A 55,578-nucleotide genomic window follows, 5' to 3' on the forward strand; every position below is an offset into this window, starting at 1 on the left:
CGTCCGCCTGATTGTCGCTCCACAGATAGCGATTGGGTGCAAGTGTCGCGGCCGCCTCCGTCAGCGCCAGACCGTCCATCGTCCGCGCATCGGCGGGGAAAGAAAGGCAAGCGCCGGCGACCACCGGCGCGACCATCAACAGGGCGCGTCGCAACATCTCACATCATCCTCGTGCCGTCCGACCGGGAGCGTCCGACCGCCCGGTCGTGGTTGATAACTCCTTGACGCGATTTTGGTGCCAGCCCGATGAATCGTGTGGATTCTACGCCAGAATGTAGGAACGTGCGCCTAAGATGCGGAAAAGATTGCAGATCATTAAGCCGAATCATGGTAACAAGCGGACCTACCGGGTGAGGGATGATTGGACGAGATGCAGTTGACGCGTGAACCGATGCCATCGCGGCGTGCCTTGTTGAAGACGGGCAGCCTGTTTGCGGGGGCGATGATGATCCCCTCGGCGGTATCGGCTGGCATGCGTCGCGCACCGGAATCGCTGCTTCCCACCGGCTTGTACGAGGGGCACAGCGCGGGTGGCTTCACCGCTGACTCGTTCCCGGCCGACAGCGCCAACAGCCTGGGGACCGTTCGTCCCGCGCTGATGCGTCGTGCGATGGCCGCGTTGCAGCAGCACGGCAGCAGCATCGCGCGGCACGACCGCATCGCCATCGCCGATTTCGCGACCTCCTCGGGCACGCCGCGCTTCCACCTCGTCAACCTGGAGGATGGCCGCACCACCTCCAAGCTCGTCGCGCACGGCTCGGGCTCCGACCCCGCGCACACTGGTTATCTCCAGCGCTTCTCCAACGCCAACGGCTCCAACGCCTCGTGCGAGGGCGCTTTCCTCACCAGCGATTATTACGTCGGCAAGCACGGCAAGTCGCAGCGGCTGGTCGGGCTCGACCACACCAACAACAACGCGCTCGACCGCGCCATCGTGGTTCACGCCGCCTGGTACGCCAACCGAGAGATGGTGGCGGAACGTGGCATGCTGGGTCGCAGCCAGGGCTGCTTCGCGGTGGGCGAGAACGAACTGGCCGAGGTGTTCGAGCGGCTCGGGCCGGGCCGCATGATCTACGCGGCAAAGGTCTGATCTTCACTCCGGCCGCGTCGCGCCGCCCACGTTAAGCGCCATGGTCCCTTTGTGAACCTGCTACCCTTGCTGCACTGATCGTCCCGTTCCCGTTCAGCCCGCGGCCAGCCACGGGCGCACCTGCCCGACCATCCGGCTCCACGCCAGCCGGTCGACGCGCGCCACGCTCGCCACCGGACCCGCCGCGATCGCGTCGCGCAGACCGATCGTCCCCTGCCGCAACCCGGCGCGCAGCACGCCCGCCCAGACCCGCCGCGTTTCGCGCGCGATCAGCCGGCGATCGGTCGCATCGGCGCGCGTCACCGCCAGGTAGCGCAACCGTGCGTGGTCGAGCAGCGCCGCCAATCGCCCCAGCGTCTCGCCGTCGGGCACCGGCGCGCCGTGCATCAGGTGGCGCACGAACAACCGCGCCGCGCCGCTCGCCATGCCGCCGAACGTCTCGTGCAGCGCGCTTGCCAGCACGCGCTCGGCGCTCGCCAGCATCACCTCCTCGTACCGCTGCGAACAACCGCCGGCGTGGCTGCGATAGGTGACCAGCGGCGCATCGATCCGCGCCACCTGCCCGGCGGCGGCTGCGCGGTGGTACAGGTCGAAATCCTCCGCGTAGAGCATGTCGGGGCGCGTGAACGGCTCAAGCGCGCGCGCCACCGATCCGCGCACCATCACCGACGACCAGACCAGCGGATTGGAAAAGCGCAACAGCCACCCGATCAGCGCCGGTGTCGTGATGCGCGGGTGCGTCGACGGCGCGATCCCGCTCGCGCTCAGCACCTGCGTCGCGGTGCCGACCAGCGCCACGTCGGCGTTGGCGTCCAGGAACGCCACCTGCCGCGCAAAACGGTCGGGGTGGCACAGATCGTCCTGATCGAGCGCCGCGATATAGCGTCCGCGCGCGTGCGCGAGCGCGTGGTTGCGCGCGCGCACCGGTCCGCCGTTCTGCGGCAGCGCGATCAGGCGCACCCGCGGATCATGCCAGCGCGCCACCACGTCGCGCGTCGCATCGGTGGAGCAATCGTCCACCACGATCACCTCGAACGCATCCATCGTCTGCCGCGACACGCTGTTGAGCGTTTCCTCGATCAACGCCGCGCCGTTGTACGCCGCCATCACGACGCTGACGATGGGCACCGCGCCCGTCATCCCGCCGCCACCCGCGCGGCTTCGTCCAGCAACTGGTCGACGATCATCATGCCGACGTCGTTCTGCCACAGCCACAAGCCGTTCGCCTGGCCGCGAAAGCTCGCCTCGCCACCCAGCCGTCCCCACGGCACGAACCCGGCCGCGAGCCCGATCCCGTACAGCCCCGCGATCGGCGCGCCTGCCGCGTCGAGCACCCGGCAATGCCGGTCGACCATCGCCGCACCCGTGTCGGCCGCCAGCCGCATCGGCTCGCCGCCACACGCGAACACCGGCAGCGCGTGCGGACGATAGCCAAGCGCCGCGATCACCACATCGGCCCCTCGCACGATGTCCTGCGCGCGCGCGTCCTCGTTCGCCGCGATGCGGTGCAGTTGCACGCGCGGGTCGGGCACGCGGCCGTCGACCGCCAGCATCCGCAGCACCAGGTCGCGCGCCTCCAGCCGGAACCCGGCCAGTCGGTACACGAACCCCGATACCGGACAGATGTCGTCCGCGCCGAAATCGGTATAGCCCTCCGCCTCCGCCGCCTCGACCGACGGATAAAAGGGTCGCAGCGCGCGCCGGTGCAGCAGCGTGATCGCCCCCTCGCCCAGCGGCAACCCCGCCTTCAGCAACGCCGCAGCCGTTGTCATCGCGCTGGTCGAGCCGCCCACCACCGCGATCCGCGGCGCGCGGACGCCCGCGACCAGATCGGCGACCAGTTGCGCCCCGCCGATGCTCAGCACCGCGTCGGACTGGATCAGCCGCCCGCCCGCCAGCGCCGACAAGGGGACGCCCGCCACCTCCTGCGCCGCCAGCCGGTCGATCGGCTGATGCCCGCCGGTCGCGATCACGACGTGACGCGACCGGTGCTGCGACACCGCCCCCGTCGCGACATGCTCGATCGTGGTGCACCAGCCGCCGTTCTCCTGCCGCGTCGACAGCGCGCGCTGCCCCGTCAGCACGTGCCCGCCGTGCCGCGTCACCACCTGTCCCAGCCGATCGCCCAGCGCGTCGAGCATCGGGCCGACCTCGACCAGCGGCACGCCCAGCCCGTCGCGCCGCGCCGCCACGCGCGCGGTTGCGGGATGATCGACCAGCGTCGCGATCTCGCGATGCGGATTGTTGGCAACCGCGGTCAGGAACGTCTCCGCGCTCGAATCGCTCGTGATCGCGTACTGGCCCAACCGCCCGCTGCCGAGCGCCGGCCCCGCCTCGACGATCGCCAGCCCGCGTGACAAGGCGGGCAGCACGCCTGCCTTGGCCGCCGCGGTCAGCAGCGCGGTGCCCGCCGGACCGCCCCCGATCACCAGCGTGTCGTGGCTCGCCACGGCCTGCGCGGGCGTCGCCAGGCGTACCGCGGGCACCGCGCGCGCCAGCGCCGCGGCAACTGTCCGCGCGTCGTCCGCGCTCATCGCGTCGGTCACCGGCAGCGACAGCATGCGCGCGGACAGGTCGTCGCACACCGGCGTCGGCTCGACCGTCGCCACGTCGCGCACCCACGGCTGCTCGCCCAGGTGCGGGCTGAAATACGCGCCCGCGCCGATGCCGTCGCGCGCCAGCGCGGCGATCACGCCGGCGCGGTCGCAACCGCGCGGCAGCAGGACGGGAAAGAAGCCATGCGCCTGCGCGCCCGCCGTCGCCGCCTGCACGGTGAAGCGCGCGCCCAACGCCTCGCGGTACGCGCGCACCACCGCGTCGCGACGCGCGCACGTGTGATCGAACGTGTCCAGCTTGGCCCGCGCCATCGCCGCCAGCACCTCGGGCAGCTTGGCGTTCAACCCCGGGATCGTCGCGGTGCGCGGATGCGTGAAACCGAAATTCGCCGCGGCGCGCAGCCGCTCGATCACGCTCGCGTCGCCGCAGTGGATCAGCCCGCCTTCGCCGACCGCGAACGGCTTGGTCGCGTGCATCGAGAACACGACCGGGAACGGCGATCCGGCGCCGACATTGATCCCGTCCGCGTCGCGCGTGCCGAGCGATGCCGCCGCGTCGACCACCACCGCGACACCGTGCCGCGCCGCCAGCCAGCGGTATCGGTCCAGGTCGATCGCGCGTCCGAACGTCGCATAGGGTACGATCGCGGCGACGTTCGCGCCGTGGCGCTGGAGCAATCGCTCCTCCTCGCGCGCCGACGCGCTCCAATCGTCCGGGTCGACGTCGCACACCAGCGGCACCAGCCCCGCCCACCACGCCGCCTGGGCGGTCGCGGCAAAGGTGAAGCCCGGCATCAGCGCCATGCGCCCGCGCCCGCCCGGCCCGACCGCGTCGGCCAGCGCGATCATCAACCCGTTGGTGGCATTGTTAACCGCCAGCGTCGCCCCGCGCCCGCCGAACAGCCGCGCGGTCACGTCGCGCTCCAGCGCGCGCACTTCGGGTCCGTGATTGCTGTAGATGCCGCTCGCCTCGATACGGGCGAGCGCATCGGCCATCTGCGACAGGCGCGGCGGATTGGGAGCGATCAGCGGCAAGTCCATCGTGCCGCCATGCGCCCGGGCGACCTAACGCGGGGTTACGTCGCGTGCGTCGTATTTTTCCAATTCATACGCGATCGACGCTTCGACCAGCGTTTCCCACATCGCCGCGATCGCGGGTGCCGGCAGCCCCGCGGCCTCCGCCGCGGCAGCCGCCTGCGCGATCACCTGCCGCTTGCGCGCTTCGTCGCGCACCGCCGCGCGCTCGGGCTTGATGCGCGCCGCCGCCTCCATATAGTCGAAGCGGCGCCTGAGCAGCACGACGATCTCGCGGTCCAGCGCATCCACGCCCGCGCGGACCTCCGCCATGGTGGTGCATTCGGGTCCGGGCTTGATACTCATCCGCCTGCCTGTGCCGGCCGGTTGCCGCGCTGTCCAGTTCGACCGTATCTGCCCCCCCCCGCGCCACCGCACCCGCAGCGCGGCGCTCCCTTGACCCGGCCCGCCACGCCCGCTAAGCGCGCGCCTTCGCAATTGCCCCTGCACCCCGGTGAAGCGGTGGGCCTGCCCGTGCCTTGCAGCATCGGGCGGCGCGATGACCGGGAAGAACCCTGCAATCCATCATCCATGATGAAGCGCGGGCCACGTTGTTAGCATTTGCCAAGGATTTAAAATGTCGAAGCGTCATAGCGCGAAGCACAAGCTCGATCGCCGTTTGGGCGAGAACATCTGGGGCCGCCCCAAGAGCCCGGTCAACAAGCGTGAATACGGCCCCGGCCAGCACGGTCAGCGCCGCAAGGGCAAGGTGTCGGACTTCGGCATCCAGCTGCGCGCCAAGCAGAAGCTCAAGGGCTATTACGGCGACGTGACCGAGAAGCAGTTCAAGCACTGCTACGAGGAAGCCGCGCGCATGAAGGGCGACACCTCGCAGAACCTGATCGGCCTGCTCGAGCGTCGCCTCGACATGATCGTCTACCGCGCGAAGTTCGCGCCGACGATCTGGGCCGCGCGTCAGCTCGTCAGCCACGGCCACGTCCGCGTCAACGGCGTGAAGTGCAACATCGCCTCGCGCCGCTGCTACGTCAGCGACGAGATCACGCTGGGCTCCAAGGCGCAGGAAATGGCGCTGGTCCTCGAAGCACAGCAGCTCGCCGAGCGCGAAGTGCCCGATTACGTCGCGCCCGACGGCAATGCCAAGGTCACCTTCATCCGCGTGCCGACGCTCGACGAGGTGCCCTATCCGGTGAAGATGGAGCCGAATTTAGTGGTCGAGTTCTACTCGCGTTAAGCTGAGTAGAACGCGACGGCCGGCCGGCCTCGCTCAAGCGAGGACCGACGACGCGGGCTCCGCCCGTGGCGCTCTCCGGCCACCAAACACGAAAAGGGCGGTCCCGCGGGGCCGCCCTTTCTCGTTTAGCTGCCAAACGCGCTACGAAGAAACATGTCGCTGCGCTTCAGCATGTCGGCGCGCGCTACCGAGTCGGTTAACGCATGTGCGAGGCCGTGATAGGTAACCAACTCGTGGCGCTTTCCCGAAGCGGCTAGGCGGCGGTCCATCAATCTTGACTGCTCGACCGACACATTCTGGTCGTACGTGCCGTGAAACAGCAGCACCGGCGCCTTGAATGCATCGGCATGTTGCGCGGGTGACCCCTCGCGCAAATGCGGGCCCGTCCCGACGAAATCACGCACCAGGTCATAATTCGTGTACAGCCGCGCTTCCTCGATCAGCGCCGGCAGGTCGGCAACCGGCGCAATGGCCACCACCGCCTTGAATAGGTCCGGGGCGAGGACGTTGGATTGCAGCGCGGCATAGCCGCCATACGACCAGCCGACGATCCCCAGCTTGGCGGGATCAGCGATCCCCTGTGCCACCATCCATCGCCCAGCATCCACCACATCGCCAATTGCAGTACGCCAGGATCGAAAACCGTTCTTCTGGTACCAGGCGTCGCCGTAGCCGCTCGACCCGCGATAATTCGGCTGCAACACCGCGTAACCGCGGCTCGCGTAATATTGCGACAACCAGTCAAAACCCCATTCGTCGCGTGCGCTGGGACCGCCGTGCGGCATCACGATTGCGGGCAGGTTGCGGCCCCCGCTGCCGGGCGGCAATGTCAGGTAGGCTGGCACCATCGTGCCATCGCTCGCGCGTACCTGCACGGCCTTTACGGTGGCGAGCTTCACGTCAGCCAATTGCGGGCGCGACAGCAAAAGCGGACGCAACTGCCGCTTTGTACGATCGAACAGGTAATAGCGGCCCGGATCGGTGTCGCTTCCTGCCCACAACAGCAACTTCTGCTCGTCCAGACTGGCATCCTGCACGTTGATGATCGGTGCCCCCGGCAACGCCTTAGTCAGCGACGCCCGCATCCGCTCGATCTCGGCGTCGAAATAAACAGCGGTGCGCTTGTCAGTGGCGAAGGTCGCGCCGACAACACGTTGCCGCCGCCCGATCCGGATCAGACCATCGATGTCGACATCAGGCCGCGCGTAGACGAGCTTGGCAGTGGAATGCTCCGCTAGCGGGCGAGAAAACAGGGCTTGGCGTCCATCCAGCTTGTCGTAGCCGTAGACGATGTCGCCTGCGGGATCGACCGCAAGCGGGTTGAAACCCTCACGCTTCTTGATGTCGTAGTCGTTCAACGGCTTCCACGCCAAGTCGCCTTTGGCTCGATAGTAGTAGGATAGCTCGCCCGTAGCGCGCCCGATGTCGGTGCTGCGCAGCAGACCCATGACACGCACCTGCCCATTACCGTCGCTGATATACTCCACCGCTTCGCGGCGCGGTGCGACCACGCGTTCGCGGGCCAGCGTGTCCGTGTCCAGGCGTTCGACGCCTAAGCCGGCGCCGCGCTGCCCCGTCAGCGTTCCCGCGCGCGCCTCGGGAACGAACTCGGCGGTGACCAGCACCTTGTTCTTCTCCCCAGGCAGCATGTCGATTACCGCGCCGCCATTGTAGGACAGGTACAAGGCGCCGTCGCCGCTGCGCCTCGATACGATCTTCATGTTCGATTGGTCGGCATTGATCGCGATCATTCGCGTGATCGTGGTCAAACCCGCACCCGTTTGCTGGGTTATGGACACATTACAGAACAGCCTGACATCCGAAACCCAGTCGCAACCGATCATGCGATCGGGATCGCCGCTAGCTGCCACGACGTAGCGTGGCTTGGCATCTGCCTCGGTCGTCGAGACCACGTACAATGCGCTGCCCTGTCCTTTGGTAGGTGCGACATAAGCGAGCTGGGTGCCGTCCGGAGAAAGCGACGCCGATTGCACGTATTCGCGGGCGCCGAACGCCGCCGCGGGATCGGTTTCGGCTCCCCTTGCCACGCCAGCAATCGCACTTACCCCAGCCAGCAAGGCTGCCGTTTTCCCCCACATACGCCTGACACCCTGTTTCCATCGCCTCCGCCCCCCGGAAAGCTTGCCATGTCATCCTATCGTCGCGCGTCCGGTGCACAAGCTTGCGGACACCGAAGACGGCTGGCACACGCTGGTGCGATGAAGGGATCTGCCATGCGCCACGTCGTCGCCTGCCTCGCCACCGCGCTCGCCGCACCTGCCGCGCTCGCCCAAACCACGCCCGCTCCCGCGCCCACGCCGAGCATCCCGGTGCAGACGCTCAAGGACGTGACACGCGAGCTGTCGTCCGACGCTTTCGAGGGCCGCGCGCCGACCACCGCGGGTGAGACGAAAACGATCGACTATCTCGTTCGCCGCATGAAGGCGGCCGGGCTCAAACCCGGCAACGCGGGCAAGTGGACGCAGGACGTGCCGATGGTCGCCAGCACCGCCACCAACGTGCGCCCGATGGTCTTCTCGGGCGGCGCGACGCCGCTGTCGCTCGCCTACAAGAGTGACATGGTGGTCGGCACCTACCGCGTCGTGCCACAGGTCAGCATCGCCAACTCGCCCGTCGTGTTCGTCGGCTACGGCGTCAACGCGCCTGAAAAGGGGTGGAACGACTATGCCGGGCTGGACGTGCGCGGGAAGACCGTCGTCATCCTCTCCAACGACCCCGACTGGTCGACGCCGAAAACCAAGGGCACGTTCAACGGGCGCGAGATGACCTATTACGGCCGCTGGACCTACAAGTTCGAGGAGGCCGCACGGCAGGGTGCCACCGCCGCGATCATCGTCCACGACACCGAACCCGCCGCCTATCCCTGGGCGGTTGTCCAATCGTCGTGGACCGGCGAGCAATACGAGCTCGACGCCGCCAACAACCACATGGACCAGAGCCAGGCGATCGGCTGGATGCAACTCGCCCAGGCGAAGGCGCTGTTCGCCAGCGCGGGCAAGGATTTCGCCGCGCTCTCCCGCGCCGCCGCGACCAAGGGGTTCCGCAGCGTACCGCTGGGCGTCACCATGTCGGTCGGCTTCGACAACCGGATCAAGAAATCTTTGTCGCACAACGTCATCGGCGTGCTGCCGGGCAAGCCCGCCGCGCAGGGCGGCGCGCCGGACGATTACGTGCTCTATTCCGCGCACTGGGATCACCTGGGGCGGTGCGAGCCGGTGAACGGCGACGACATCTGCAACGGCGCGGTCGACAATGCCTCGGGCACCGCCGGGCTGATCGCGCTGGCCGAAACCTTTGCAAAAGCACCGCGCACGCGCCGCTCGGTCGCGTTCTTGGCGGTCACCGCCGAGGAATCGGGCCTGCTCGGCAGCGCTTATTACGCCCAGCACCCGGTCTTCCCGCTCGCACGCACGGTGGGCGGCATCAACATGGACGTGCTGAACGTCAACGGCGCGACGCGCGACTTCGAGATCACGGGCGCGGGCAAGAGCGAGCTCGAGGACATGGTGAAACCGCTGCTCGCCGCGCAAGGCCGCCGCATCACGCCCGAGGCGACGCCCGAGAAGGGGCATTACTTCCGCTCCGACCATTTCTCCTTCGCGAAGCTCGGCGTGCCGATGCTGGCGGCGGGCAGCGGCGAGGACCTCGTCAACGGTGGCTTGGCAGCGGGCAAGGCGGCGGCGGAGGATTATACCGCCAACCGCTACCACAAGCCGCAGGACGAATACCGCCCCGACTGGAACTGGGACGGCGCGGTGCAGGACCTGACGATCTACTACCAGCTCGGCCGCGAACTGGCGGACGGCAATACCTGGCCCAATTGGTACAAGACCGCCGAGTTCCGCGCCATCCGCGACCGCTCGCGCGCAGGAGCAGCCCGGTGACCAGCCCAGTGACCAGCGCAATGACCAGCCCGGTGACCAGCAAGACCCCGCCCGCCGAATGGGCACCCCACGCCGCCGTCTGGATCGGCTTTCCCAGCCACGCCGAGCTCTGGCAGGAGGATCTGGACCAGGCGCGCGACGAGGTCGCCGCTTTTGCCAGCGCCGTCCACGCCGATGGCGCGGGTGAAACGGTGATCCTGGTCGCCGCCGACGACGAGGCCGCCGCCGCCGCGCGCGATCTCGCTCCGTTCGCCGAGGTGGTGGTGGAGCCGTTCGGCGACATCTGGCTGCGCGACACCGGCGCGATCATCACCGGCGACGGCGTCGCGCACGATTTCGCCTTCAACGGCTGGGGCGGCAAGTACGACCTGCCCGGCGACGACGACGTCGGACAACGGCTCGCCGCCGCGCGCGGACTGTCGGCTGAAACGCACGACTGGGTGCTGGAAGGCGGCGCGATCGACGGCGACGGCACCGGGACGGTGGTCACGACCGAGCAATGCCTGCTCAACCCCAACCGCAACCCGTCGCTGTCGCGCGAACGGATCGAGCAGCGCTTGCGCGACGATCTGGGCTACACCCGCGTCGTCTGGCTCGGCGACGGGCTGCTGGGCGACCATACCGACGGCCATGTCGACAATCTCGCGCGATTCGTCGGCGAGGGTCGCCTGGCACTCCCGCAGGCGGCGGAGAACGATCCCAATTGGCGCATCTACCAGGACGCCGCCGACCGCGCGCGTGCCGCCGGGCTCCAGGTCGTCCACGTGCCCTCCCCCGGCCGCGTGCTGCGCGACGAGGAGGTGATCCCGGCGAGCTACATGAACTTCTACATCGGCAACGCCGCCGTCGTGGTGCCGATCTACGGCACGCCCAACGACGAGGCCGGTGTCGCGGCGGTGCAGGCGCTGTTCCCGGACCGCCGCGCGGTCGGCCTGCGCGCCGACGCCATCCTGACGGGCGGCGGGAGTTTCCACTGTATCAGTCAGCAAATCCCGGCGTAGGCGCGTCAATCCCGGCCTAGCCGCGTCGGCGAAGCGACGGCGGCGATGCGCGAAGCGCAAGGCCGCGATCGGCCGGCGGGTCGGCGCGAGCCGAACCCGTCCGACGTAAAGCGGCGGCTTTGCCGTCGCCCCTCCCGGCTTAGCCGCGTCGGCGAAGCGACGGCGCCGATGCGCAAAGCGCAAGGCCGGGATCGGCCGGCGGGTCGGCGCGAGCCGAACCCGTCCGACGTAAAGCGGCGGCTCTGCCGTCGCCCAGCCGGGCATGGCGAACCACCCCCTCCGGCAACGTTCGACCCTACCAACCGGGTCACTCGACACCGTCGAGCCCCCCCGCTCACCAAAACCCACCGTCATCCCGGACTTGATCCGGGATCCCGCTACCCTCTCCTGCCCTCTCTACGAAGTGGGACCCCGGACCAAGTCCGGGGTGACGAGAAAACGCGCTCCATCCGGGCCGACCACGCCCCACACTCCCGCCACCAACCTTGCACACGCCCCGCAGCGCGCCCATATCTTCCAAGCTATAGTCGCACATCGACGGTTTTTCGGCGCTTTGCGGCCCCCTTCTTCCTTCCTTCCCTGCAGCTTTGAGCGGCGTGCGCGTCCGTCGATCGGCGCGCCTTCGACGAAGGAAGAACATGAGCATCACCGGCACCGTCAAATTCTTCAACCTCGACAAGGGATACGGCTTCATCGCGCCCGATGGCGGCGGGGACGACGCGTTCGTGCACATCTCCGCGGTGGAGCGGTCGGGCATGGCGACACTCAACCAGAACCAGCGCGTCGGCTACGAGCTGGAACAGGACCGGCGCGGTAAGATGGCGGCGGTGAACCTTACCCACGCCGATTGAGCATCGCGCGGACGGTGGCCTGCCGGTCGCCGCCCGCGCTCCCCGACAGGTCGGCCTTTCGCCTGCCCGACACCGCCCGTTCGGAGTTCGTGTTCCATGTCGAATGATGCCGCTTTCTTTCGCCGTCAGGCGATCACCCAGCGGGAGGCGGCGTCCGCTGCCACGCTCGATAACGTGCGCGAACGCTGCGAGCGCGCCGCCGCATCGTGGGACGCGATGGCCGTGCGCGCCGAGCGCACCGACAAGCTGCGCGCGGATCGCGTGCCCGCCACCCCGCCCCCGGCCGCCGAGTGACCGCCGCCGCGCTGGCGCTCGCACCCCGCATCGATCTCTCCCCCGCCGCGCCGCCGCTCGTAGTGGTGGCGTTGCCGTCGATCGAGCGCGACCGCGCGACGACGCTGCTGCTCCGCGGCGCGCATCGCTTCGGGCAACTGGCGCGCGAGGGCGCGCTCGCCGATCCGTGGCCGAGCGGTGACGGCGCGGGCATTCGCGCGCGCTACGTCGCCAATTGCCTGCGGGAGCTCGATACCTTTCTCAAAGGTCTGCTCGATCACGCCGCACCGTCGCCATTCGACACAGCGCGCGGCCACAATGCCGCCAACCGCGTCCACGCCGTGGCGCGGCAATCCGATCGCGCTTCGACGACCACGATCGTCCCCGCCGATGTCGCCCGCCTGCGCGCGCTCGGCCGTTCGCGCGCATGCCTGTGGCATTGCCACGGCCTCGTCCGCCGCGCCGACCAGAAAAGCGGCGCCTGGATGACCGCGGGCTGGCACGCCCCCGCCTCAAGCGAGCTACGCCGCTACGCGCTCGGCGAGCGGCTCGCCCCCGTCGGTCGCGACCTGGTCGGCGTCGCGCACTTCTACCACCAGCTCGCGTACAAGGTCGCCCCCGCCTGATCGCGCGGGCGACCCGCCCCCTCCCCCTCCTTTGGTCCTTCAGCGCGTCGGCACCGGCGTCTCGCCCGAATAATCGTAGAAGCCGCGCCCGCTCTTGCGCCCGTACCAGCCCGCCTCGACATATTTGATGAGCAGCGGCGCGGGGCGGAACTTCGGATCGCCCGTCCCCTCGAACAGCACCCGCGTGATCTCCAGGCAGGTGTCGAGCCCGATGAAATCGGCCAGCGTCAGCGGCCCCATCGGATGGTTGAGCCCCAATTGGCACGCCAGGTCGATGTCGGGGATCGTCGCCACCCCCTCGCCCAGCGCGAAGCACGCTTCGTTCAGCATCGGCATCAGCACGCGGTTGACGATGAAGCCCGGCGCGTCGTTCGCACGCACCACCTGCTTGCCGAGCTGGCCTGCGTAGGTTTCGATCGTCGCCACCGTCTCGTCGCTCGTCGCGAGGCCACGGATGATCTCGATCAGCCCCATGACCGGCACGGGATTGAAGAAGTGCACGCCGATGAAGCGCGCCGGGTCGGGCGCCGCCTGCGCCAGTCGCGTGATCGGGATCGACGAGGTGTTGGACGCGAGCACCGCATCCCTGCCCAGCACCTGGCCGGCAGCCGCGAAGATCTGACGCTTGATCGCCTCGCGCTCGGTCGCCGCCTCGATCACCAGCGCGCACGGCGCCATCGCGGCCACGTCACCCACGGGCTCGATCCGCCCGAGCAGCGCGTCGCGCGCTTGTTCGTCGATCTTGCCCTTCTCCACGTCGCGCGCCAGCCGCTTGGCGATCCCCGCCTTGCCCGCCTCGGCGCGCGCCTGGTCGACGTCGCTCAGGATCACGCGGTACCCCGCCGCCGCCGACACCTGCGCGATGCCCGCACCCATCTGCCCCGCGCCGATCACGCCCATCGTCTGCATCTACTCGTTCCTCATCCTCGTGGTTTGGGCGCGCTCTAGCCCGCTTTGCCGCCGCCGCGCCACCGCGCTATCGGTGCCGAATGAGCCTGATCGTTACCGCCTTGCTGCTCACCGCCAGCCCCACCGTCGCCTCGGTCACGCCCGGCGCGCTCAAGACGTTCGGCGACTGGGCGGTCGGGTGCGACAACGTGCACCGCTGCACGCTCGCCTCGCTGGCGCCCGAAACCGCGACGGGGCCCGGCTACACGCTCGAGATCGCGCGCGCGGCGGGGCCTGCCGGCGGGTTCGAACTCGCGCTCGGCAACACCGGCGACGGCCCGGCGCCGGCCGCGCTGCGCGTCGGCACGGCGCGCTTCGCCCTCACCGGCGACGCGCTCGCGGGCACGAACGCGAACCGCATCGTCGCGGCGCTCGTCAACGCCCGGACGGTCACGCTGCTGGGACGCACCGGCAAGCCGCTCGGCACGGTCTCGCTCGCCGGCCTGTCGGCCGCACTGCGCTACGCCGATGCGGTCCAGCACCGCGTCGATACCGTCACCGCCGCGGTGGCGAAGGGACGCGCGCCCGCCGCGTCGGTCCCGGCCGCCCCGCTCGCCCCCGTCATCCACACACGCGCGCCGACCGGCATTCCCGCCCGATTGTCAAGGGGACAGATCGCCGCGATGACGCGCACCGCGCGGTGCGAAGCGCCGCCCAGCCCCGACGTGGATTGGAGTCCGGTCGTGTCGTCGGTCGGCGGCGGCACCTCGCTCGCGGTGCTGCCCTGCTCGGCGGGCGCGTACAACGTCATCGGCGCTTTGTTCGTCATCCGCGGCAATCGCGTCACCCCGGCGCAGACCGACGCCCCCGCCGGGTTCGAGGCGAGCGGCGCCGACCCGGAAACCCGCGTGCCGAGTGTCGTCAACGGCGCGTTCGAGAACGGCGTGCTGACCAGCTACGCCAAGGGACGCGGCCTCGGCGACTGCGGCGTCTCGCAACGCTTCGCCTGGGACGGCACCCGCCTGCGCCTGATCGAACAGGCCGAGATGAGCGAGTGCCGCGGCAATCCCAATTTCATCCGCACCTGGACCGCGCGCGTCGAGCGGCCCTGACGCGGGAAGGCTTGCGGGTCGCTCCGCTCAGGGCGCGGGCCGCGCCGCTCAGGGCGCGGGCCGCTCCGCCTGCGCTTCGGCCAGGATCACCGCGAACTTGCCCTCGTCGTCGGTCCACTCGCGGATCGGCGTCCACCCGCCGCTGCGCAGCAGGATGCGCGCGTCGCGCGGGCCGTATTTGTGGCTGTTCTCGGTGTGGATCGTCTCGCCCGCCGCGATCTCGAACCCGCGCCCCTCGACCGTGAACGACACGTCGCGCGTCGCCTCCAGGTGCATCTCGATTCGCGCGCGGTCGTCGTTCCAGATCGCGCGGTGGCGGAATGCGTCGACGGGGATCGTCCCGTTCAGCTCGCGATTGATCCGCTCCAGCAGGTTGAGGTTGAACGCCGCCGTCACGCCCTGCGCATCGTCGTAAGCCGGGACGAGCACGCCCGCGTCCTTGATCCGGTCCATCCCGATCAACAGCATCGCGCCCTCTCCCAGAGAGGCACGCATCGCGCGCAGCAGGTCGACCGCGGCGAGCGGGATCAGATTGCCGATCGTCGATCCCGGAAAGAACCCCAGCTTGGGCGCGTCGTGAATCGTGTGCGGCAAGTTGAGCGGCCGCGTGAAATCGGCCTCGAACGGCAGCACCAGCAATTCGGGGAACGCCGCCGACAGCGTACGCGAACTCTCGCGCAGGAAATCGCCCGAAATATCGATCGGCACGTAAGCGGACGGTTCGACGCATTTCAGCAGCGTCGGCGTCTTGGTCGACGATCCCGACCCGAACTCCACCACCGCGCGGCCTTTGCCGGTCAATTGGTGCAGCTCCAGGCACAATCCTTCGAGCAGCGCGACCTCGGTGCGGGTCGGATAATATTCGGGCAGGTCGGTGATGTCCTCGAACAATTCCGACCCGCGGTGATCGTAGAACCAGCGCGCCGGAATCGCGCGCGGACGCCGCGCGAGGCCCGCCAGCACGTCGGCGCGGAACTGCGGGTCGGCGAGGCTCGCCTGCCCGTCTTCGATCTCAGGCTTCAGCATCTCACAAATCCTTGGCGAGCCGCACGCCGGTGAACTGCCAGCGCTGATGAGGGTAAAAGAAATTGCGGTAGCACGCGCGCGCGTGGCCGCGCGGGGTCGCGCAACTGCCGCCGCGCAGCACGAACTGCCCGTTCATGAACTTGCCGTTATATTCGCCGACGGCGCCCTCGACCGCGCGGAAGCCGGGATAAGGACGGTACGCGCTGCCGGTCCATTCCCACACGTCGCCGAAGAACGCCGGGCCATCCGCCGCCGGGCGTGGCTCGACCGCGCCGCCACGGTCCATCTGGTTGCCGCCCGCCGCATCATGCGCCGCCGCCGCCGCTTCCCACTCGAACTCGGTCGGCAATCGCGCGCCCGCCCAGGTGGCATAGGCATCCGCTTCGTAGAAGCTGACGTGCGTCACCGGCGCGGCGGGATCAACCGCGCGCCGCCCGTCCAGCCCGAAGCGGGTCCATACGCCATCGCGCTGTTCCCAATAAAGCGGCGCGGTGATCCCTTCGCGCTGCACCCAGCCCCATCCGTCCGACAACCACAATCGCGGGTCGCGGTAGCCGCCATCGGCGATGAAGCGCTGCCACTCGCCGTTGGTGACCGTCCGGTCGGCGATCGCGTGCGCGGGGATCAGCGCGCGGTGACGCGGCCCCTCGCAATCGAATGCGAAGCCCTGCCCGTCGTGACCGATCTCGACCACGCGCTCCGCGCTCTCGATCCAGCGGACGGCACCGGGCATCGCGACCGGCACCTTGGGCGCCGCCGGCCAGATCGCGGGTTCGAGCGGATTTTCGCTCATCAGATGCAGGATGTCGGTGACGAGCAGCTCCTGATGCTGCTCCTCGTGATGGCAGCCGAGCGCCACCAGCTCGGTCGCGGCCGGGGGCAGATCGCCCAGCGCGTCCAGCAACGCCGCATCAACCGCGGCGCGATACGCCAGCACCTCGTCCAGCGTCGGCCGCGTCACCATCCCGCGCCGCCCGCGCGCGTGGCGGCGGCCTTCGGCCTCGTAATAACTGTTGAACAGGAACGGGAAGCGCTCGTCGTGCAACCGGTACCCCGCGACGTGATCGCGCAGCACGAACGTCTCGAAGAACCAGGTGGTGTGCGCCAGATGCCATTTCGCCGGGCTGGCATCGTCCATCGACTGCACCGTCGCATCGGCGTCGGACAAGGGCGCGACCAGCGCTTCGCTCAGCCCGCGCACCGCGGCGAACCGGCGCGCGAGATCGCCGGCCGTATCACGTGATTGGCGTTGCGGTTCCATGATCAACTCCCCGCCGCCAACCTAGCCGTGTCACCCAGCACACTAAGCTATGTTAACGGTTTGCCCCTGCCACCCACAGAACGTCGCCACCGGCCGATTGGTTCACCGCACGCGACGCGACGAACAGGAAATCGGACAAGCGATTGATATAGGCCAGGGCTTGCGGGTTCGCGGCCGGTCCCATCGCGACCACCGAGCGCTCCGCGCGCCGCACGATCGCGCGCGCGAGATGCAGCGCCGCCGCCGCGCCGCCGGGCAGTACGAAACTGGTCAGCGGCGGCACGTTCGCGTTCAGCGCGTCGATCTCCGCCTCCAGCCGCGCGACCTGCGCCGGCACGATCCGCAACACCATCTCGCTGGGGCTGAAATCCTCGCCCGGCGTCGCCAGATCGGCGCCAAGGTCGAACAGGTCGTTCTGTATCCGCGTCAGCGCCACGCGCACGTCCGCGTCCGCCAGGGCGGCAATCGCCACGCCGATCGCGCTGTTCGCCTCGTCGACGTCGCCCATCGCCTGCAACCGCGCGTCGGCCTTCGACACGCGACTGCCGTCGACCAGCCCGGTCTCGCCCGTGTCCCCCGTGCGCGTGTAGATGCGGTTGAGCTTGACCAAGTCTCAGGTACGCCCGGCCGCCGCGAGCAGCAGCACGCACACCAGGATCGCCGCCGCCTGGAACATGATGCGCTGCTGCATCATCCGGTTCGACTTGAGCTGTCCCGCGGTCGGTCCCTCGCCCTCGTCGCGCACTTGCGCCGATTGCTCCTGAAGAAAGGAGATGATGCCGCGGACCAGCGCGACCACCGTGGCGAGCATCGCCGCGACGAGCAGGATGACGAGAAAGGTGTTCATGCCCCCAATCTAGGTACGGAACGCGCCTTTTGGAAGCTGACCGCGCCGCAAATCGTCCGCCAGCGCGCGCCCGTCCACGCCGCCTTCGCGCAGGCTCGCCAGCGTCGGCGCGCCGTGCCGCTTCGCCAGCCGCTCGCCGTCCGGCCCCGCGAGCAACTCATGGTGATGATAACGCGGCGTCGGCAGATCGAGCAGCGCCTGCAGCAGCCGGTGGACGTGCGTCGCTTCGAACAGGTCGCGCCCGCGCACCACGTCGGTGACGCCTTGCGCCGCATCGTCGATCGTCACCGCCAGATGATAGCTCGCCGGTGCATCCTTGCGCGCCAGCACCACATCGCCCTGTTCCTCGGGCACCGCGCGCACGCGCTTGCCCGCATCACGCCACTCGAGCGGCCCCGCGTGTGCCACCGCCGCCGTCATGTCGAGCCGCCAGCAATGCGGCTCGTCCATCCGGTCGCGCGCGTCCACGCCGCGGCACGTGCCGGGATAGACCGCGGTCGCCCCGTGCGGCGCGCTCATCGCCTCCGCAATCTCCGCGCGCGTGCAGAAACATGGGTAGAGCAGCCCTTCCGCGCGTAGTAGCGCCAGCGCCGCCGCATACACCTCCAGCCGCTCTGACTGGAACACCACCGGCCCGTCCCACGTCAGCCCCAGCCACGCGAGGTCCGTCATGATCGTCTCGACATGCTCGGGCCGGCTGCGCGTGCCGTCGATGTCCTCGATCCTGAGCAGGAACGAGCCGCCCCGGCCTCGCGCCAGATCATGCGCGCGGATCGCGGAAAAGGCATGGCCCAGATGCAGCCGCCCGGTCGGCGACGGCGCGAAGCGGGAGGTGATCATCGCGCCACCCATGTGCGCGCGCGAACCCCGCCGCTCAACCCCGCCGCTCGGGGCATCACGCCTGCGCGAAGAACTTCGTCCCCACCACGCCGACGATGATCAGCGCGATGAACCCCACCTGCACCATGTTCAGCTTCTCCCCGAACAGGATCACGCCGAAGATCGTGACCCCGACCGCGCCCAACCCGGTCCATACCGCGTAGGCCGTTCCCGCCGGCAGCCCGCGCATCGCCATCGCCAGCAGCCCCATGTTGACGAAACTCAGCGTCACCGGCACCGCCGACGCCGTCCAGCTCCCCTGCACCGCCGCCCATTTGAGGCTCAGCGCCCAGATGATCTCGGTCACCACCGCCACGCCCAGAATGACCCACGCCATCGGGTTTTCTCCACTCACGGGCTCGTTGAAAAGCGCACAACCGCCGGAAACCCGAAAGAGGCGCTGCGCACGATGCCGCCGGTTATGGCCTGGGCGCGCGATTGTCCACGATTGCCGTTGGTCGCTGGTCCAAGACTGTCTGCAACCCGCGTGACTAAAGCCCGCGTCGCACGTTAGGACGCGCGCATGACCGATCATACCGACACCCCGACCCCGCCAGTCGCGCCGACGCGCCCGCACGAATTCACCACCCACGGCATCACGATCAGCGATCCCTGGGCGTGGCTCAAGGACCCGAACTACCCCGAGGTGAACGACCCCGACGTGCTCGCCTATCTCGAGGCCGAGAACGCCTATTTCGAGGCGCAGATGGCGCCGCACCGGGCACTCACCGACCGGCTCTATGAAGAGATGAAGGCGCGCATCAAGGAAGACGACGCCTCCGTCCCGCAGAAGGACGGCGATTATCTCTACTGGGCCGCGTTCGAGACCGGCGGCCAATATCGCAAATGGTGGCGCCGCCCGGTCGGCAGCGCTGCCGACGGCTCCGCCGACGAGCTGATCCTCGACGAGCCCGCGCTCGCCGAAGGACACGAATATTTCCGCCTTGGCGGCTTCTCGATCTCGAACGACGCGACGAAGCTCGCCTATGCGATCGACGACAATGGCTCCGAACGCTTCACCGTCCGCGTCAAGGATCTGACCACCGGCGAGCTGCTGCCCGACGTGATCGAGGGGATGCTGTCCGACATCGTCTGGATCGCCGACGATTCGGGCTTCCTCTACGGCCTCGCCAACAAGGAATGGCGCACCGACAATGCGCGCTTCCACCGCCTGGGCGACGATCCGGCGAACGACGTCGAGCTGTTCCACGAGGATGACGAGGGCTACCGCGTCGCGGTCGGCGAGACGAGCGACCGCCGCTGGATCGTGATCGGCACCGGCGACCATGTGACGAGCGAGGTCCGCCTGCTCCCCGCCGACGATCCCTTCGCCGCGCCGATCCTGGTCGCCCCGCGCCAGACCGGGCGCGAATATGACGTCGACACCCACGGCGACACCTTGTTCATCCACACCAACGACACCGACCCGATGTGGCGGCTCGTCACCGCGCCGATCTCGGCGCCGGGCAGCTGGACCGAACTGATCGCGCCCTCGCCGCATTTCTACATGACCGGGGTCGAGTGTTTCGCCGACTTCTTCATCGTCGAAGGCCGCGAGGACGGGCTCGATCAGATCTGGGTCCACGCCTACGACGGGTCCGAGCCGAAGCGGATCACCTTTCCCGAGGCCAGCTACACCGCGGGCACCGGCGACAATCCCGAATACGACCAGCGCGTGATCCGGCTCGGCTACGAATCGATGGTCACGCCGGGCACCGTGTACGATTACGACGTCGACACGGGCGAGCTCACCACGCTCAAGGTGCAGGAAATCCCCTCGGGCTACGATGCCGATCGTTACGCGACCGAGCGGCTCCACATCACCGCGCGTGATGGCACGCAAGTACCCGTCTCGATCGTGTACCCGCGCGATTTCCCGCGCGACGGCAGCCGCCCATTGTTCCTCTACGCCTACGGCGCCTACGGCCACGCGATCCCGCCCGGCTTCTCGACCGGGCGTCTCTCGCTGCTCGACCGCGGCTTTGCCTACGCGATCGCGCACATCCGCGGCGGCGACGATCTCGGCCAGCAATGGTATCACGACGGAAAACTCGACAAGCGCGAGAACACCTTCAACGATTTCGTCGATGTCGCGCGCGGACTGATCGCGGACGGCTGGACCAGCGAGGGCCGCATCGCGGTCGCGGGCCGCTCGGCGGGCGGCGAGCTGATGGGCGCGATCGTCAACTCCGACCCCGAACTCTGGGGCGCGGTGATCGCCGACGTGCCGTTCGTCGACGTGCTCAACACCATGCTCGACGAGTCGCTGCCGCTGACGCCGGGCGAATGGCCTGAATGGGGCAACCCGATCGAGGACAAGGCGGCGTTCGAGCTGATCCGCGGCTACAGCCCCTATGACAACGTCCGCGCGCAGGCCTATCCGCCGCTGTTCATCTCGGGCGGGTTGAACGACCCGCGCGTGACCTATTGGGAGCCCGTCAAATGGGCGGCGAAGCTGCGCGCGACCAAGACCGACGACAATGTCCTGCTGCTGAAAACCAACATGGGCGCGGGTCACGGCGGCAAGTCGGGGCGGTTCGAGAGCCTGCGCGAGGCCGCGGAAGAACACGCCTTCGTGCTGTGGCAATTGGGCGTCGAAGCCTAGTCCATGTCGATCGAGTCGCTGGTCGCAGAGTACGGGCTCGCCGCCCTGTTCGCCGGTGCCGCGCTGGAGGGCGAGGCGGCGGTGATCGCGGGCGGCCTCCTCGCGCACCAGGGGCTCCTGTCGCTGCCGGGCGCGGCGGCGGCGGCGGCGGCGGGGTCATTCCTCGCCGATCAGGGCTGGTTCGCGTTCGGGCGGCACTTCCGCGACCAGCGCTGGGTCGCCAAACTGCGCGCCACCGCAGCCTTCGCGCGCGCGCAGGAACAGCTCGAGCGTCACCCGCGCAGCTTCATCTTCGTGTTCCGCTTCCTCTACGGCCTGCGCACCGTCAGCCCGATCGCGGTCGGCACGACCAACATCTCGCAGCGGCAGTTCTTCGTCATCAACCTGGTCGCGGCGATCATCTGGGCGGTGATCTTCACCGGCATCGGCTACGTGTTCGGCGACGCGGTGGAGGAATTCGTCGGACGCCTGCGCCACGACGCGCGGCTGTGGTGGATCGTCGGCGGCGTCGTGGCCGCGGGTCTGATCGTGGCGGCGATCCATTGGTGGCGGGGGAGAAGCCGGGCATGACCTTTCAACAGCAATTCACCGCGCAGGACGCCGACATCGACGAACTCGGCCACGTCAACAATGCGGTCTGGGTGCGCTGGATCCAGGAGCTCGCAGTCGCGCATTGGCACGCGGTCGCCCCGGCCGAGCACCAGGACGCCTATGTCTGGGTCGTGACGCGGCACGAGATCGACTATCGCGGCAATGTCGGCGTGGGCGAGCAGGTCACCGGCGAGACCTGGGTGCCCGAGCCCCCGCGCGGCGCGCGCTTCGATCGGCACGTCCGCTTCGTCGGCAGCGACGACCGGGTGCGCGTCGAAGCGGTGACGACCTGGGCGATGGTCGACCGCGCGACCGGCCGGCTGGTGCGCATCCGCGCGGACGTCGCCGCCCCGTTCCTGGATGGGACAGGAGGTCAGACGTTGTAAGCAACGCCGTTGGCGGGATGTCGCGCGCGGGCGTATCACGATCACACGAGAGGGGGAGCGCTCACCGTGATCATGATGATCGTCAATCTGCTGGTCTGGGCGCTGCTCGCATCATGGGCGGTGCAACTCGCCGCGGCGGCCAGCACCGCCATGTTCCTCTATGTACGCGGCAAGGTCGCACCCGCCGCGCTCGCGCCGGTGCGTGCGGGCACGACGGACATGACGCATCCTGGCTGACGCGGATCGCGACCGCTTCCGGAACTACCGCTTGAGCTGATCCGACGGCGCGCGCGCGACATCGTGTCGCGGCGGTCAGTGTATCGTCCCGCGCGGCGGCGGTACGCGGCGGATCGCGCGGACCAGCGCGGGCGCGGCATCCGCGTCGACCAGCATCGCCGCGGTGGCGGTCGCGTCCGCCTCGCGCCCCTCGATCACCAGGCGCCACAATCCCAGCAGCACCGCCTCGATCTCCTCTACCCGCGGATGGCACGGGCGCTGAAACGACAGCGTGTCGGACGAGCAGCGATCGAGCAGATGCATCGCCGCGTCGAACGACGATCCACCGTCGATGAACCGCCCCGCCACCGCCCGCTTCGGCTCACCCGCGAGCGTCAGCGAATGCACCCAGGCGCGCATGGCATCCAGCGTCAGCCGGTCAGGGGTGCGCAGGTCGTCGACCTTGCGGTCCATGAGATCGTACATGCGTTGAAGAGCCGCCACGTTCGATGAGAATGGTTCTCATTATAACGTTGGCGGCGGCGGGTCAACAATCGGCGAACGCAGGTTCTGGTCAGCACCGCGCACCGACGCGCGGCACGGTGCGCGATCTAACCACCTACGCCACGCAGACACGACAACGCCGCCCACGCACAGGCGCGAGCGGCGTCGTTGCGATCAGGGTGTGATGATCAGGCGTTCGCCGGCTCGAAATGCCCGCACCAGTCGCTCGCCTCGACCTTGGGCCACACGCCGGCCGCGTCACCGCTCGGCTGGCTGATCGGCGGATTGTAGCGGCACAATCCCAGCGACTCGCCCGAGGCTTCGGTGTCGAAGAACTTGCACTTGGCGCAGGCCGCGCCGTCGATGGTGGTGAGGGCCATGATCTTTTCTCCGGTCTGGCTGGACGATCAGCACGCGTCCGTCTGGATAACTCAACTTGAGTAACGCCGCGCGGTTCCGGAAAACAAGACAAATCAGCCGTTGCGATTCACTCTCACACAATTGTGCGAACGACTATCAAGAACATCTTGTCACATCGATGATGTTACCCAGCCATCATCAGCACTTGTCGCCGATGTGACTCGACCCTTTGCTTGTTCACGACCGTGTGATCATTGATAGTCATTTGCATGAAGGCGCGCGACATGGCGGTCGCGGGTGCATGGTCGCGCGCAGCCTCCAGCAGCGCGATCACCGCGTCGTACAGCGTGGCGCGGTCAACCCGGCCGCGCTCAGTCACGTCGGCGCGCGCGATCCGCGCCAGCGCGAGCGCGTCGGGGCCGTAGCGCGACACATGGCGCGACGCGAGCACCCGTGCCTCTCCCCGCGTCCGGCACGCGATCTCGAACAAATCGAACGACATAGAAGTCAGCTAACCCGCCCGCGCGCGAACGGTTTCCGTGTTAACCACCTTTACGCGGCTTGCCCTTGAGACTCGGGCGCGACCGCGCCTGCGCCGGCTCCAGCCCAGATCACGCCTGACGCGCGTGGAACAGCTTTCCTTCTTCCACCACCAGCACGACCACCAGCACCGCTGCGCCGATGCACAGGTAACCGATCGCGAGCGGCAGCGTCGTGCCGTTGTACGATTGCCCGATCAGCGACCCGACGATCACCGCGCCGACGCTGGTGATGAACCCCTGGATCGACGAGGCCGTGCCCGCGATGTGCCCGACCGGCTCCATCGCCATTGCGCCGAAATTGGACCCGCACAGCCCGATGCACGTCATGCTGAGCGCTTGAAAGATCATGTAGCTCGCCAGCGTCTCGACCCCGCTCAGGATCACCGCGATGTGCGCCACCGACAGCGCGATCAGCCCCAGCACCGCGGCCTGCGAGATCAACCGCGTGCCCAGCCGCTCGACCAGGCGGCTGTTGGCGAACGACGCCACCCCCATCGCGAACGCGCAGGCGGCGAACAGATAGGTGAAGCGGTCGCCCATGCCGAACTCTTCGACGAAGATTTGCTGCGCCGAGGACACGAACGCGATGATGCCGCCGAACGTCATCGACGCCGCCACCGCATAGCCGGCGGAGAAGCGGTTGGTCAGCGTCTCGCGGTACGCGTGCGCCAGCGTGGGCAGCGACAGCGCGCGCCGCCGCTCGACCGCCAGCGACTCGGCCAGCCGCACGAACGACCAGGCGAGCACGAACGCCGCAAAGGCCGCCAGCGCGTAGAAGATGTACCGCCACGGACCCAGCGTCGACAGCAGCAACTGCCCCAGTGTCGGCGCCATGATCGGGACCAGGAAGAAGATCATCTGCGCGACCGACAGCGTGCGCGCCATCTGCCGGCCGTGGAAGCGGTCGCGTACGATCGCGACCGCGAGGACGCGCGTCGAGGCGGACATCAATCCTTGCAGCACGCGCGCGCCCAGCAGCGCGGCAAAGGTCGGCGACCCGGCCGCGAACACGCTCGCCGCGACGAAGCCGGCGAGCGTCACCAGTAGCACCGGCTTGCGTCCGAAGCGATCGGCGAGCGGCCCGTAGACGAGCTGCCCGACGCCGAACCCCAGCATGTACGCGGTGATGATCCACTGCCGGTGGTTGGCGGTGGTGACGCCCAGTTGCTGCCCGATGTCGGCGAGCGCGGGCAGCATCAGGTCGACGCCCAGCGCGTTGACCGCCATCAGCGCCGCGACAAAGGCGACGAACTCGCGCGGATGCATGTCGGAACGGGGGGCGGAAGGTAGCGGCCGGGTCATCGCCCGCGCGTCTAGGCCGATGCGCCGCGCGATGCCACCGTTGTCAGCAACACTGCCACATCCGCGGCGAGTGCCCCCGCTGTCGTGCCCCGATGTGACACGTCGCGCGTCACCGGCTGAATTGTTTCCTTGTATTGCTGCGCGCATTGCGTGACACTCGACCCGGCCCGGCAACCCTTTGCTTCGGGTGCTACGGGGGACGCTCCACGTCTGCGCATGATCCGTGCACGGACGTGGAGCCGTCTCCTTGCCATCTTTTATCCACCTTCGCCGTGTATCACTCCGAATCGGGGCGCAACCGCGTCCCACGGACAGCAGGTCGCCCCGCTATGTCGTTGTCGGCGCAGCGGGGCGACTTGGTCGCTCACCCACGCAGGCGGACGCGCCCGCTCAGCACCGGGCGCAGCACCAGCGCGTTCAGGTCGATGAAGACGTGCAGCCCGACCGCGACCCACAGGCTGGCGGTCAGCAGGTACGCATAAGCGAGCAGCGCGCCGACCAGCATCGTCGCCACCACCCCCACCCGGCCCTGATACCGATGCGCCGCGCCGAACAACAGCGTCGCCGCCGCGAACCCGATCAGCGGCGATCCCGTCACCGCCGTCACCAGCAGCGGCACGAGCAGGCGAAAGAACAATTCCTCGCTCATCCCCGCGACCAGCGACAGCAGCACGCCCCAGCCGAGCTCACCGCGCGCGCGCGGCAGCACCGCGCCGATCCGCCCGACCTGCAACCGCCGTCGCAGCAGCCGCGACGCGACGCCGCCGATCACCGCCCCGCCCAGGATCGCGCCGGCGAGCAGCAGCGCGGTCTCACCCGCCAGCGGCAACGCGCCCGTCACCTGCCGCAGCGGCTGAAAGGCATCGGGCAGCGTTCGCAGCGTGTCGAGCCGACCCGCCACCGCCAGCAACGCGATCGATGTCGCGCCGAACAGTATCGCGATGCGCGACGCCGCGCGCGTGAAGTAACGCGCCCGCCCGCTCGGCCAGTGCGGCGGCGGGAACCCCACCTCGCCCCCGCGCGCGAAATGGGCGAACGCCGCCAGCGCGAGCGCGAGCAACACGGCCGCGAACACCTGCGTCATCGCGGTGCCACCGTCCCGCGCGCCCGCGCGCGCGTCGTCAGCGCTCCAGCCGGTGCTCGCCCTTGACCCAGCGCACCGTCCCCGACGAGGCGCGCATCACCACGCTCTCGGTGGTCATCACCTTGCCGCGCCGCTTGACGCCCGCGAGCAGCGATCCGTCGGTCACCCCGGTCGCGGCAAAGATGCAGTCGCCCTTCGCCAGATCGGTCAGGTCATATTGCCGGTCGAGGTCGGTCACGCCCCATTTCGCCGCGCGCGCGCGCTCGTCGTCGTTGCGGAACAGCAGCCGCCCCTTGAACTGCCCGCCGACGCAGCGCAGCGCCGCCGCCGCCAGCACGCCCTCGGGCGCGCCGCCCGACCCCATATAGACGTCGATCGTCGTCTCGGGATCGGTGGTCGCGATCACGCCCGCGACATCGCCGTCGCCGATCAGCACGATGCCGCAGCCGATCCCGCGCAGTTCGGCGATCAGCGCCTCGTGGCGCGGCCGGTCGAGCACGCAGGCGATGACCTCGCTGGGCTTGACGCCCTTCGCCGCCGCGATCGCCTCGATGTTCTCGGTTGGCGTGCGATCAAGGTCGATCACGCCGTCGGGCAGTCCGGGGCCGACCGCCAGTTTGTCCATGTACACGTCGGGCGCGTTGAGCAGCCCGCCGCCCTCCGCGATCGCCAGCACCGCCAGGCTGTTCGGCCCCGACTTGGCGCAGATCGTCGTGCCTTCCAGCGGATCGAGCGCGATGTCGATCGCGGGGCCGGTACCGCTGCCGACCTTTTCGCCGATGAACAGCATCGGCGCCTCGTCGCGCTCGCCCTCGCCGATCACCACCGTGCCGTCCATGTCGAGCTCGTTCAAGGCAGCGCGCATCGCCTCGACCGCGGCGGCATCGGCCGCCTTCTCATCGCCCCGGCCCGTCAGCGTCGACGCGGCGATCGCGGCGGCCTCGGTCACGCGCACCATTTCGAGCACGAGCACACGGTCGAGAACCTTGGAGGCGGTGGTCGTCATCGCTGCATTCCCCTCGACGATGCCGCAGCACCGATGTTTAACGCGTTAAACGAGCCTTACCGCCCCGGCTACAAAGGTTCAATCCCGCAGCAGCTCGTTGATCCCGGTCTTCTCGCGCGTCTGCGCATCGACGCGCTTGACGATCACCGCGCAATAAAGGTTCGGCCCCTGCCCGGTGGACGACGGCGCCGAGCCCGCGACCACCACTGAGTAAGGCGGCACCTCGCCGTAGAAGGTTTCGCCGGTCGCGCGGTCGATGATGCGGGTCGACTTGCCCAGATACACCCCCATCGACAGCACCGCGCCCTCGCCGACGCGCACGCCCTCCGCGACCTCCGACCGCGCGCCGATGAACGCGCCGTCGCCGATGATGACCGGATCGGCCTGCAGCGGTTCCAGCACGCCGCCGATCCCGACCCCGCCCGACAGGTGAACGTTGCGCCCGATCTGCGCGCAGCTTCCGACCGTCGCCCAGGTGTCGACCATCGTCCCCTCGCCGACATAGGCGCCGATGTTGACGAAGCTCGGCATCAGGATCGCGCCGCGGCCGACGAAGGCCCCGCGTCGCACCACGCTGCCCGGTACCGCGCGGAAACCCGCGGTGCGGAACTGCTCCTCGCTCCAGCCGGAGAATTTCGACGGCACCTTGTCGAACCAGTGGCCCTGACCCGGTCCGTTGTCGATCAGCGCATTGTCGTTCAGGCGGAAGCTCAGCAGCACGGCCTTCTTCAACCATTGGTTGACGCGCCAGCCGTCACCATCCGGCTCGGCGACGCGCGCGGTGCCGGCGTCGAGCTGTGCCAGCGCCTCGTTCACCGCCTCGCGCACCTCGCCGGTGGTGGTCAAACCGATCTCGGCGCGGTTCTCCCAAGCATCGTCAATAATCTGCGCGAGGTCGGTCCTCGGGTCGGTCATAGGTTCTCCGTGATCTGGTTGAGCCATTGGGTCACATCGGTGACGCGGATGTCGACATAGCTGCGGTCGGCGTCGTGATCCTGCTCGCTGCCGTTGTCGACCCACACCGTCGTCATGCCGATCGCCTTGGCGGGTTTCAGGTTGCGCGCCATGTCCTCGACGAACAGCGCGGTGGTCGGGTCGATGTCGAACGCGGCGCAGATGCCCGCGTATGCTGCCGGAGCGGGCTTGGGCACCAAGTCCATCGCGTGAATGTCGTGGACGCCCACGAAACTCTCCCCCAGCCCCAGCCGGTCGAGCACCTTCAGCGCATAAGGCTTGTCGCCGTTGGTGAAGACGATCTTGCGTCCGGGCAGCTTGGCGAGCGCGGCCGCCATCGGCGCATTCGCCTCCAACACGTCCATCTCGATATCGTGGACGTAGGACAGGAACGCCGCCGGATCGACCTCGTGCTCCGCCATCAACCCGGCGAGCGTCGTGCCGTGGCCAAGGAAATAAGCCTTTTGCACGCGGTGCGCCTCGGCCAGATCGAGCGACAGCAGGTCGGCGATGAACGCGGTCATGCGCCGGTCGATCAACGCGAACAGATTGGCCGACGCGGGGTAGAGCGTGTTGTCGAGATCGAACAACCACGTGTCGATATGGGCGAGTTCGGGCGGCATCGCCGCGCGCTCTACTGCGCTTCGTGCCCGCGTTGAAGCCCGCGCCCCACCGAAAAGCTGGCACGTCGAAAAGCTGGGCTGTGCGCACACCAAGCTCACCTGTCTGGCGCGACACCGGCGGCGACCCCATCTTTGTCTCATGACCCTATATTCGCTCCTCGATCTCGTCCCCGTCGTCGAAGGCGGCACCGTGTCGCAGTCGCTGGCGAACGCCGCCGATCTCGCGCGCCACGCCGAAACGCTCGGCTTCAATCGCTACTGGGTGGCCGAACACCACGGGATGAAGGGGATCGCCTCGGCCGCGACCGCGGTCGTCATCGCGCACGTCGCGGGCGCGACCAAACACATCCGCGTCGGCGCGGGCGGCATCATGCTCCCTAACTCGGCGCCGCTGCAGATCGCCGAACAGTTCGGCACGCTCGACGCGCTCTACCCCGGCCGCATCGACCTCGGGCTCGGGCGCGCGCCCGGCAGCGACCAGCGCGTCGCGCATGCGCTGCGCCGCAATCTCGCCAGCGATGCCAATCAGTTCCCCAACGACGTGGTCGAACTCCAGAGCTATTTCGCCGACGACGGCCGCACCGGCATCTCCGCGACGCCGGGCGCGGGCGCGAAGCCCGAGATGTGGATCCTCGGCTCCAGCACCTTCGGCGCGCAGCTCGCCGCGATCCTGGGGCTCCCCTACGCCTTTGCCTCGCACTTCGCCCCCGACGCGCTCGATGCCGCACTCGCGATCTACCGTCGCGATTTCCGGCCCTCGGCACAGCTCGCGCGGCCCTACGCGATGGCCGGGTTCAACGTCTTCGCCGCCGACACGCACGACGAGGCCGAATTCCTCGCCAGCTCGCAGCAGCAATCGTTCATCGCGCTGCGCACCGGCACGCCCGGGCTGATGAAGCCCCCGGTCGCGAACTACCGCGCCAGCCTTCCGCCCGCCCACGCCGCGATGCTCGACAACGTCCTGTCCTGCTCCGCGATCGGCACCCGCGACGAGGTCGCGCGCGGCATCGCCGCCTTTGTCCGGCGTACGCAAGTCGACGAGGTCATGCTGACCAGCGCGATCTACGACCACCACGCGCGCAAGCATTCGCTCACCCTCACCGCCGACGCGATGGCGGAGGTGAAGCAGGCCGCCTGACCGACCGGGAGGGCATTGCCCTCCCGCGCCAGCGCGGTTACGCCCGCCCGCATGACGCAGGTCGGCATCATCATGGGCTCGACGTCCGACTGGGACACGATGAGCCACGCGGCCGAGACGCTCGACGCACTCGGCATCACGCACGAGGTCCGCGTCGTCTCCGCGCACCGCACCCCGCAGCGGCTCTACGATTACGCGACCGGCGTCGCGGATCGCGGGTTGAAGGTCATCATCGCAGGGGCCGGTGGCGCGGCGCACCTGCCCGGCATGGCGGCATCGATGACGCACCTGCCCGTGCTCGGCGTGCCCGTCGAATCAAAGGCGCTGAAGGGCATGGATAGCCTGATGTCGATCGTGCAGATGCCCGGCGGCATTCCGGTCGGCACGCTCGCGATCGGCCGCGCGGGTGCGATCAACGCCGCCCTGCTCGCCGCCGCGATCCTCGCGCTCGCCGACGACGCGCTGTCGCTCCGCCTCCAGGCCTGGCGCGCGGCGCAGACCGCGGGCGTCGCCGAAGCTCCCTGACCCTTTCCGCAAACGGAACGTACCATGCCGCTCGCCCAGCTCGACCGTCCGCTCGCCCCCGGCGGCACCATCGGCATCCTGGGCGGCGGGCAATTGGGGCGCATGATTGCGGTCGCCGCCGCGCAGCTCGGCTACCGCACCCACGTCCTCGCCCCCGACCGCGAGAGCGTCGCCGCGCAGACCGCTTCCAGCCTGACGCGCGCCGATTACCACAACAAGGTCGTGCTCGCCGATTTTGCCGCGCAGTGCGACGTCGTCACCTACGAGTTCGAGAATATCGCGGTCGCCCCCGTCGAGTGGCTGGCCGAGCGCGTGCCCGTCTATCCGCCGCCCAAGAGCCTCGCCGTCGCGCAGGACCGCGTGCGCGAGAAGCGCTTCGTGGAGGAGGTCGGCGGCCGCCCCGCGCGCTGGCAGGCGGTCAACTCGCGCGAGGAGCTCGACGCCGCACTCGCGCGCATCGGCACGCCCGCGGTGCTCAAGACGACGCGCTTCGGCTATGACGGGAAAGGCCAGACGCGGATCAACGACGCCGCCGAGGCCGACGCCGCGTGGGAGGCGATCGGCGGCCCCGCGATCCTCGAAGCGTTCGTCACCTTCACCCACGAATTCTCGATCCTGCTGGTGCGCGGCACTGACGGCACGATCACCAGCTACCCGCCGCCGTGGAACGAGCACCGCGACGCGATCCTCCACCGCTCGACGGTTCCCGCGCCAGCCGAGATCGCGCAGCAATGGACCGAGGCGGCGGCGCTCACCGGCCGCATTGCCGACGCGCTGGGTCACGTGGGCGTGCTCACCTGCGAATATTTCGCCGGTGCCGACGGCCCTGTGTTCAACGAAATGGCGCCCCGCGTCCACAATTCGGGCCATTGGACGATCGAGGGCGCGGAAACCTCGCAATTCGCCAACCACGTCCGCGCGATCTGCGGCCTGCCGCTCGGCGACACCGCGCTGACCGCGCCCGCGGTGGTGATGGAAAATCTGATCGGCGACGAGTGGCAGCGCTGGAGCGATCTGGTCGCGGCGCCGCGCACCCACCTGCACCTCTACGGCAAGCGCGAGGCAAGGCCGGGGCGCAAGATGGGGCACGTCACCCGGCTGGAGCGTTGAGGGCGTTCGCCACGCATGAAGCGAACTCACGCCTTTCCCCATCTCCCCCCGTCACCCCGGACTTGATCCGGGGTCCCGCTTCTATCTGCGAGCCGTATCCGAGGCCGTACCGAGCGGCGCAGCATAGCTCCCTGCCACACCGCTGCCTTGCTGCTGCCCAGCTTCGCCGCCAAGGCGAGCGCCCATGATCCCCGCGACGACCCGCTACGCGTTCTACGATCTCGACCGGACGATCACGCGCCTGCCGACCTGGTCCGCGTTCCTGCTCTACGCGGCAAGGGCGCGCGCGCCGTGGCGGCTGGCGCTCGTCCCCGCCGCCGCGCTCGCCGCCGTCGCGCACAAGGCAGGGTTGATGAACCGCGATCGGCTGAAGGAGGTGATGCACCGCCTGCTGATCGGCGGCGCGGTGCACGCGGGTGATCTTTCGCGGATCGCCGATGCCTTTGCCGAGCAACAAGTGAGCGGCAACGTCCGCGCCGGTGCGCGCGCCCGAATCGCCGCCGATCGCGCCGCGGGCTACCGCGTCATCCTCGCCACCGCCGCGCACCGCTTCTACGCCACGGCGATCGCGCGCCGGCTCGGCATCGCCGACGTGATCGCGACCGAGGCGTCGTCCGCGCCCGACGGCCGGGTCGGCCACCGCCTGTCGGGCGCCAACGTCTACGGCGCGGCCAAGCTCGCCGCGGTCACCGCCTGGCTTGGGCATCGTGGCGAACCGCGCGAGCGCCAGCACGTCCGCTTCTACAGCGACCACGCCACCGACGCCCCCTGCCTCGCCTTCGCCGACGAAGGTTTCGCGGTCCACCCCGACCGCCGCCTGCGCGCGCTGGCGCACGCGAACGGCTGGCCGATCCTCGACTGGATGCAATGATGCGCGCCATCATCCTAAGCGCCGGCCGCGGCTCCCGACTTTTACCGCTGACCGATCTGATGCCCAAATGCCTCGTGCCCGTCGGCGGGCGCGCGATCCTCGACCATCAGCTCGACGCATTGGCCGAGGCGGGGGTACGCGAGGCGGTCGTCGTCGCGGGCTATCGCCACGATCAGGTCGGCGCGCACCTCGCCACGCATCGCCCGCCGCTCGCCGTCACGCTGCGGTTCAATCCGTTCTGGGCGGTGTCGAGCAGCATCGGCAGCGTCTGGGCGGCCCGCGACATGTTGGGCGACGCCTTCTGCCTCTTGAACGGCGACACGACGCTGACGGGCACGATCCTCGCGCGCGCGTTTTCGCACGACGGCGAATACGACCGCGCCGGTGTCGGGCTGGTGGTCGAACCGATCGCGCGTGCCGACACCGACGACATGCTGGTCCACGTCGCGGGCGACCGCGTCACCGCGGTGTCGAAGTCGCTGCCGCCCGAGCAGACGACGCACCGCTCGCTCGGCGTCGTCGTCGCGGGCGCGCAGAGCGGCTACCTTCCCGTGCTCGACCGCGTGATCGCCGGCCCCGAGGGCGCGGGCGACGGGATCAACGCCTATCACCACGACATCGTCGCCGCGCTCGCCCGCCAGGGCGCGGTCCACGCGATCGTCGAGGAAAGCGGCGGTTGGATCGAGATCGACCGCCCCAAGGATGTGGAGCGCTGGAACGCGCGCGCGCGATGACTGCGGCACCGGTCGCCTTCCTGTTTCTCGGCGAAACGCTGCTGATCCCGCATCTCTTCCCGATCGTCGAGGTGCTGTCCGACGCGCACCCCGATCTGCCGCTCGACCTGTGGGTTTCGACCTCGACCCACGAGCAACTGCTCGCCGGCTGGACGGCGCATCTGCCGCAGGTCCGCGTCCGCCGCGCGCCGGGCTTCCGCCGCCTCGCCGCGACCGCGCCCGGCGAGCGGCCGGTGCTACCGCCCAAGCTGCCGATGCTGTTGCGCCTCGCGCCCCGGCTCGCACGCACGCGCATCGTCGTCTGCGCCGAACAGACCAGCCTGTGGCTGCCGCGCGCCTTCCCGTGGATGCGCACGCGCTTCGTCAAGACCTCGCACGGCGTCGGATCGATGAGCGCGCGCGACGACAAGCGGCGCATGGCCGCTGCCTACACCCTGGTGCCGAGCGAGCAGGAACGCGCGACCTATCTCGCGCGCGGCATGGCACCCGACCGGATCGAAGCGACCGGCTACGTCAAGGCCGCGTTCCGCCAGCGCACGCCCGCGCGCAAGCTTTTCACCAGCGACCGCCCGGTGCTGCTCTACACCCCCCACTGGCAGGCGCATCGCTCGTCGTGGCCGGCTTGGGGGCCGCAGGTGGTCGAGCGCCTCGCCGCGCAGCGCGACTGGAACGTCATCCTCGCCCCGCATCAGCGCCTGATCGAGCGCGCGCCCGCGCTGCGTGACGTGCTCGCTCGCGTCGCGGACCTGCCGCACGTCCACGTTGATCTCGATAGTTTCGCGACCGTCGATGGCAGCTACACCGCGGCGGCCGACTTCTATCTCGGCGACACGTCGAGCCAGCTGATCGAATTCCTCGCGCGGCCGCGCCCCGCCGTCTTCCTCAACGCGCACGCGCGCGCCTGGGCGGACGATCCCGCCTATGCGATGTGGCGCGCGGGCGAGGTCGTCGACGATCTCGCCGATCTGCTCTCCGCGATAGCGCGCGCGCCCGCGCGCCACGCCAATTTCGCCGCGACCCAGCGCGATATCGCAGGCGCAGCCCTCGGCGACGCGAGCGGCGCCGGTGCGCGCCGCGCGGCCGACGCGGTGCTGCGCGTCCTCGCCAACCCCCGGCCCCGCCGCTAAAGGCCCGCCGATGCAGCCGACCGAGTCCCTCCAGCCCGCGGTGGTGCCGCTGGGCGACAATCCCGTGCTCCTCTGGGGCATGACCGCGCGCGAACGGTTGCGCCGCATCGCGGCCGCGCGCGCGCTGCCGTTCGGCGATGGGGGCGTGAGCGACACCGTCATTCTCTCCAACCTCGCCTTCGTGTTCGATCCTGCCTGGATCGCCTGGCTTCAGCCGCGCCCCGGCACCGTGCTGACGCGCCGCGGCGAAATCGTGCTCGCGCACGTCGTCGCCGCCGACCGTGCCGCGTGCGAACGCGCGATCACCGGCGATGCCGCGCTCCCGCCGCACTTCGAACAGGTCGCGACCGAGCGTGACGAAGGAATTTTCAACGAGGCATTGCGCAAGCGCGAGCGCCCCTTTGCCGAGGCGCTGGTGCCCGACGCGGTCCCCGTGATCGAGCGCGCCAGCTACGTCGGCGCGTACAAGGGGGTGACCGACCTCCTGACCAAGTATCTCTGGCCGGAATGGGCGCTCGCGCTGACCAGACTGGCGGCGTGGATCGGCGTGTCGCCCAACGGCGTCACCGCGATCGGATCAGTCCTGTGCATCGTCGCCACGATCGCCTTCTGGTATGGCTGGTTCTGGACCGGACTTCTGACCGGGCTCGTCTTCATGGTGCTCGACACCGTTGATGGAAAACTTGCGCGCTGCACCATTACCTCGTCCAAGCTCGGCAATGCGTGGGACCACGGCGTCGACCTCGTCCATCCGCCGATCTGGTGGTGGGCCTGGGCCGCGGGTTGCGCGCCTTATGGTCGCCCGCTGTCGGCCCAGACCTTCTGGGCGGTGATGGCGGCGATGCTGTTCGGCTACGTCGTGCAGCGGTTGATCGAGGGCGCGTTCATCGTCCGCTTCGGGATGCACATTCACGTCTGGCAACGCTTCGACAGCCGTTTCCGGCTAGTGACCGCCCGGCGTAATCCCAACATGGTGATCCTGTTCGCCGCGCTGCTGGTCGCGCGGCCCGACTGGGGGATCGTCGCGGTCGCGGTGTGGACGATCCTGTCGCTCGTCGTCCATGGCGTCCGGCTCGTTCAGGCGATGGCGCGCGCGCGCGGCGGCGAGCGGCTGACGAGCTGGCTTGCCTGAGCGCCCGACTTGCGGGGCAGCGTCGCTGACCCATATCGCCTCCATGACACGACGTTTCTTCTACATCGCCGCCGCGGCCGTGTTGCTGGGCGGGTCGGCGTTCGCGCCCGAGGCAGCGGCGGCGACGGCGCCATCGTGCGCGGGCACGCCCGGCGCGGGGAAGGTTCGCCTGTCGGTCACCGCAACCGACATCCGCAACGTGCATGGCGACATGGTCTTCACGCTCTACCCCGACGACTCGCGCCGCTTCCTGGCGAAGGGCGGCAAGCTCGCCCGTGTTCGCACCCAGGCGCAGGCACCCGCCACCGCGGCGTGCTTCTGGGTGACACCCGGCTCCTACGCGGTCGCGACCTATCACGACGAGAACGGCGACCACGATTTCAACCGCACGTTGTTCACGATAAAAGAAGGCTTCGGCTTCTCCAACGACGCCCCGACGACGCTGGGTTTGCCGAGCCTCGCGCGCGTGCGCTTTTCCGTGCCCGCCGGCGGCACCGCGATCCGCGTGCGCACCCGCTATTCACGTTGATGTAGGCAGCGGGAAAACGCCCCGTCGGCGCACGGTCCGCGCGCCTTCGCAAACAAGGGACATAATTTCGCCGGATCGCTGATACACCTGGATTGTTACACCCGCGTGTGGAGCGCCGATCGAGTGAATTTTTCCGCGAAATTGACTGCCCTGACGCACGCCGACGCGTCTCCGATCGCCGCTCCGCTGCGGCGCTCGTACGATCGCGCCGACGAACGCGCGGGCGAGATCGTTCCGTTCCCGCGCGCCCCTGCGCCGCGCGGCCTCGATCAGGTGCAGGTCGGCGTGATCAGCAATCCGCGCAGCCGCCGCAACCGGCAAGGCAATCCCGTCCACCGTCGCGGTGGCGCAACCGCGGACATGCTGGTGTGCGAGCCGGCCACCAAGGACGAGCTCACCGCCGCGCTCACCGACTTCAAGGCACGCGGCGTCGGACTGATCGTCGTCGACGGCGGCGACGGCACCGTGCGCGATGTGCTAAGCGCGGCGATGCCGGTGTTCGGCGCGACGCTGCCGCCGATCGCGGTGATCCCGTCGGGGAAGACCAACGCGCTTGCGCTCGATCTTGGGATACCGTGGGACTGGTCAGCAGGCGCGGCACGTACTTCGCTGAGCAACGGCCGCTTCACAACCCGCGCGCCCGTCGAGATCACCGGCGCGGATGGGGTCACGCTTTCGGGCTTCCTGTTCGGCACGGGCGCGTTCGTGCGCGCGACCGATCTGGCGCAGCGGACGCACAATGTGGGCGCGTTCGGCGGCATCGCGGTCGGCCTGTCGCTGTTGCTCGCGATTACGCAGACGATGTTCGCGGGCGCGAACAACGCGTGGCGCGCGGGCGACCGGATTGGAATCACCGACCTGGGTGACGGCACCGCCGCCGAGCACGACCTGTACTTGCTGTTCGGCTCGACGCTGCGGCGCCTGCCAATCGGCTTGCGCCCGCTGGGTGGTGAGGCCATCGGATTGAACATCCTGGCGGTCGAGGCGCCGCCGCGGCTTTTGCCGCTCGCCGTGCCCGCGATCTTGGCCGGGCGCGAAGGCGGCTGGCTGGCACGCGCGGGCTATCACCACCGCCACGACGCGCGCCCCGCCCGCTTGCACCTGCCCGGCGGTTTCGTCCTCGATGGCGAACGCTATGCCCCCGGCAGTTACGAGGTTCGCGCAGGCGCGCCGATCACCTTCGTCACGCCCTGATGCCGGCGAGGCGGGCTGTCGACCCTGCGCAAGCGGCGCTCCGCGCGTTCGTTGCGGCGGAACTCGATCGTGCCGTCCTGCCCCCCGTCTCCGAGGCGGCCCGGACGATCGCCACTGCGTTACATGGCGAGGCGGTGCTGTTCTACGGCTCGGTGCTGCGTACCGCGGACCTGAGCGGCGTGCTCGATTTCTACGTCTTGCGCGTGCCAGGCACCGCGCGCGGGCTCAACCGGCGGATCTGGCCAGACGTCAGCTATCACGAAGTCACGATCGGCGACCGCGTGATCCGCGCCAAGGTCGCCACCATGGACCGCGACACCTTCGCGCGCGCCGCCGCCGGCCACACGCGCGACACGACGATCTGGGCTCGCTTCGTTCAACCAACGGCGCTGATCTGGAGCGCCGACGCACCGGTTCACGACGCGATCGTCGACGCGGTCGCCGATACCGCGATCACCGCGAGCCGCTTCGCCGCGCTACACGGACCAGCGCAGGGGACGGCGAGCGATTACTGGCGCACGCTGTTCCGCGCCACTTACGCGACCGAGTTTCGTGTTGAGGCGCCGGGGCGCGGGGACCAGATCCTGTCGTACGACCGCGCCCGCTACGACGCGCTGCTGCCGCTCGCCTGGGCGGCGGGAGGGATCGCCTTTGTGCCTGCCGATGATGCGTTGAAGCCGAACTTGAGCGACGCTCAGCACCGCGATCTGGCGCGGGCCTGGTCGCGCGCACGTCGCTGGGGCAAGAAGCTCAATGCGGCCCGACTGATCAAGGCCGCCTTCACCTTCGACGGCGCGACCCGCTACGCGCTGTGGAAGATCGAGCGTCATACCGGTCTCGCGCTTCCGGTGACTCGGTTTCGCGAGCGTCATCCCGTGCTGGCGGCGCCGGGCGTGTTGTGGCGCTTGTGGCAACATCAGGGATCGCGCGGATGACCATCGTTCCGTCCGCATTGATCCTCGCGGGGTCGCGCGGCGGCGAGGATCCCGTCGCGCGGTACGCCGGCGTGTCGGACAAGGCGCTGATTGCGCTGGACGACGCGACCATGCTGTCGCGCGTGGCCGCAGCGTTGCGCGCCGCAGGCGCGGCGCGGATCGGCGTATCGGCGAACAGCCCCGCGGTCCGCGCGGAGGCTGCACGGCTCGGAGCCGAAGCGCTACCGGCGGCGGCAGGGCCGAGCGCGAGCACCGCCGATGCATTGCGCCTACTGGGCGCACCGCTGCTCGTCACCACCGGCGATCACGCCCTACTCGACGCAGATTGGGTACGCGACTTCGTGTCGCGCGTACCGGCCGATGCCGATGTGGCGGTCCTGCTCGCACGCCGCGACGCGGTCGAGGCGGCGGCCCCGGGTTCCACGCGGACCTACCTCCGCTTCGCCGACGGTCACTGGTCGGGGTGCAACCTGTTCTATCTCGCAACGCCGCGCGCCGAACAGGTGATCGCCCTGTGGGAGGCGGTTGAGCGTGATCGCAAGCGGCCTTGGCGAATCGTGCGCCGGCTCGGCCCCGCGCTGCTGCTGCGCTACCTGCTCGGACGGCTATCGTTGTCGGAAGCGGTCGCGCATCTCGGGCGGCAGGCGGGGATCAACGCGGTCGTGATCGCCGCGCGCGACGGGCTCGCCGCAGTCGACGTCGACAAGCCCGCCGACCTCGACTTCGTTCGCGCGCGCCTCGATCAGGCGCGCGCCGCCGCGCGCACGTAACGCCACACGAGCGCGATCATCAGCAACGCGCTGACGAGCGACGCGCCGAACACCCCGATGCTTGCCCCCGCCGCACCGATGCGGGGCAGAAGCACGAGCATCAGCGCGAACTGCACAGCAACACCGACCGCGCGCGCGCTCATCGCCGATGCGGAGCGATCGCCTGCGAGCAGCACCGGCTCGAACCCTACCACCGCCAGATCAATCGAGCCCGCCGCCGCCAGCCACAGCAGCAGCGGATAAGCGTCGGCATAGGCCGCATTACCGCCGACGGCTACCAGCACCGGCTGCCCAATCAGGGCCACCAAGACGAGAATCACCATCGCGCCGCCCGCACTCGCGAGGAACATGCGCCGCAGCGCGCGGCCGAGCTGGCGCGGGGCAACGTCGCGCAGCGTACGCACCACCTCGGGGAAGGCCGCACGCGAGATTAGCTGCGACAGCTTGGTCAGCGCCTGCGCGAGCTGGAGCGCGAGCCGGAACGCACCCGCTGCCGCCGGTCCGCCGAACGCGCCGACGAACATCAGCGGGATTTGCTTGGTCGCGAGCCCCAGCGACGACACTACGTTGCTGCTAACGAGAAAGCGGAACAGCCGTGGGTTTTCGTGAAACAACGTGCCCCAGTGTACGCGCGCGCGCCGCACCAGCTTCAGGTCGCCACTACGCTGCAGCGTGATCCAATAGGTGACCGCCGTGGCAAGTTCGGCCACGGTCCACGCCCACAAGAACGCGTGCAAGGTCGGCACGAACGTCGCCGCGCCGATCGCGCCGACGAACCGGATCGCCGGCGTCACGCTGTCGGCGGCCGCCGCAGCGCGAAAACGATCGGTCAGCCGCAGCACCCCCAAGGCCGCGGAGCGGATGGAGAGCAGCTGCGCGGCGGTGAAGATGACCGTGTCCCGCAACAGCGGCGCGGTGATCCCCAGCCGTTCGCGCCAGATCAGCAAGATCAGCGCGGCGAAACCCAAGCCGACGATGGCGCTCGCCGCGTCGAGCACCATGCAGGCCCGGTACAAGCGCCCAAGTGCTGCCTCGTCGCCGCGGGTGCGGTGATCAATCCCGAAGCGGACCACGACTTGCCACGTCTGGAACCCAACCAAGGTGGCGAGCGCCTGCGCCGCGCCGGTGACGAGCGCGAAGCGGCCGAAATCGGCGAGACCGAGCGTACGCGTCGCGATCCCCAGATACAGCAGCGACAGCACCGCCAGCACGCCACGGCTCGCGAGCAGCCAGCCCAAATTGGCGAGCACAGCTCGAACGCCGCCCGCGCGTGCGGAAGAAGAAGAAGACGATCGATCCGTCATCGCGTCCGCCTAGATAGCCGTCGCGCGAGCAGCAAGTCCGTGACTTGGCGCGGCGCCGCGGTTACGAGCCCGCGACCGATCACGGCAACGACAACAGGACGCTTGATTCCCACTTCCAGCCTCGCCGGACAGGACTCCCTGGCGATCACCGGCCGGCGAACCGTTGTCACGCGCATGCTCGCTGGTCGGAGTGATGGGGTGCGAGACTATGGCTCGTCGATTTGCCCGGCATGATGGCGGGGCGCGATCCCATAGGGGCGATGCTGACACTGTTCGGTGCCGGAGATTTCGCGTTCAATCTCTACTGGCAGGTGATCAGCCTTTACCTGCTATTCTTCTACATCGACGCGCTTCACCTGGCGCCCGCAGTCGCGGGAACCGTGTTCATGATTGGCACCGTCTGGGATGGTGCGGCCGATTTCTGCGCGGGCGCCGTGGCCGAGCGGACGCGCGTACCATATCGGCGGCTGATTGGCTGGGGCGCGCTGCCGCTGGGGCTCGCCTTCGCCGCGATGTTCGCAGTGCCACCCGGCGCTGCACTCGCCGCGCTCACGACGCAGATCGCGTTCCGCACGCTCTACGCCTTCACCAACATCCCCTATGCCGCCTGGACTTCGCGGCTGACAGTATCGAGCCGCGCCCGTGCGGCGATTGCGGGCTGGCGGATGGGATTTGGTGCGGCGGCAGGCGTGCTCGTCGCCTGGTCGCTACCGATGCTGGTCGGCACGGTTCGCAGCTATGCCCGCGCCGCGGCGCTGCTCGCGATGCTCGCGACACCGCTGCTGCTCGTCATAGTCTGGTGCGTGCCCGAACACCTGCCACCCAGGCGCGCGACACCGCCCGTCCCGATAAGGCACGCGTTGGGCCTGCTCGCACGCAACCGCGCGTTCGTGATGGTGAATGCCGCGGTTACCCTTGGCGGCGCGGCGGCGGCACTGACGAGCCAGTCGGTATCATATTTTTTCCGATACGTGCTGAACGACGCGGCTAGTGGTCCGCGCGCCCTAGCGGGCATGGCACTGATCAGCCTGGCCGCCGTTCCCGGATGGACGGCGCTCGCCCGCGCGCGCGGAGCTCGCGTCGCTTGGGCGAGCGCCGGCGCGGCGGCCTTGGCGCTGCCCCTCCTTCCCGCCGTCTGGGGTGCGACCAGCATCTCGACTGCCGTCTTCCTGGTGGCGATGCAGGCGGCATTCGCGGGCGTGTGGCTAGCAGCGTGGACGCTGCTGCCCGACGCGGTTGACTGGGGCGCGGCGCGCAGTGGCGAGCGGGTCGAGGCACTCGCCTTCGGGACCTTCGCGCTCGTGCAGAAGTTCGCGCTGGCCGCGGCAGGCTTCGCGATCGGTGCGGTGTATCAATATGCCGGTTTTCGCAGCGGTGCACCGCAGAGCGACGCGGCGGTGGCAGCGATCCGCTTGCTGATGCTCGCCGGACCGGCACTGCTGGTCGCGACGATGCTGGCGGCGGTGTTCGCCATCCCGCTTGGCCGCGACGCAAGCGGCGATCAGGCGAGCGTGAACGTGCCCGACACACCTTTCGCCTGAGCGGACGGCGCGACCCACAGCCGGAACGCGCCCGGCTCGACTGTCGGCCTCATCTGCTGACCGATGAAGGTCAGCTCGTCGCGGCGTAGCGTAAATCGCACCACCTTTGCCTCGCCCGGCCTGAGCGACACGCGCTGGAACGCCTTCAACTCGCGCACTGGCCGCGTGATGCTGGCGGCAACGTCGTGAACGTAGAGCTGCACCACCTCGTCCGCCGCGCGCGTCCCGGTGTTGCGGATCGTGGCGGCGATGCTGAGCGGCGCATCGGCGCTCATGCGGGCCGTCCCGAGGTCGAGCTGATTATATTCGATCGCACCATAGGTCAGCCCATGCCCGAACGGGAACAGCGCCTCATTCGCATATTCGCGGTAATGCGCCTTGTATTCGGCGAGCGGACCCGGCGGATTGGGGCGGCCGGTGCTCTTGTGGTCGTAGTGATACGGTTCCTGCCCGGTCGCGTGCGGGAAGGATACCGGCAGCCGTGCGGAGGGCGACACGCGCCCGAACAGCACATCCGCGATCGCGGCGCCATCGCGCGAGCCGAGAAACCACGTGACCAGGATCGCCGACGCGCCGAGCACAGGTCCGGCCAAGGCCAACGCGCGGCCGGTACGCAGCAGCACGACGACTGGCTTACCCGTTGCCGCCACCGCCTCGGCGAGGGCCATCTGCGGCGCGGGCACGACCACGTCGGCGCGCGACTGCGCCTCGCCCGACATACGCTGGCTTTCCCCAATTGCGAGCACGACGACGTCGGCGGCGCGCGCCGCTGCGACCGCGGCGTCAAGCCCGCCGGCAAGCCCATCGTCGACGCCGCTGCCGGCGGTCACGCTGATCGATGCAGCATCGCGTACCGCCGCACGCACCCCCGTATCAAGATCGGTCGCCTCGGCGTCGGTGCCATAGACGTTCCACGGCCCGATCAGGTCGTGCTGCCCGCCCGCGAACGGCCCAATCAGCGCGATCTTCTTGCCCGCGGTCGGCAGCGGCAGAACGCCGTCATTCTTGAGCATCACGATCGAGCGCGCGCCCGCTTCCTGCGCGAGCGCGAGCGTCGCAGACATCCGCACGCGCGTTTTCTCGCGGCGCGGGTCGATGCGGCGAAACGGGTCGTCGAACAGGCCGAGCTGTACCTTGAGCGCCAGCACGCGGCGCACCGCCTCGTCGAGCCGCGCCACCGGCACCTCGCCTTGGGCGACGAGATCGGGCAGATGCGTGATGTAAAACGCACTCTGCATGCTCATGTCGACACCTGCCATGAATGCGAGCCGCGTTGCCTCACGGGCGTCGGCGGCGAAACCGTGCGCAATCAGTTCCTCGTCGCCGGTGTAGTCCGACACGACCAGCCCGTTGAAACCCCATTCGTGCCGCAGCACGTCGGTCAGCAGCCATGAATTGCCGGTCGCGGGAATGCCCGCGATCTCGTTGAACGACGCCATCGCGGTCGGCGCCCCCGCGGCGAAGGCGGCCTGGAACGGTGGGAAATACACCTCGCGCAGCGTCCGCTCGGACACGTCGACGCTGTTGTAGTCGAGCCCTGCCTCACCCGCGCCATAGGCCGCGAAGTGCTTGGCGCATGCAGCGACCGCATCAGGGGCGGCGAGCCCGCGCGTCCCCTGAAAGCCGCAAACGCGCGCCTCCGCCATCATCCGGCCGAGCAGCACGTCCTCGCCTGCACCCTCGACGCCCCTGCCCCAACGTGCATCGCGCGCGACATCAACCATCGGGGCGAAGGTCCAGTCGATGCCCGACGCGGCCGCCTCCATCCCCGCCGCGCGCGCGGTGCGGCGCGCCAGATCGGGATCGAAGCTCGCGGCTTCCGCCAGCGGTACGGTGAAGACGGTGCGAAGCCCGTGAATCACGTCAGCGGCGAAGATCAGTGGAATCTTCACGCGCGCTTCGCGCATCGCGACGGTCTGCATCCGCTTCGCCATCACCGCGCCGTTGCCATTGAAGACGCCGCCCAGCCGCCCCGCACGCACCTGCGCCAACTGCTCGTCGAAACTCGCCCCCGCGCCTGCGGGGTTGAGCGCGGTCGCCGCCCCGCCGGCCCAGGCCGCCGCCATCAGCGTCAACTGCCCCGCCTTCTCCTCCACGGTCATCCGCGACAGCAATGCCTCGACCGGGGTCGGCAGCGCGGCCTCGCGCGCCTGCGCCATCAATGCCCGCGCCGGGCTCGCCGCCCAGGCCGCGGCCGCACCTGCGCCCATCAACATCGCGCGCCGCGAAACCGTCTTCGTCATCGTCTCTCCCCCTCGCACCGAGGCTGGCTCATGCCGGTTATGGTCGCATAAACAAGGTTATTGAAAAGCACTTGTGCGCGATGTAACCGGTTACATCAAGTGAAAGGCGGATCAGCCTTTCGCGACGGGAGGGGACGCGATTTGGCTGAGGCGCCGAAATCCAATGCGACGATCCGCGACGTGGCGCGCGCCGCCGGCGTGTCGGTCGCGTCGGTGTCGCGCGCGCTGAACGGTCTGGCGACGATCCGCCCCGAACTGCGCCGGCAGATCGAGGACGTGGCCGCGCAACTGGGCTATGTCCCCCATGCCGGCGCACGGCACCTGAGTCTGTCGCGCTCGGGGACAATCGGCGTTGTCCTGCCCGACCTCCACGGCGAATTCTATTCCGAGCTGCTGCGCGGCATGGACAACGAGGCGTCGGTGCGCGGCCTCCACCTGATGCTGATGGTGATGCACGGTGAAGCCGCGCGGGGTGTCACCGCGCTTCAGACGATGCGTGGGCGCGTCGACGGACTGGTCGTGATGGCGCCCCACGTTCCCGCCGACGAGCTGCTCGCGCATCTGCCCGCGGGGATGCCGGTCGTGCTGCTGAACGGCTCGGGTGCCGCGCCCGACCGCGCGCGGCTGCGGCTCGACAACCATGCCGGTGCGCAGGCGCTGGTCGACCATCTGATCGCGAGTGGGCGGCGCGCGCTCGTTCACGTCACCGGCCCTGAGGGCAACGTCGACGCGGAGGAACGGCTGGCGGGCGCGCGCGCCGCCTGCGCGCGCGCCGCCCTCCCGCTGCGCGTCATCCGCGGCGACTTCACGCAAGGCTCGGGCGCGCGTGCCGCCGAGCAGTTGCTGCACGACGGCGACGGCGTCGACGCGATCTTCGCGGCCAACGACATGATGGCGATCGGCGCGATGATGCGGCTGCGCGAGGGTGGCGTTCCGGTGCCCGAGCAGGTCGCGATCGCGGGATTCGATGACATCCCGCTCGCGCAGCTGATCTCGCCGTCGCTCACCACCGCCAGCATCGATATCGCCGATTTCGGCGGCAGCGCGGTCGCGCGGCTCGCCCAGGTCATCGCCGGCAACGACGACGCCGCGCTTGAACAGCGCAGGCCCGTCCTTGTCGTGCGGCAATCCACCCGTTCCAACTCCAGCACAAAGACCCCGGCCGACCGGGCAGACAGGGAAGAAGCATGAACAAGACGATGTTGCGCGCCGCCTTCGCGGCGGCAACTGCCCTCGCGGGCGGCGCGATGCTCGCGCCCGCAACCGTGAGCGCACAGGTGGGCCAGGCATCCTTGCGCGGCACCATCATCGCGCCTGCCGACAATCCGGTGGTGGAGGTGACCGCGGTCGAGGTCGCGACCGGGATCCGCCGCAGCGTGCCGGCGGGACCCGACGGCAGCTACAATTTCGCGTCGCTGCGCGCGGGCACCTACCGGCTCGAGATCCGGCAGAAGAACGGCGTCCGCAACTCGGACACGTTCACCTTGCGCGTCGGCCAGTCCGCGGGGCTCGACCTCGACCTGAGCACCGCCTCCGCCGCACCCGCCAAGACGACCGAGCCCGAGGCAGGCGGCGCGACCGGGACCGAGCCCGCGGGCACGCCCTCGACCGGCGCGGAGACCGCGGGCGACGGCGACATCATCGTGACGGGCAGCCGCATCCGTTCGCTGTCCGGCGGACAGGTCGGCATCAACATCACCCCGCGGCTAATCGAGCAATTGCCGCAGAATAACCGCAACTTCCTCGCCTTCGCCGATCTGGCACCCGGCGTCCGCTTCCTCGAGGATTCGAGCGGCAATTCGCGGATCCAGGGCGGCGCGCAGGACAGCCGCACCGTCAACGTCTTCATCGACGGCGTCAGCCAGAAGGATTACGTGCTGAAAAGCGGCATCACCGGCCAGGATAGCTCGCAGGGCAATCCCTTCCCGCAGCTCGCGATCGGCGAATATCAGGTGCTGTCGTCAAACTACAAGGCGGAGTTCGACCAGGTCAGCTCGGTCGCGATCACCGCGATCACCAAGTCGGGCACCAACGAGTTCCACGGTGAGGGCTTCTTCGACTACACCGACCAGAGCCTGCGCGATCGCCGCCCGAGCGAGATCTTTCCGACCACGATCGACAAGGTGCAGACGACGCAGAAGCAGTTCGGCGGCGCGCTCGGCGGTCCGATCATCAAGGACAAGATGCACTTCTTCGCTAGCTACGAGGGCAAGCGGCTCGACAATCCCTACGATGTGCGCCCCAACAACGGACTCGCGACCACGCTGCTGCCGTCGCAGTACCAGAACAATTTCGGCTCCTTCTCGAACAGCTTCAAGGAGGATCTCTACTTCGGCAAGATCGACATCGTGCCGACGGATGCCGACCTGATCGAGCTTTCGGGCAAGTACCGCGACGAGAGCGGATTGCAGAACGGCACCGGCACGCTCGCGCCGTCGGGCGCGACGCTCAACAAGGTGCAGGACAAGCGCGGGCTGCTGCGCTGGCAGCACACCGCCGACAAATGGATCAACGACGCGCGCGTGAGTTACGAGGATGCGTCGTGGAGTCCGCAGCCCGCGGTCAACGGCAACGCCACCTTGTTCCAGGCGATGCAGCGCTCGGTCGCCGCGGACGGCAGCGTATCGACCGTTCGCACCGACCTGCTCCAGTTCGGCGCCGGCACCAATTTCCAGAACAAGGGCCAGAAGGGCTGGACCGTCCAGGACGATTTCACCTGGACAGGGTTCGAGGGCCACACGATCAAGGTCGGATTCAAGACCAAGTTTGTAAAGCTGCGCTCGCTCCAGCAGAACCTCACCAACCCGCTGTTCACCTATGACGTCAACGCATTCAGTCAGACCGGCTTCAACGACACCCAGCCCTACCGCCTGCAATTCGGCGCAGTGGGCGCGTCGGGCGACGCGCTGATTCAGTCGAACAACTTCCAGCTCGGGCTGTACGCGCAGGACGACTGGGATGTGACCGACCGGCTGACGCTCAACCTCGGGCTGCGCTGGGATTACGAGCGCACGCCGAGCTATCTCGATTACGTCACACCGGCGGAGATCGTGAACGCGGTCTCGGCAACGAACTACCCGAACCTCGCCGACGCCAATTACTCGATCAACGACTACATCTCGACTGGGCGCGAGCGGAAGGCGTTCACCGGCGCGTTTCAGCCGCGGATTGGCTTCACCTACCGCTTCGACGAGGCGGGGCGCTTCTCAATGTTCGGCGGCTACGGCCGCTCGTACGACCGTAACCAGTTTGACTTCCTGCAGCAGGAACTGAGCCAGGGCGCGTTCCAGACGCGGACGTTCAACTTCATCGGCAACGATTCGCTCAATCCGTGCGATGCGGCCGCCAATCCCACGACCTGCATCCCGTGGAACCCCGCCTATCTGACCGCGGAGGGACGCCAGTCGCTGCTGAATACCGCGGTCGGCGGCGGGCGCGAGCTGATCTTCATGAACAACGATCTGAAGGTGCCCTATTCGGATCAGTTCAGCCTCGGCCTGCGCGGACGCTTTGCCGCGCTTGAGCTCGAGGTCGGCTACACCCACATCAAGAGCCGCGACGGCTTCGCCTTCCTGCTCGGCAACCGCCGTCCCGACGGCTCGTTCTTCTTCAACGACCCCGCGAGCGCGACCGACGTGCCGCAGAACCCGTGGAGCTTCACCCCCAACGGCTACGGAAACCTGATCCTGGGCACCAACGGGCTCAAGACCAACTCGGACGCGGCCTATTTCAAGCTGACCAAGCCGTATACCGCCGCCTCGCCGTGGAGCATCGACGCGACCTACACCTACACGCAGGCGGAGGAGAACCGGCAGTTCGGCGAGGTTTATTCGCTCGATTACGAATCGCTCGACGATTACCCGACGTTGCGGTCCTCGGGCGTGCCGCGTCACCGGTTTGTGACCGCGGGCAGCGTCGACCTGCCGATCGGTGTCACGCTGTCGGGCAAGTTCCAGATCGAATCGCCGGCTTACCAGAAGGCGTTCCTCGACCAGTCGCAGCCGTTCCAGCGCGTGATCATCGGCAGCACGACGCTGGGCAATGGCGACCTTTGGGGTCGACGCCAGCTCGACCTCGCGGTGACGAAGTACATCCCGTTCGGCTTCGTCAACGACCAGGCGCGCGTGCGGCTGCGCTTGGACGTCATCAACGTGATGAACGACCGCAACTACGTCGATTTCGACAACAACCCGAACAGCTCGACCTTCCGCCAGCAGGTCGGCTACTCGGTCGGCGGCAATCCGCCGCGCACGGTGAAGCTGTCGGCAGGCTTCTCCTTCTGATGCCGGCGCGGGGCGGCGACGGATCGCCTGCCCCGTGCCTCTTGCCCGGACTGGAACCATCATGATCGATCGCAGGCAGGTGCTCGGCGCGGGCACGGTCGGCCTCGCCGCCATCGGCGCCGGATTACTGGGCGGATGCGCGACGCCGGCGCCCAGCAACCATGCGCGCGCGGACGTGCTGGTGCGCGACCTGCAGCAGCGGACGTTTCGCTATTTCTGGGACACGACCGATCCCGCGACCGGGCTCGCCCCCGACCGCTGGCCGACCTCCTCCTTCGCATCGATCGCCGCGGTCGGCTTCGCGCTGACCGCCTACCCGATCGGCGTCGCGAACGGCTGGATCACGCGCGTCGAGGCGCGCGACCGTACGCTCGCCACGCTGCGCTTCTTCGCGACCGCGCCGCAGGGTCCGGCGGCGAGCGGCACCGCCGGGCATCACGGACTGTTCTACCATTTTCTCGACATGGCGAGTCGCCACCGCTTCGGCCGCACCGAACTCAGCACGATCGACACCGCGCTCCTGATGGGCGGCGTGCTGTTCGCGCAAAGCTGGTTCGATCGCGAGGACGCGGCGGAGGCGGAGATCCGCCGGCTCGCCGAAAAGCTTTACTGCGCGGTCGAGTGGACGTGGATCACGCCGCGCAAGCCCTTCCTGTCGATGGGCTGGCATCCCGAAAGCGGCTTCATCGCAAGCGACTGGAACATCTACAACGAAGGGCTGCTGCTCTACGTGCTCGCACTCGGCTCGCCGACGCACGCGCTACCGCCCGAGACGTGGACCGCATGGACCGATCGGTTCGACGCGCAATGGGGCAATGCGCATGGCGGTGTCCGGGGCGGTGAGCCGCACCTGCAATTCGCGCCGCTCTTCGTCCATCAGTACAGCCACTGCTTCATCGATTTCCGCGGCATCCGCGACGCGTACATGGCCAGGCGCGGGATCGATTATTTCGAGAACAGTCGCCGCGCAGTGCGCGCGCAGCGGGACTATGCGATCGCCAATCCGGGCGGCTGGGCGGGGTACGACGCCGACATGTGGGGCCTGACCGCGTGCGACGGCCCGGGCGATTTCACCCGCACGATCGCGGGTCGCCCGCGCGAGTTCTTCAGCTATTCCGCGCGCGGCCCCGGCGACCGCGACGACGGAACGATCGCGCCGACCGCTGGCGCGGCGTCGATCGCGTTTGAGCCCGCGCTCGCGACCCGCGCGATCCACGCGATGCACGCGCGCTACGGCCGCGGCATCTACACGCGCTACGGCTTCCTGGATTCGTTCAATCCGACGCTGACCGACGCGGCGCCGCTCAAGCACGGCCGCGTCGTGCCCGGTATCGGCTGGGTCGATGGCGACTATCTCGGGATCGATCAGGGACCGATCCTGATCGGGATCGAGAACCAGCGCAGCGGGCTCGTGTGGCAGACGCTGCGCCGCAATCCGCACATCCGCCGCGGGCTGGAACGCGCGGGCTTCACCGGGGGATGGCTGGCGTGATCGCGCTCGCGCTGGCGCTCGCCGGGGCAGCGCCGGTCCGGTCGCTCGACACGTTCGACACCGCGGCCGCGTGGCAGGCGTCCGCATCGGACGGTGTGTCGTCGCGCGTGTCGGGCAACGACGGTGCGCTGCGGCTCGATTATGACTTCGCGCGGGTCGCAGGCTACGCGTTCGTGCGGCGTCCGCTGCCGATCGACTGGCCCGCCAATTTCGTGCTCACGCTGCGCGTCCGCGGCTCGGGCAGCGTCAACGACCTCCAGTTCAAATTCACCGACGCGAGCGGCGACAACGTCTGGTGGGTACCCTATCCCAACCACCGCCTGACGCCAGAGTGGCAGACGCTCACCATCCGCCCGCGCGATGTCGAATTCGCCTGGGGACCGATCTCCGACAAAGCGCTCCGTCACACCGCAGCGATCGAGATCGTAGTCGTGCGCGGGCGAGACGGCGGTGTCGGGCACGTCGAAGTCGACGACTTGCAGCTCCAGCCGCTCCCCCCGCCTGCGCCGCTGCGCGCACCAGTGGCGAGCGACACACGCGCGATGGACAATCGCCGCGACACCGCCGCCGACCTCACCCGCCCGCTGGTGTTAGATTTCGGGCAACCGCGTGAGATCGGCGGGCTGACGCTCTATTGGGGCGAGCGGTTCGCTGCGCGTTATCGCGTCGAGGCGTCGGACGACCGTCGTCGCTGGCGCACTATCCGCGACGTCGAACAGGGCGACGGCGGCGCCGATCCGCTACCGCTCCCCGGCACCTAGGTTCGCTACCTGCGCGTCACGGCCGAGAGTGGTGGCACGCTTGCCGAGGTCGAGGTGATGCCACGCGAATGGTCAGCGACGCCGAACGCGACCATCGCCGCGCTCGCCAAAGCGGCTACCCGTGGCACCTATCCGCGCGGCTTCGCCGAGCAGAGCTACTGGACGCTCGCGGCCACCGACGGCGGCGCGGTGTCGGGGTTGATCGGCGAGGATGGCGCGATCGAGGTTGCGAAGGGCGGCTTCTCGATCGAGCCGTTCGTGATCGACGGCGCACGCACGATCGGCTGGGCCCACGTCCGCGCGACGCAGCGGTTGCTGGACGGTTATCTGCCGCTCCCGCATGTCGGCTGGGTCGGCAATGGCTGGACGCTGGACACCGCGCTGGTCGCCGATCAGACAACCCCGCGGCTGCTCGCGCGCTATCGCTTGACCAACACCGGTAGCGCTCCGCGCACGCTGACGCTCGCGCTCGCGGTGCGGCCGTTTCAGGTCAATCCACCGGCTCAGTTCCTCAGTCAGCAAGGCGGCGTCAGCGCGATTGAGCGGATCGCGTGGGACGGTACGCGGCTTGCGGTGACGAGCGCCCCCGCGATCTCCGGGGACCCATCGATTACCCGGCACGTCACGCCGCTCACCCCCCCCGACACGGTTGCGGCGCGTCCGTTCGATCAGGGTGCTTTGGCGACTCCCGCCGCCGCGACCGGTTCGGCCGCCGTCATCGATCCCGCCGCGCTTGCCAGCGCGACGATGCGCTGGACAGTGACACTCGCCCCGGGCGCCAGCGCCGACGTGCCGCTCGCCATCGGCGACGTTGCTCCGATCGACGTAGCCGCATTCGACCGGGCAGTCGCGCGAACCGCTACGTACTGGCGCGGCACGCTTGGCGGCGTGACAATCACGGTGCCGGCTGCCAAACAGCCGATCGCCGACATGATCCGCACCGCGCTCGCGCACGTGCTGATGAGCCGCGACGGGGCGGCGTTCAAACCGGGAACGCGCTCCTACGATCGCAGCTGGATTCGCGACGGCGCGATGATGAGTGACACCTTGCTGCGGCTTGGCCACGCAGCACCTGTGCGCGCCTTCGCCGACTGGTACGGAACCAAGCTATTCGACAACGGCAAGGTGCCGTGCTGCGTCGATGCCCGCGGGCCCGATCCGGTGCCCGAGAACGACAGCCAGGGCGAGTATATCCACCTCGTTACCCAACTTTATCGCTATACCGCCGACCGCGCCGCATTGCAGCGCGACTGGCCAAAACTCGACGCCGCGCGCCGCTACATGGAGGCGCAGCGCCAGTCGGAGCGAACCCCGGCGAACCTGACGCTCGCCCGGCGCATGCTCTACGGCCTGCTCCCGCCCTCGATCAGCCATGAGGGCTATTCGGCGAAGCCGCAGTACAGTCTGTGGGATGATTTCTGGGGGCTGACCGGCTACAAGGACGCAGCCTATGCGGCACGCGTGCTCGGCAAACCCGAAGCGCACGCGATCGCCGAACAGCGCGACCAGTTCGCGGGCGACATCCACGCGGCGATCGACGCCGCGGCTCGGCACTGGCGCATCGACTATATTCCCGGCGCAACCAGCATGGGCGATTTTGACGCCACCTCGACGACGATGGCACTCGACCCCGCAGGCGAGCAAGACCGGCTCGCCCCCCAGCTGCTGCGCCGCACCTTCGAGCGGCAGTATGAGCGCGTAATGGCACGCGGCACGCCCAGCGCCGCGTGGAGCGACTACACGCCCTACGAACTGCGCAACGTGTCCGCGCTGGTGCGCCTGGGCGAGCGCGCCAAGGCGAACGACCTACTCGACGCCTATATGGCTGATCGTCGTCCGGCGGCGTGGAACGGCTGGGCCGAGGTGGTCGGACGCGATCCGCGCGAGATTCGCTTCATCGGCGACATGCCGCACGCTTGGGTCGCATCCGACTTCATCCGCTCCGCGCTTGATCTCCTCGCCTACGAGGACGCGGGCAGTGACCGTCTGGTGCTCGCGGGAGGGCTGACCCCGGCGTGGCTGGCGGGACCCGGCGTGCGGATCGCCGGATTGCGGACACGCTACGGCACGCTGGACATGGCGGCGCGCGTGAACGGCCGCGTCTTGCGCCTCACACTCGCGGGCAGCGCCCGCCCGCCCGGCGGCTTCACCATCGCCTGGCCGCTCGCCGGAGAGCCCGGCGAGGCTCGCGTCAACGGTCACCGAGTCGCGCCGACGGGCGACCTGTTGCGTGTGCCAACTGCACCCGCCCAGATCGAGTGGCATATGGCAGCGAGGTAATCTGCAGCTCTGACGGAATTGCTTTGCAGCATCATCTCGGCGAATAAGTGCGTGCCGCTCCGCTAGATCAGCGCCCGCAAGCTTCTAACGTCGGCTCCGGCTGCGCAAAGAAGCTTTAACCCAAAAGATTGGACATTTGCTTGGGCAAGCTCGTCAAAGGAACGTATCTAGTCGCTAGGACCAATGCTTTTGGAAAGCCCTCAACTCCGAAGGGTCGCCCACTTCATAACTACGATTGAGAAGCGTTGGCTGGGGCGGCAGGATTCGAACCTACGAATGCCGGTACCAAAAACCGGTGCCTTACCGCTTGGCGACGCCCCAGCAGAACGCGCGCTTATAGCGGCCCGGGCGTAGGGCTCAACCTTTCTCAGCGCCCTTCGACGACGGTTTTTCCGTTCACCAGCCCATGCTGCCGGGTACCCCCCTTGAACGTACCCCTCAGGTCGGCGGTGATCCAGCTGCTGTAGAGACGGGGGGCATGCTTGCGATCAATGGTGCATTGATCGAGTGCGGCGGGGTAGAAGGCGACGTGGTCGCGCAGCAGCATGACCGCGGGGGGCGGGCGGGGTGGCTCCCGGCGACATCGTGGAGCAGTTCCTTGCCGATCGCGGGGTGCCAGTCATCGGTGGCCCCCTTTTCGTTCGCAGAACGAGTGGCTCGGCGGGCGGCACGTGCCAACTCGGCGGATGGCTGGTTTCGAGCGTGATGACGGCGCGGGTGGTGTTAGCGACCACGACGCCGCGTGCTCGGCCAGGCGACGGGGGGCGCGGGCGCGTCACGCCTGCGCCTGCCGCCTGGCAAGCGCGCGTTGCAGCCGCGGGCGTACGCGCAGGAAGCCGAGGTAAGCGCGCTCCAGCAGCGCCAGGATCAGACGGTTTCTCGCCAGCAGCCCGAACGGGCGCAACAGCGGGATCGCGCGCCACATCGCCGCGAATGCCGCCGCACCCGACACGAGCGGGCCGCCATCCTCGCGCGCGTGAAACCGCGCCAGCATCGTCGCGCGGTCGAGCGGGCACGTGCCGGCATCCGCCACGTCGACGAAGCGGATCGCACCGCGGCGATCGAGCCGACGCATCAGCGCGATCTCGCGCCGGCACAGCGGACAGGCACCGTCGTGCCAGACCGTCACGCGCGTCACCACGCCCGCTCCACCAGGCCATGCCGAAGATCGGGACAAAGGAGTGACATGGGTGTTCCTTCTCCAGTGCCGACCGAACGATCGAGTGCGGAAAAAGGCACCGCGCCGGTGTGGCACGTTCGGTGCGGCCGCCCGTTCAGCCGCGTGATCCTTCCTGCCTAACGGAGCCGACATGACCGACGATCCGCGCACCAGCCAGCCGACCCGCTTCGCCGACGAGCCGCAGCAGCCCCGCCCCGGCCTGACCGCCGCGATGCACACCAAACCCGACCACGGCGAGGAAAGCTACGTCGGCAAGGGTTTGCTGAACGGCAAGGTCGCGTTGATCACCGGTGGCGACTCGGGCATCGGGCGCGCGGTGGCGATCGCGTACGCGCGCGAGGGCGCGGATGTCGCGATTTCATACCTGGCGGACGAACAGGTCGATGCCGAGGAAACGCGGCGCTGGGTCGAGCAGGCGGGCCGACGCTGCCTGCTGCTGCCCAGCGACATCCGCGACCGCGATCACTGCGCGGCGCTGGTCGAGCGGACGGTCGGCGAGCTGGGGCAGCTGGACGTGCTGGTCAACAATGCCGCGGCGCAGACGATGAACGAGGGCCTGGAGACGATCGACGACGACGAGATGCAGGGCGCGTTCGCGGCCAACGTGTTCGCGATGCTGCGGCTCGCGAAGGCAGCGGCCCCGCACATGAAGCCGGGCAGCGCGATCGTGAACACCACCAGCGAGCAGGCCAAGGTCGCGGGCAAGAACATGATCGTCTATGCCGCGACCAAGGGGGCGATCTCCAGCCTGACGGTTGGATTGTCGAACCTGCTGGCGAGCGACGGCATCCGCGTCAACGCGGTCGCGCCCGGGCCGGTGTGGACGCCGATCCAGCCGATTGCCAAGCCATCCGACGAACTGGAAACGCTGGGTCAGGACACGCCGCTGGGGCGTGCGGGGCAACCAGCCGAACTCGCCCCCGCCTATGTCCTGCTCGCATCGGGCGAGGGCAGCTACATGTCGGGCGCGATCGTCGCGGTGACCGGCGGCGTGCCGATCGGCTGATTGGTCCGGCGCGCGGCGACCCGTCGCCGCCGCGCCACTCACCCGGCAACGATCGTCGCGCGAGCGACCGATCGACGCCGGGAAGCAATGGCCGGGAGGGGTGCCCCCTCCCGGCCACCTGTCAGCGCTGCGGCGCAGCCACGGCGGGCGGAGGTGCAGCGCGGTTCATCGCGGCGCCAGCCGGGGGCGCCTGAACCCCGGCCGCAGACGCCATGGGAGGCGGGGGCGGTGCGCCTGCTCCTGCGGGCGGAGGCGGAGGCGGAGGCGCGCCGGCGCTGTGAGGCGGCGGCGGGGGTGCACCAGCGCCGGGCGGGGGCGGTGCACCTGCACCCGGAGGCGGCGGTGCACTGCACCCGGGCCATGCGGCGCGGGCGGCGGCGGCGGGGGCGGCGGCGGGGGCGGCGGCGCGCCGACTTCGCGCACGGCGCCGGCACGATCGACCAGGAAGCGGGCATGCAGCTGACCCTGATCATAGCGGCCCTGGACGAGCACGGGGTTGCCGACGCTGACCGCGCCCTGCCCCTCGCGCCCGGCGTCGACCAACGTGCGGCCGCTGTTGTCCTGCACCACGAAGCGGTTGCCATAGACCTCCGCCACGCGGCCCTTCACGGTCACTGAGCAGCCCCCACCGGGTGGTCCGGGTAGATAGTTAGTGCATTGTCGTCTCCGC

At 69.0% G+C, this 55,578-nt stretch carries 55 protein-coding genes and 1 tRNA gene (1 of these 56 cut by a window edge); 31 read left to right on the top strand and 25 right to left on the bottom strand.

Annotated features, from left to right (window positions below; all coding sequences use genetic code 11):
• Positions 1 to 157, bottom strand: the 5' portion of a protein-coding gene (locus tag Q0579_RS15660; protein ID WP_298814030.1) for a L,D-transpeptidase family protein. Its footprint begins 467 nt before the window's first position; only the first 157 of its 624 coding nucleotides appear in the window; it begins with the start codon at positions 155 to 157; its stop codon lies off the left edge, out of view.
• 234 nt (positions 158 to 391) lie between these two features.
• On the opposite strand from Q0579_RS15660, the gene Q0579_RS15665 reads away from it, so the two are divergent.
• Entirely contained in the window at positions 392 to 1,090 is a 699-nt protein-coding gene (locus Q0579_RS15665) for a murein L,D-transpeptidase catalytic domain family protein (protein ID WP_298814031.1), read from the top strand.
• Between the two features lie 93 nt (positions 1,091 to 1,183).
• On the opposite strand, the gene Q0579_RS15670 is transcribed toward Q0579_RS15665, so the two are convergent.
• The 3 genes from Q0579_RS15670 to Q0579_RS15680 are packed head-to-tail and all read right to left on the bottom strand — an operon-like array spanning position 1,184 to position 5,025.
• A complete protein-coding gene (locus Q0579_RS15670) occupies positions 1,184 to 2,218 on the bottom strand; it encodes a glycosyltransferase family A protein (RefSeq protein ID WP_298814032.1) in 1,035 nt (344 codons plus the stop codon).
• Positions 2,219 to 2,226: 8 nt separating this feature from the next.
• Positions 2,227 to 4,686, bottom strand: coding sequence for a DegT/DnrJ/EryC1/StrS family aminotransferase (locus Q0579_RS15675; RefSeq protein WP_298814033.1), 2,460 nt, complete (start codon positions 4,684 to 4,686; stop codon positions 2,227 to 2,229).
• A 24-nt stretch (positions 4,687 to 4,710) separates the two neighbouring features.
• Positions 4,711 to 5,025 (bottom strand): chorismate mutase, encoded by a 315-nt coding sequence (locus Q0579_RS15680; RefSeq protein WP_298814035.1) that lies wholly within the window; start codon positions 5,023 to 5,025, stop codon positions 4,711 to 4,713.
• A 271-nt stretch (positions 5,026 to 5,296) separates the two neighbouring features.
• On the opposite strand from Q0579_RS15680, the gene rpsD reads away from it, so the two are divergent.
• Positions 5,297 to 5,911 carry a 30S ribosomal protein S4 gene (gene rpsD / locus Q0579_RS15685; RefSeq protein ID WP_093006254.1) on the top strand — a complete coding sequence of 205 codons (615 nt, stop codon included), beginning with the start codon at positions 5,297 to 5,299 and terminating at the stop codon, positions 5,909 to 5,911.
• Positions 5,912 to 6,036: 125 nt separating this feature from the next.
• Here the strand turns inward: rpsD and Q0579_RS15690 are convergent, their stop codons facing one another.
• A complete protein-coding gene (locus tag Q0579_RS15690) occupies positions 6,037 to 8,010 on the bottom strand; it encodes a S9 family peptidase (protein ID WP_298814038.1) in 1,974 nt (657 codons plus the stop codon).
• Positions 8,011 to 8,145: 135 nt separating this feature from the next.
• Between Q0579_RS15690 and Q0579_RS15695 the strand changes: the two genes are divergently transcribed.
• The 5 genes from Q0579_RS15695 (at position 8,146) to Q0579_RS15715 (ending at position 12,567) form a co-directional block, all read left to right on the top strand.
• A complete protein-coding gene (locus Q0579_RS15695) occupies positions 8,146 to 9,816 on the top strand; it encodes a M28 family metallopeptidase (protein WP_298814145.1) in 1,671 nt (556 codons plus the stop codon).
• A 20-nt stretch (positions 9,817 to 9,836) separates the two neighbouring features.
• Positions 9,837 to 10,817 carry an agmatine deiminase family protein gene (locus Q0579_RS15700; protein ID WP_298814147.1) on the top strand — a complete coding sequence of 327 codons (981 nt, stop codon included), beginning with the start codon at positions 9,837 to 9,839 and terminating at the stop codon, positions 10,815 to 10,817.
• 638 nt (positions 10,818 to 11,455) lie between these two features.
• Positions 11,456 to 11,668 carry a cold-shock protein gene (locus Q0579_RS15705; RefSeq protein ID WP_174193934.1) on the top strand — a complete coding sequence of 71 codons (213 nt, stop codon included), beginning with the start codon at positions 11,456 to 11,458 and terminating at the stop codon, positions 11,666 to 11,668.
• Between the two features lie 96 nt (positions 11,669 to 11,764).
• The gene (locus Q0579_RS15710; protein WP_298814039.1) at positions 11,765 to 11,962 is read left to right on the top strand and encodes a hypothetical protein; all 198 of its coding nucleotides are present in this window, start codon (positions 11,765 to 11,767) and stop codon (positions 11,960 to 11,962) included.
• Entirely contained in the window at positions 11,959 to 12,567 is a 609-nt protein-coding gene (locus Q0579_RS15715; protein ID WP_298814041.1) for a hypothetical protein, read from the top strand. Before Q0579_RS15710 ends, Q0579_RS15715 begins: the two co-directional genes overlap by 4 nt.
• Before the next feature lie 39 nt (positions 12,568 to 12,606).
• On the opposite strand, the gene Q0579_RS15720 is transcribed toward Q0579_RS15715, so the two are convergent.
• Positions 12,607 to 13,476 (bottom strand): 3-hydroxybutyryl-CoA dehydrogenase, encoded by an 870-nt coding sequence (locus Q0579_RS15720; protein WP_298814043.1) that lies wholly within the window; start codon positions 13,474 to 13,476, stop codon positions 12,607 to 12,609.
• Positions 13,477 to 13,556: 80 nt separating this feature from the next.
• Here Q0579_RS15720 and Q0579_RS15725 point away from each other — a divergent pair, with 80 nt between their 5' ends.
• Positions 13,557 to 14,567 carry a DUF1176 domain-containing protein gene (locus Q0579_RS15725; protein ID WP_298814046.1) on the top strand — a complete coding sequence of 337 codons (1,011 nt, stop codon included), beginning with the start codon at positions 13,557 to 13,559 and terminating at the stop codon, positions 14,565 to 14,567.
• A gap of 48 nt (positions 14,568 to 14,615) precedes the next feature.
• On the opposite strand, the gene egtD is transcribed toward Q0579_RS15725, so the two are convergent.
• The 6 genes from egtD to Q0579_RS15755 are packed head-to-tail and all read right to left on the bottom strand — an operon-like array spanning position 14,616 to position 18,917.
• Entirely contained in the window at positions 14,616 to 15,593 is a 978-nt protein-coding gene (egtD, locus tag Q0579_RS15730) for an L-histidine N(alpha)-methyltransferase (RefSeq protein WP_298814048.1), read from the bottom strand.
• Between the two features lies 1 nt (position 15,594).
• Positions 15,595 to 16,854, bottom strand: a complete 1,260-nt coding sequence (gene egtB, locus Q0579_RS15735; RefSeq protein ID WP_298814050.1) for an ergothioneine biosynthesis protein EgtB — start codon at positions 16,852 to 16,854, stop codon at positions 15,595 to 15,597.
• A gap of 52 nt (positions 16,855 to 16,906) precedes the next feature.
• Complete coding sequence (locus Q0579_RS15740; protein ID WP_298814054.1) at positions 16,907 to 17,464, bottom strand: cob(I)yrinic acid a,c-diamide adenosyltransferase; 558 nt, start codon at positions 17,462 to 17,464, stop codon at positions 16,907 to 16,909.
• Positions 17,465 to 17,467: 3 nt separating this feature from the next.
• Positions 17,468 to 17,701, bottom strand: a complete 234-nt coding sequence (locus Q0579_RS15745) for a twin transmembrane helix small protein (RefSeq protein WP_298814056.1) — start codon at positions 17,699 to 17,701, stop codon at positions 17,468 to 17,470.
• A 9-nt stretch (positions 17,702 to 17,710) separates the two neighbouring features.
• Complete coding sequence (gene gluQRS, locus Q0579_RS15750; protein WP_298814058.1) at positions 17,711 to 18,541, bottom strand: tRNA glutamyl-Q(34) synthetase GluQRS; 831 nt, start codon at positions 18,539 to 18,541, stop codon at positions 17,711 to 17,713.
• Positions 18,542 to 18,596: 55 nt separating this feature from the next.
• Positions 18,597 to 18,917, bottom strand: coding sequence for a multidrug efflux SMR transporter (locus Q0579_RS15755; protein ID WP_298814060.1), 321 nt, complete (start codon positions 18,915 to 18,917; stop codon positions 18,597 to 18,599).
• 186 nt (positions 18,918 to 19,103) lie between these two features.
• On the opposite strand from Q0579_RS15755, the gene Q0579_RS15760 reads away from it, so the two are divergent.
• From Q0579_RS15760 to Q0579_RS15775, 4 genes are all read left to right on the top strand, one after another.
• Positions 19,104 to 21,185 (top strand): S9 family peptidase, encoded by a 2,082-nt coding sequence (locus Q0579_RS15760; protein WP_298814062.1) that lies wholly within the window; start codon positions 19,104 to 19,106, stop codon positions 21,183 to 21,185.
• A 3-nt stretch (positions 21,186 to 21,188) separates the two neighbouring features.
• Entirely contained in the window at positions 21,189 to 21,755 is a 567-nt protein-coding gene (locus Q0579_RS15765) for a DedA family protein (protein WP_298814063.1), read from the top strand.
• Entirely contained in the window at positions 21,752 to 22,162 is a 411-nt protein-coding gene (locus Q0579_RS15770) for an acyl-CoA thioesterase (RefSeq protein WP_298814064.1), read from the top strand. The genes Q0579_RS15765 and Q0579_RS15770 overlap by 4 nt, the downstream gene beginning before the upstream one ends.
• A gap of 66 nt (positions 22,163 to 22,228) precedes the next feature.
• On the top strand, positions 22,229 to 22,399 hold the full coding sequence (locus Q0579_RS15775) for a hypothetical protein (protein ID WP_298814065.1): 171 nt from the start codon (positions 22,229 to 22,231) through the stop codon (positions 22,397 to 22,399).
• Between the two features lie 75 nt (positions 22,400 to 22,474).
• On the opposite strand, the gene Q0579_RS15780 is transcribed toward Q0579_RS15775, so the two are convergent.
• From Q0579_RS15780 to Q0579_RS15815, 8 genes are all read right to left on the bottom strand, one after another.
• Complete coding sequence (locus Q0579_RS15780; protein ID WP_298814067.1) at positions 22,475 to 22,864, bottom strand: hypothetical protein; 390 nt, start codon at positions 22,862 to 22,864, stop codon at positions 22,475 to 22,477.
• Positions 22,865 to 23,070: 206 nt separating this feature from the next.
• Positions 23,071 to 23,262 (bottom strand): hypothetical protein, encoded by a 192-nt coding sequence (locus Q0579_RS15785; RefSeq protein WP_298814069.1) that lies wholly within the window; start codon positions 23,260 to 23,262, stop codon positions 23,071 to 23,073.
• Between the two features lie 164 nt (positions 23,263 to 23,426).
• Positions 23,427 to 23,732: a hypothetical protein gene (locus Q0579_RS15790; RefSeq protein ID WP_298814070.1), complete on the bottom strand. Its 306-nt coding sequence runs from the start codon at positions 23,730 to 23,732 to the stop codon at positions 23,427 to 23,429.
• 121 nt (positions 23,733 to 23,853) lie between these two features.
• On the bottom strand, positions 23,854 to 25,050 hold the full coding sequence (locus tag Q0579_RS15795; RefSeq protein WP_298814149.1) for a multidrug effflux MFS transporter: 1,197 nt from the start codon (positions 25,048 to 25,050) through the stop codon (positions 23,854 to 23,856).
• A gap of 400 nt (positions 25,051 to 25,450) precedes the next feature.
• Positions 25,451 to 26,170, bottom strand: a complete 720-nt coding sequence (locus Q0579_RS15800; RefSeq protein WP_298814072.1) for a CPBP family intramembrane glutamic endopeptidase — start codon at positions 26,168 to 26,170, stop codon at positions 25,451 to 25,453.
• 37 nt (positions 26,171 to 26,207) lie between these two features.
• Positions 26,208 to 27,176, bottom strand: coding sequence for a class II fructose-bisphosphatase (gene glpX / locus Q0579_RS15805; protein WP_298814074.1), 969 nt, complete (start codon positions 27,174 to 27,176; stop codon positions 26,208 to 26,210).
• Positions 27,177 to 27,254: 78 nt separating this feature from the next.
• On the bottom strand, positions 27,255 to 28,091 hold the full coding sequence (gene dapD / locus Q0579_RS15810; protein ID WP_298814076.1) for a 2,3,4,5-tetrahydropyridine-2,6-dicarboxylate N-succinyltransferase: 837 nt from the start codon (positions 28,089 to 28,091) through the stop codon (positions 27,255 to 27,257).
• The gene (locus Q0579_RS15815; protein WP_298814078.1) at positions 28,088 to 28,753 is read right to left on the bottom strand and encodes a pyrimidine 5'-nucleotidase; all 666 of its coding nucleotides are present in this window, start codon (positions 28,751 to 28,753) and stop codon (positions 28,088 to 28,090) included. Before Q0579_RS15815 ends, dapD begins: the two co-directional genes overlap by 4 nt.
• A gap of 139 nt (positions 28,754 to 28,892) precedes the next feature.
• Here Q0579_RS15815 and Q0579_RS15820 point away from each other — a divergent pair, with 139 nt between their 5' ends.
• From Q0579_RS15820 to Q0579_RS15870, 11 genes are all read left to right on the top strand, one after another.
• Complete coding sequence (locus Q0579_RS15820) at positions 28,893 to 29,891, top strand: LLM class flavin-dependent oxidoreductase (RefSeq protein ID WP_298814080.1); 999 nt, start codon at positions 28,893 to 28,895, stop codon at positions 29,889 to 29,891.
• A gap of 51 nt (positions 29,892 to 29,942) precedes the next feature.
• Positions 29,943 to 30,416, top strand: a complete 474-nt coding sequence (gene purE / locus Q0579_RS15825; RefSeq protein ID WP_298814082.1) for a 5-(carboxyamino)imidazole ribonucleotide mutase — start codon at positions 29,943 to 29,945, stop codon at positions 30,414 to 30,416.
• 24 nt (positions 30,417 to 30,440) lie between these two features.
• Positions 30,441 to 31,526, top strand: coding sequence for a 5-(carboxyamino)imidazole ribonucleotide synthase (locus Q0579_RS15830; RefSeq protein ID WP_298814084.1), 1,086 nt, complete (start codon positions 30,441 to 30,443; stop codon positions 31,524 to 31,526).
• 184 nt (positions 31,527 to 31,710) lie between these two features.
• Entirely contained in the window at positions 31,711 to 32,397 is a 687-nt protein-coding gene (locus Q0579_RS15835; RefSeq protein WP_298814086.1) for an HAD-IB family hydrolase, read from the top strand.
• Complete coding sequence (locus Q0579_RS15840; protein WP_298814088.1) at positions 32,397 to 33,131, top strand: phosphocholine cytidylyltransferase family protein; 735 nt, start codon at positions 32,397 to 32,399, stop codon at positions 33,129 to 33,131. The genes Q0579_RS15835 and Q0579_RS15840 overlap by 1 nt, the downstream gene beginning before the upstream one ends.
• Positions 33,128 to 34,258, top strand: a complete 1,131-nt coding sequence (locus Q0579_RS15845; RefSeq protein ID WP_298814090.1) for a hypothetical protein — start codon at positions 33,128 to 33,130, stop codon at positions 34,256 to 34,258. The genes Q0579_RS15840 and Q0579_RS15845 overlap by 4 nt, the downstream gene beginning before the upstream one ends.
• Before the next feature lie 10 nt (positions 34,259 to 34,268).
• Positions 34,269 to 35,390 carry a CDP-alcohol phosphatidyltransferase family protein gene (locus Q0579_RS15850; RefSeq protein ID WP_298814092.1) on the top strand — a complete coding sequence of 374 codons (1,122 nt, stop codon included), beginning with the start codon at positions 34,269 to 34,271 and terminating at the stop codon, positions 35,388 to 35,390.
• A 43-nt stretch (positions 35,391 to 35,433) separates the two neighbouring features.
• Positions 35,434 to 35,919: a DUF2141 domain-containing protein gene (locus tag Q0579_RS15855; RefSeq protein WP_298814093.1), complete on the top strand. Its 486-nt coding sequence runs from the start codon at positions 35,434 to 35,436 to the stop codon at positions 35,917 to 35,919.
• Between the two features lie 123 nt (positions 35,920 to 36,042).
• On the top strand, positions 36,043 to 37,113 hold the full coding sequence (locus Q0579_RS15860) for a diacylglycerol kinase family protein (RefSeq protein ID WP_298814097.1): 1,071 nt from the start codon (positions 36,043 to 36,045) through the stop codon (positions 37,111 to 37,113).
• Positions 37,113 to 38,048, top strand: coding sequence for a hypothetical protein (locus tag Q0579_RS15865; protein ID WP_298814099.1), 936 nt, complete (start codon positions 37,113 to 37,115; stop codon positions 38,046 to 38,048). Before Q0579_RS15860 ends, Q0579_RS15865 begins: the two co-directional genes overlap by 1 nt.
• Positions 38,045 to 38,818: an NTP transferase domain-containing protein gene (locus tag Q0579_RS15870; RefSeq protein ID WP_298814101.1), complete on the top strand. Its 774-nt coding sequence runs from the start codon at positions 38,045 to 38,047 to the stop codon at positions 38,816 to 38,818. The genes Q0579_RS15865 and Q0579_RS15870 overlap by 4 nt, the downstream gene beginning before the upstream one ends.
• On the opposite strand, the gene Q0579_RS15875 is transcribed toward Q0579_RS15870, so the two are convergent.
• On the bottom strand, positions 38,791 to 40,122 hold the full coding sequence (locus Q0579_RS15875; RefSeq protein ID WP_298814103.1) for a lipopolysaccharide biosynthesis protein: 1,332 nt from the start codon (positions 40,120 to 40,122) through the stop codon (positions 38,791 to 38,793). The two genes, Q0579_RS15870 and Q0579_RS15875, sit on opposite strands and share 28 nt — an antisense overlap.
• A 260-nt stretch (positions 40,123 to 40,382) precedes the next feature.
• On the opposite strand from Q0579_RS15875, the gene Q0579_RS15880 reads away from it, so the two are divergent.
• Positions 40,383 to 41,663, top strand: a complete 1,281-nt coding sequence (locus Q0579_RS15880; RefSeq protein WP_298814105.1) for an MFS transporter — start codon at positions 40,383 to 40,385, stop codon at positions 41,661 to 41,663.
• On the opposite strand, the gene Q0579_RS15885 is transcribed toward Q0579_RS15880, so the two are convergent.
• Complete coding sequence (locus tag Q0579_RS15885; RefSeq protein WP_298814107.1) at positions 41,624 to 43,906, bottom strand: glycoside hydrolase family 3 N-terminal domain-containing protein; 2,283 nt, start codon at positions 43,904 to 43,906, stop codon at positions 41,624 to 41,626. The two genes, Q0579_RS15880 and Q0579_RS15885, sit on opposite strands and share 40 nt — an antisense overlap.
• Positions 43,907 to 44,047: 141 nt before the next feature.
• On the opposite strand from Q0579_RS15885, the gene Q0579_RS15890 reads away from it, so the two are divergent.
• The 5 genes from Q0579_RS15890 (at position 44,048) to Q0579_RS15910 (ending at position 52,722) form a co-directional block, all read left to right on the top strand.
• A complete protein-coding gene (locus Q0579_RS15890; RefSeq protein ID WP_298814108.1) occupies positions 44,048 to 45,097 on the top strand; it encodes a LacI family DNA-binding transcriptional regulator in 1,050 nt (349 codons plus the stop codon).
• Complete coding sequence (locus Q0579_RS15895) at positions 45,094 to 48,189, top strand: TonB-dependent receptor (RefSeq protein ID WP_298814110.1); 3,096 nt, start codon at positions 45,094 to 45,096, stop codon at positions 48,187 to 48,189. The genes Q0579_RS15890 and Q0579_RS15895 overlap by 4 nt, the downstream gene beginning before the upstream one ends.
• A gap of 61 nt (positions 48,190 to 48,250) precedes the next feature.
• On the top strand, positions 48,251 to 49,681 hold the full coding sequence (locus tag Q0579_RS15900) for a glucoamylase family protein (protein WP_298814112.1): 1,431 nt from the start codon (positions 48,251 to 48,253) through the stop codon (positions 49,679 to 49,681).
• The gene (locus Q0579_RS15905) at positions 49,678 to 50,442 is read left to right on the top strand and encodes a discoidin domain-containing protein (RefSeq protein WP_298814114.1); all 765 of its coding nucleotides are present in this window, start codon (positions 49,678 to 49,680) and stop codon (positions 50,440 to 50,442) included. Before Q0579_RS15900 ends, Q0579_RS15905 begins: the two co-directional genes overlap by 4 nt.
• A gap of 57 nt (positions 50,443 to 50,499) precedes the next feature.
• Positions 50,500 to 52,722, top strand: a complete 2,223-nt coding sequence (locus tag Q0579_RS15910; protein ID WP_298814116.1) for a hypothetical protein — start codon at positions 50,500 to 50,502, stop codon at positions 52,720 to 52,722.
• A gap of 246 nt (positions 52,723 to 52,968) precedes the next feature.
• Here the strand turns inward: Q0579_RS15910 and Q0579_RS15915 are convergent.
• From Q0579_RS15915 to Q0579_RS15925, 3 genes are all read right to left on the bottom strand, one after another.
• Positions 52,969 to 53,043, bottom strand: a tRNA-Gln gene (locus tag Q0579_RS15915).
• A 46-nt stretch (positions 53,044 to 53,089) separates the two neighbouring features.
• Entirely contained in the window at positions 53,090 to 53,269 is a 180-nt protein-coding gene (locus Q0579_RS15920; protein WP_298814118.1) for a hypothetical protein, read from the bottom strand.
• A gap of 228 nt (positions 53,270 to 53,497) precedes the next feature.
• A complete protein-coding gene (locus Q0579_RS15925; RefSeq protein WP_298814120.1) occupies positions 53,498 to 53,860 on the bottom strand; it encodes a thiol-disulfide oxidoreductase DCC family protein in 363 nt (120 codons plus the stop codon).
• A 172-nt stretch (positions 53,861 to 54,032) separates the two neighbouring features.
• Here Q0579_RS15925 and Q0579_RS15930 point away from each other — a divergent pair, with 172 nt between their 5' ends.
• Positions 54,033 to 54,908, top strand: coding sequence for an SDR family oxidoreductase (locus tag Q0579_RS15930; RefSeq protein WP_298814122.1), 876 nt, complete (start codon positions 54,033 to 54,035; stop codon positions 54,906 to 54,908).
• Between the two features lie 228 nt (positions 54,909 to 55,136).
• Positions 55,137 to 55,526 (top strand): hypothetical protein, encoded by a 390-nt coding sequence (locus Q0579_RS15935; RefSeq protein ID WP_298814124.1) that lies wholly within the window; start codon positions 55,137 to 55,139, stop codon positions 55,524 to 55,526.
• Positions 55,527 to 55,578 lie beyond the last annotated feature (52 nt).

Origin of the sequence: uncultured Sphingomonas sp., assembly GCF_936927845.1 — a bacterium.
Classification (GTDB): Bacteria; Pseudomonadota; Alphaproteobacteria; order Sphingomonadales; family Sphingomonadaceae; genus Sphingomonas.

Bases quoted from the DNA above. Each gene is read 5' to 3' on its own strand.
- Q0579_RS15665 (WP_298814031.1), top strand. From the start codon at position 392: ATGCCATCGCGGCGTGCCTTGTTGAAGACGGGCAGCCTGTTTGCGGGG.
- Q0579_RS15675 (WP_298814033.1), bottom strand. From the start codon at position 4,686: ATGGACTTGCCGCTGATCGCTCCCAATCCGCCGCGCCTGTCGCAGATG.
- Q0579_RS15680 (WP_298814035.1), bottom strand. From the start codon at position 5,025: ATGAGTATCAAGCCCGGACCCGAATGCACCACCATGGCGGAGGTCCGC.
- rpsD (WP_093006254.1), top strand. From the start codon at position 5,297: ATGTCGAAGCGTCATAGCGCGAAGCACAAGCTCGATCGCCGTTTGGGC.
- Q0579_RS15690 (WP_298814038.1), bottom strand. From the start codon at position 8,010: ATGTGGGGGAAAACGGCAGCCTTGCTGGCTGGGGTAAGTGCGATTGCT.
- Q0579_RS15695 (WP_298814145.1), top strand. From the start codon at position 8,146: ATGCGCCACGTCGTCGCCTGCCTCGCCACCGCGCTCGCCGCACCTGCC.
- Q0579_RS15700 (WP_298814147.1), top strand. From the start codon at position 9,837: ATGACCAGCCCGGTGACCAGCAAGACCCCGCCCGCCGAATGGGCACCC.
- Q0579_RS15705 (WP_174193934.1), top strand. From the start codon at position 11,456: ATGAGCATCACCGGCACCGTCAAATTCTTCAACCTCGACAAGGGATAC.
- Q0579_RS15710 (WP_298814039.1), top strand. From the start codon at position 11,765: ATGTCGAATGATGCCGCTTTCTTTCGCCGTCAGGCGATCACCCAGCGG.
- Q0579_RS15720 (WP_298814043.1), bottom strand. From the start codon at position 13,476: ATGCAGACGATGGGCGTGATCGGCGCGGGGCAGATGGGTGCGGGCATC.
- Q0579_RS15725 (WP_298814046.1), top strand. From the start codon at position 13,557: ATGAGCCTGATCGTTACCGCCTTGCTGCTCACCGCCAGCCCCACCGTC.
- egtD (WP_298814048.1), bottom strand. From the start codon at position 15,593: ATGCTGAAGCCTGAGATCGAAGACGGGCAGGCGAGCCTCGCCGACCCG.
- egtB (WP_298814050.1), bottom strand. From the start codon at position 16,854: ATGGAACCGCAACGCCAATCACGTGATACGGCCGGCGATCTCGCGCGC.
- Q0579_RS15745 (WP_298814056.1), bottom strand. From the start codon at position 17,701: ATGAACACCTTTCTCGTCATCCTGCTCGTCGCGGCGATGCTCGCCACG.
- gluQRS (WP_298814058.1), bottom strand. From the start codon at position 18,541: ATGATCACCTCCCGCTTCGCGCCGTCGCCGACCGGGCGGCTGCATCTG.
- Q0579_RS15755 (WP_298814060.1), bottom strand. From the start codon at position 18,917: ATGGCGTGGGTCATTCTGGGCGTGGCGGTGGTGACCGAGATCATCTGG.
- Q0579_RS15760 (WP_298814062.1), top strand. From the start codon at position 19,104: ATGACCGATCATACCGACACCCCGACCCCGCCAGTCGCGCCGACGCGC.
- Q0579_RS15765 (WP_298814063.1), top strand. From the start codon at position 21,189: ATGTCGATCGAGTCGCTGGTCGCAGAGTACGGGCTCGCCGCCCTGTTC.
- Q0579_RS15770 (WP_298814064.1), top strand. From the start codon at position 21,752: ATGACCTTTCAACAGCAATTCACCGCGCAGGACGCCGACATCGACGAA.
- Q0579_RS15780 (WP_298814067.1), bottom strand. From the start codon at position 22,864: ATGTACGATCTCATGGACCGCAAGGTCGACGACCTGCGCACCCCTGAC.
- Q0579_RS15785 (WP_298814069.1), bottom strand. From the start codon at position 23,262: ATGGCCCTCACCACCATCGACGGCGCGGCCTGCGCCAAGTGCAAGTTC.
- Q0579_RS15795 (WP_298814149.1), bottom strand. From the start codon at position 25,050: ATGCATCCGCGCGAGTTCGTCGCCTTTGTCGCGGCGCTGATGGCGGTC.
- Q0579_RS15800 (WP_298814072.1), bottom strand. From the start codon at position 26,170: ATGACGCAGGTGTTCGCGGCCGTGTTGCTCGCGCTCGCGCTGGCGGCG.
- glpX (WP_298814074.1), bottom strand. From the start codon at position 27,176: ATGACGACCACCGCCTCCAAGGTTCTCGACCGTGTGCTCGTGCTCGAA.
- dapD (WP_298814076.1), bottom strand. From the start codon at position 28,091: ATGACCGACCCGAGGACCGACCTCGCGCAGATTATTGACGATGCTTGG.
- Q0579_RS15815 (WP_298814078.1), bottom strand. From the start codon at position 28,753: ATGCCGCCCGAACTCGCCCATATCGACACGTGGTTGTTCGATCTCGAC.
- Q0579_RS15820 (WP_298814080.1), top strand. From the start codon at position 28,893: ATGACCCTATATTCGCTCCTCGATCTCGTCCCCGTCGTCGAAGGCGGC.
- purE (WP_298814082.1), top strand. From the start codon at position 29,943: ATGACGCAGGTCGGCATCATCATGGGCTCGACGTCCGACTGGGACACG.
- Q0579_RS15830 (WP_298814084.1), top strand. From the start codon at position 30,441: ATGCCGCTCGCCCAGCTCGACCGTCCGCTCGCCCCCGGCGGCACCATC.
- Q0579_RS15835 (WP_298814086.1), top strand. From the start codon at position 31,711: ATGATCCCCGCGACGACCCGCTACGCGTTCTACGATCTCGACCGGACG.
- Q0579_RS15840 (WP_298814088.1), top strand. From the start codon at position 32,397: ATGCGCGCCATCATCCTAAGCGCCGGCCGCGGCTCCCGACTTTTACCG.
- Q0579_RS15845 (WP_298814090.1), top strand. From the start codon at position 33,128: ATGACTGCGGCACCGGTCGCCTTCCTGTTTCTCGGCGAAACGCTGCTG.
- Q0579_RS15850 (WP_298814092.1), top strand. From the start codon at position 34,269: ATGCAGCCGACCGAGTCCCTCCAGCCCGCGGTGGTGCCGCTGGGCGAC.
- Q0579_RS15855 (WP_298814093.1), top strand. From the start codon at position 35,434: ATGACACGACGTTTCTTCTACATCGCCGCCGCGGCCGTGTTGCTGGGC.
- Q0579_RS15865 (WP_298814099.1), top strand. From the start codon at position 37,113: ATGCCGGCGAGGCGGGCTGTCGACCCTGCGCAAGCGGCGCTCCGCGCG.
- Q0579_RS15870 (WP_298814101.1), top strand. From the start codon at position 38,045: ATGACCATCGTTCCGTCCGCATTGATCCTCGCGGGGTCGCGCGGCGGC.
- Q0579_RS15875 (WP_298814103.1), bottom strand. From the start codon at position 40,122: ATGACGGATCGATCGTCTTCTTCTTCTTCCGCACGCGCGGGCGGCGTT.
- Q0579_RS15880 (WP_298814105.1), top strand. From the start codon at position 40,383: ATGCTGACACTGTTCGGTGCCGGAGATTTCGCGTTCAATCTCTACTGG.
- Q0579_RS15885 (WP_298814107.1), bottom strand. From the start codon at position 43,906: ATGACGAAGACGGTTTCGCGGCGCGCGATGTTGATGGGCGCAGGTGCG.
- Q0579_RS15895 (WP_298814110.1), top strand. From the start codon at position 45,094: ATGAACAAGACGATGTTGCGCGCCGCCTTCGCGGCGGCAACTGCCCTC.
- Q0579_RS15900 (WP_298814112.1), top strand. From the start codon at position 48,251: ATGATCGATCGCAGGCAGGTGCTCGGCGCGGGCACGGTCGGCCTCGCC.
- Q0579_RS15910 (WP_298814116.1), top strand. From the start codon at position 50,500: ATGCCACGCGAATGGTCAGCGACGCCGAACGCGACCATCGCCGCGCTC.
- Q0579_RS15920 (WP_298814118.1), bottom strand. From the start codon at position 53,269: ATGCTGCTGCGCGACCACGTCGCCTTCTACCCCGCCGCACTCGATCAA.
- Q0579_RS15930 (WP_298814122.1), top strand. From the start codon at position 54,033: ATGACCGACGATCCGCGCACCAGCCAGCCGACCCGCTTCGCCGACGAG.